39 protein-coding genes, 2 pseudogenes and 1 CRISPR repeat array (1 of these 42 running past the window's edge) are annotated in these 57,671 nt (G+C 42.0%); of the genes and pseudogenes, 20 read left to right on the top strand and 21 right to left on the bottom strand.

From position 1 onward, the window contains the following. The 12 genes from HMPREF9145_RS04845 to HMPREF9145_RS04790 all read left to right on the top strand — a co-directional run. A protein-coding gene (locus tag HMPREF9145_RS04845; protein ID WP_021825223.1) for a hypothetical protein crosses the window boundary here: on the top strand, nt 1-29 show its end. It extends 187 nt beyond the left edge of the window; the window shows 29 of its 216 coding nt (coding positions 188-216); the start codon falls outside the window, past its left edge; the stop codon is at nt 27-29. 34 nt (nt 30-63) lie between these two features. Continuing rightward, nucleotides 64-2,943, top strand: a complete 2,880-nt coding sequence (locus tag HMPREF9145_RS04840; RefSeq protein WP_021825209.1) for a hypothetical protein — start codon at nt 64-66, stop codon at nt 2,941-2,943. Between the two features lie 356 nt (nt 2,944-3,299). Continuing rightward, a complete protein-coding gene (locus tag HMPREF9145_RS04835; RefSeq protein ID WP_021825206.1) occupies nt 3,300-3,485 on the top strand; it encodes a GntR family transcriptional regulator in 186 nt (61 codons plus the stop codon). Nucleotides 3,486-3,794: 309 nt separating this feature from the next. Beyond that, a complete protein-coding gene (locus tag HMPREF9145_RS04830) occupies nt 3,795-7,061 on the top strand; it encodes a SusC/RagA family TonB-linked outer membrane protein (RefSeq protein ID WP_021825204.1) in 3,267 nt (1,088 codons plus the stop codon). A gap of 21 nt (nt 7,062-7,082) precedes the next feature. Continuing rightward, nucleotides 7,083-9,011, top strand: a complete 1,929-nt coding sequence (locus HMPREF9145_RS04825; protein WP_021825242.1) for a RagB/SusD family nutrient uptake outer membrane protein — start codon at nt 7,083-7,085, stop codon at nt 9,009-9,011. 206 nt (nt 9,012-9,217) lie between these two features. Continuing rightward, entirely contained in the window at nt 9,218-9,463 is a 246-nt protein-coding gene (locus HMPREF9145_RS04820) for a hypothetical protein (RefSeq protein ID WP_196809741.1), read from the top strand. Between the two features lie 564 nt (nt 9,464-10,027). Continuing rightward, the gene (locus HMPREF9145_RS04815) at nt 10,028-11,257 is read left to right on the top strand and encodes a site-specific integrase (RefSeq protein WP_021825239.1); all 1,230 of its coding nucleotides are present in this window, start codon (nt 10,028-10,030) and stop codon (nt 11,255-11,257) included. Nucleotides 11,258-11,269: 12 nt separating this feature from the next. Then, entirely contained in the window at nt 11,270-12,541 is a 1,272-nt protein-coding gene (locus HMPREF9145_RS04810; RefSeq protein ID WP_021825240.1) for a site-specific integrase, read from the top strand. 424 nt (nt 12,542-12,965) lie between these two features. Further along, nucleotides 12,966-14,246, top strand: a complete 1,281-nt coding sequence (locus HMPREF9145_RS04805) for an AAA family ATPase (protein WP_021825218.1) — start codon at nt 12,966-12,968, stop codon at nt 14,244-14,246. 1 nt (nt 14,247) lies between these two features. After that, nucleotides 14,248-14,856, top strand: coding sequence for an RloB family protein (locus HMPREF9145_RS04800; RefSeq protein WP_021825210.1), 609 nt, complete (start codon nt 14,248-14,250; stop codon nt 14,854-14,856). Nucleotides 14,857-14,884: 28 nt separating this feature from the next. Further along, nucleotides 14,885-16,690, top strand: a complete 1,806-nt coding sequence (locus tag HMPREF9145_RS04795) for an ATPase AAA (protein WP_021825222.1) — start codon at nt 14,885-14,887, stop codon at nt 16,688-16,690. A 461-nt stretch (nt 16,691-17,151) separates the two neighbouring features. Beyond that, on the top strand, nt 17,152-17,631 hold the full coding sequence (locus HMPREF9145_RS04790) for an HU family DNA-binding protein (protein ID WP_021825231.1): 480 nt from the start codon (nt 17,152-17,154) through the stop codon (nt 17,629-17,631). A 175-nt stretch (nt 17,632-17,806) separates the two neighbouring features. On the opposite strand, the gene HMPREF9145_RS04785 is transcribed toward HMPREF9145_RS04790, so the two are convergent. Both HMPREF9145_RS04785 and HMPREF9145_RS04780 read right to left on the bottom strand, forming a co-directional pair. Further along, nucleotides 17,807-18,106 carry a helix-turn-helix domain-containing protein gene (locus tag HMPREF9145_RS04785; protein ID WP_021825229.1) on the bottom strand — a complete coding sequence of 100 codons (300 nt, stop codon included), beginning with the start codon at nt 18,104-18,106 and terminating at the stop codon, nt 17,807-17,809. A 4-nt stretch (nt 18,107-18,110) separates the two neighbouring features. Then, nucleotides 18,111-18,410 (bottom strand): helix-turn-helix domain-containing protein, encoded by a 300-nt coding sequence (locus tag HMPREF9145_RS04780; RefSeq protein WP_036906622.1) that lies wholly within the window; start codon nt 18,408-18,410, stop codon nt 18,111-18,113. Between the two features lie 455 nt (nt 18,411-18,865). Here HMPREF9145_RS04780 and HMPREF9145_RS04775 point away from each other — a divergent pair. The 5 genes and pseudogenes from HMPREF9145_RS04775 to HMPREF9145_RS04755 all read left to right on the top strand — a co-directional run bounded on the left by HMPREF9145_RS04775 (nt 18,866) and on the right by HMPREF9145_RS04755 (nt 23,699). Then, a pseudogene (locus HMPREF9145_RS04775) lies at nt 18,866-20,183 on the top strand (VapE domain-containing protein). 211 nt (nt 20,184-20,394) lie between these two features. Next, nucleotides 20,395-21,399, top strand: coding sequence for a toprim domain-containing protein (locus HMPREF9145_RS04770; RefSeq protein WP_021825225.1), 1,005 nt, complete (start codon nt 20,395-20,397; stop codon nt 21,397-21,399). A gap of 4 nt (nt 21,400-21,403) precedes the next feature. Continuing rightward, nucleotides 21,404-21,862: a DUF3408 domain-containing protein gene (locus HMPREF9145_RS04765; protein ID WP_021825205.1), complete on the top strand. Its 459-nt coding sequence runs from the start codon at nt 21,404-21,406 to the stop codon at nt 21,860-21,862. Between the two features lie 360 nt (nt 21,863-22,222). After that, a pseudogene (locus HMPREF9145_RS04760) lies at nt 22,223-22,648 on the top strand (plasmid mobilization protein). After that, nucleotides 22,638-23,699, top strand: coding sequence for a relaxase/mobilization nuclease domain-containing protein (locus HMPREF9145_RS04755; RefSeq protein ID WP_021825236.1), 1,062 nt, complete (start codon nt 22,638-22,640; stop codon nt 23,697-23,699). The pseudogene HMPREF9145_RS04760 and the gene HMPREF9145_RS04755 overlap by 11 nt, the downstream one beginning before the upstream one ends. A 469-nt stretch (nt 23,700-24,168) precedes the next feature. On the opposite strand, the gene HMPREF9145_RS04750 is transcribed toward HMPREF9145_RS04755, so the two are convergent. The 9 genes from HMPREF9145_RS04750 to HMPREF9145_RS04710 form a co-directional block, all read right to left on the bottom strand. Continuing rightward, nucleotides 24,169-26,214 carry a TlpA disulfide reductase family protein gene (locus HMPREF9145_RS04750; RefSeq protein ID WP_036906619.1) on the bottom strand — a complete coding sequence of 682 codons (2,046 nt, stop codon included), beginning with the start codon at nt 26,212-26,214 and terminating at the stop codon, nt 24,169-24,171. Nucleotides 26,215-26,368: 154 nt separating this feature from the next. Then, nucleotides 26,369-27,469 (bottom strand): TlpA disulfide reductase family protein, encoded by a 1,101-nt coding sequence (locus tag HMPREF9145_RS12485; RefSeq protein WP_021825216.1) that lies wholly within the window; start codon nt 27,467-27,469, stop codon nt 26,369-26,371. Between the two features lie 3 nt (nt 27,470-27,472). Continuing rightward, on the bottom strand, nt 27,473-29,167 hold the full coding sequence (locus HMPREF9145_RS04740) for a PKD-like family lipoprotein (protein WP_021825202.1): 1,695 nt from the start codon (nt 29,165-29,167) through the stop codon (nt 27,473-27,475). Between the two features lie 169 nt (nt 29,168-29,336). Beyond that, nucleotides 29,337-30,614, bottom strand: a complete 1,278-nt coding sequence (locus HMPREF9145_RS04735; protein ID WP_021825238.1) for a DUF4843 domain-containing protein — start codon at nt 30,612-30,614, stop codon at nt 29,337-29,339. Nucleotides 30,615-30,658: 44 nt separating this feature from the next. After that, nucleotides 30,659-32,101, bottom strand: a complete 1,443-nt coding sequence (locus HMPREF9145_RS04730; protein ID WP_021825233.1) for a RagB/SusD family nutrient uptake outer membrane protein — start codon at nt 32,099-32,101, stop codon at nt 30,659-30,661. Nucleotides 32,102-32,111: 10 nt separating this feature from the next. Then, nucleotides 32,112-35,480: a SusC/RagA family TonB-linked outer membrane protein gene (locus HMPREF9145_RS04725; RefSeq protein ID WP_021825217.1), complete on the bottom strand. Its 3,369-nt coding sequence runs from the start codon at nt 35,478-35,480 to the stop codon at nt 32,112-32,114. Nucleotides 35,481-35,559: 79 nt separating this feature from the next. Further along, nucleotides 35,560-36,540 carry a hypothetical protein gene (locus HMPREF9145_RS04720; RefSeq protein WP_021825214.1) on the bottom strand — a complete coding sequence of 327 codons (981 nt, stop codon included), beginning with the start codon at nt 36,538-36,540 and terminating at the stop codon, nt 35,560-35,562. Between the two features lie 358 nt (nt 36,541-36,898). Then, nucleotides 36,899-39,460, bottom strand: coding sequence for an alpha-glucan family phosphorylase (gene glgP, locus HMPREF9145_RS04715; RefSeq protein WP_021825241.1), 2,562 nt, complete (start codon nt 39,458-39,460; stop codon nt 36,899-36,901). 21 nt (nt 39,461-39,481) lie between these two features. Continuing rightward, nucleotides 39,482-41,140, bottom strand: coding sequence for a glycogen/starch synthase (locus tag HMPREF9145_RS04710; protein ID WP_036906627.1), 1,659 nt, complete (start codon nt 41,138-41,140; stop codon nt 39,482-39,484). 144 nt (nt 41,141-41,284) lie between these two features. Here HMPREF9145_RS04710 and HMPREF9145_RS04705 point away from each other — a divergent pair, with 144 nt between their 5' ends. Continuing rightward, nucleotides 41,285-41,707: a hypothetical protein gene (locus tag HMPREF9145_RS04705; protein ID WP_007135899.1), complete on the top strand. Its 423-nt coding sequence runs from the start codon at nt 41,285-41,287 to the stop codon at nt 41,705-41,707. A 200-nt stretch (nt 41,708-41,907) separates the two neighbouring features. Then, nucleotides 41,908-42,033 (top strand): DNA-directed RNA polymerase, encoded by a 126-nt coding sequence (locus HMPREF9145_RS13675; protein WP_196809739.1) that lies wholly within the window; start codon nt 41,908-41,910, stop codon nt 42,031-42,033. 260 nt (nt 42,034-42,293) lie between these two features. Here HMPREF9145_RS13675 and HMPREF9145_RS13925 read toward each other — a convergent pair whose 3' ends face one another. Then, entirely contained in the window at nt 42,294-42,485 is a 192-nt protein-coding gene (locus HMPREF9145_RS13925) for a hypothetical protein (RefSeq protein WP_231369754.1), read from the bottom strand. Between the two features lie 12 nt (nt 42,486-42,497). Continuing rightward, a complete protein-coding gene (locus HMPREF9145_RS04700) occupies nt 42,498-45,083 on the bottom strand; it encodes a glycoside hydrolase family 95 protein (protein ID WP_021825224.1) in 2,586 nt (861 codons plus the stop codon). A 457-nt stretch (nt 45,084-45,540) separates the two neighbouring features. Here HMPREF9145_RS04700 and HMPREF9145_RS04695 point away from each other — a divergent pair, with 457 nt between their 5' ends. Then, entirely contained in the window at nt 45,541-48,636 is a 3,096-nt protein-coding gene (locus HMPREF9145_RS04695) for a DEAD/DEAH box helicase (RefSeq protein ID WP_021825234.1), read from the top strand. A gap of 587 nt (nt 48,637-49,223) precedes the next feature. Beyond that, nucleotides 49,224-49,838: a CRISPR direct-repeat array (repeat unit 30 nt; unit sequence ATTTCAATTCCAATAAGGTTCAATTATAAC). Between the two features lie 212 nt (nt 49,839-50,050). Here the strand turns inward: HMPREF9145_RS04695 and cas2 are convergent. The 8 genes from cas2 to cas6 form a co-directional block, all read right to left on the bottom strand. Beyond that, the gene (gene cas2, locus HMPREF9145_RS04690) at nt 50,051-50,314 is read right to left on the bottom strand and encodes a CRISPR-associated endonuclease Cas2 (protein WP_004373516.1); all 264 of its coding nucleotides are present in this window, start codon (nt 50,312-50,314) and stop codon (nt 50,051-50,053) included. 4 nt (nt 50,315-50,318) lie between these two features. After that, nucleotides 50,319-51,335: a type I-B CRISPR-associated endonuclease Cas1b gene (gene cas1b / locus HMPREF9145_RS04685; protein WP_021825201.1), complete on the bottom strand. Its 1,017-nt coding sequence runs from the start codon at nt 51,333-51,335 to the stop codon at nt 50,319-50,321. After that, a complete protein-coding gene (gene cas4 / locus HMPREF9145_RS04680) occupies nt 51,332-51,850 on the bottom strand; it encodes a CRISPR-associated protein Cas4 (RefSeq protein ID WP_021825221.1) in 519 nt (172 codons plus the stop codon). Before cas4 ends, cas1b begins: the two co-directional genes overlap by 4 nt. A gap of 57 nt (nt 51,851-51,907) precedes the next feature. Then, nucleotides 51,908-52,966, bottom strand: coding sequence for a hypothetical protein (locus HMPREF9145_RS04675; RefSeq protein WP_021825227.1), 1,059 nt, complete (start codon nt 52,964-52,966; stop codon nt 51,908-51,910). A gap of 10 nt (nt 52,967-52,976) precedes the next feature. Further along, on the bottom strand, nt 52,977-54,272 hold the full coding sequence (locus HMPREF9145_RS04670; protein WP_021825230.1) for a hypothetical protein: 1,296 nt from the start codon (nt 54,270-54,272) through the stop codon (nt 52,977-52,979). A 3-nt stretch (nt 54,273-54,275) separates the two neighbouring features. Beyond that, nucleotides 54,276-56,411 carry a CRISPR-associated helicase/endonuclease Cas3 gene (locus HMPREF9145_RS04665; protein ID WP_036906613.1) on the bottom strand — a complete coding sequence of 712 codons (2,136 nt, stop codon included), beginning with the start codon at nt 56,409-56,411 and terminating at the stop codon, nt 54,276-54,278. Beyond that, complete coding sequence (locus HMPREF9145_RS04660) at nt 56,408-56,974, bottom strand: hypothetical protein (protein ID WP_021825232.1); 567 nt, start codon at nt 56,972-56,974, stop codon at nt 56,408-56,410. The genes HMPREF9145_RS04665 and HMPREF9145_RS04660 overlap by 4 nt, the downstream gene beginning before the upstream one ends. A gap of 18 nt (nt 56,975-56,992) precedes the next feature. Continuing rightward, nucleotides 56,993-57,671, bottom strand: a 679-nt coding sequence (cas6, locus tag HMPREF9145_RS04655; protein ID WP_021825215.1) for a CRISPR-associated endoribonuclease Cas6, incomplete at its 5' end; no start/stop codon positions are given.

Raw genomic sequence — 57,671 nt, 5'->3', positions numbered from 1 at the left:
ATGATGAATATAGTGATGAAAACGAATAATAGGTAATTAATAATAAAACAAAAGGTAATAAAGATGAAAATTAAACATAGACATTTTAACAAAGCAAAGTTATGTTCTGCTTTGGTAGTCTTAGAAACATCAGCATTATTTACTATATCGTGTTCTGATAACATCTTAGGTACAGATGAACAAGTAAATATTGATGGAAAAGCTGTTCGTTTTCATATTGTAGATGGACAGCAAGTAGCCTTAGCAAAACGTGCAGCAGGAGCAACACGTAGTGGAGCTCCAATTGGAACTTCAATAGTAAATCAAGCTCCTCAGAAACTTATGGCAAATGATGGAACCCATTGCCTAATTGCCTCAACACTCGAAGGGGTTAATCTCTTCACCCAAAGTGCTAAAACACGTGGTACTATAGTGAACACTACTACACTAACTCCTTTCTCTACTTCGGGATACAGAGGTTCTGCTGTGTCGTCAATTAGTAGCGTTCCTGATTGGTTTTATAACGAAAAGACTAATGCCGATGGACAACTAACGAAAACTTTTTTGTGGGCAGGTGCCTTACCTTACGCACGATTCTATTCTGTGTATCCACAAACGGAAAGTTATTCTAAAATGTCTCTTTCTCCAAATACATATAGTGGTAATCCATACGTAGTGTTTGAAGTAGAACCAAACGTGTTGAATCAGAAAGATTTTATGACAGCATGCTCCGGACAGGTGGATTATGACGGACATAACGCACCAACAACAAACTTAGAGTTTCAACATGCACTCACTGCAGTCAAATTCTCTACAGGACGTAATCTTTCTCCAATAACGATTACTAAAGTTGAAATAGCAGGAGCTATTACAAAAGGAAAGTATACTCTTTCTGATCAATATGCAACAGCAGGAAGTTGGGATTTAACAGGATATGAAAGTGAAAGGCATACCGTTTCTCTTGATGGAATCAGTGTTAATGCACTTGAGCGCCCTAATACTGTGCTTGTAGGAAAGGGGACCGACACTAATCCAGGTGCCGATAATTACACATTCTTTATGATTCCTCAGTTGTTGACAGGAAAAGGAGTTGTAGCTAATATTTACTATAACAAGAAAGATGGAACACCCTCAACATTACCAATTAAAATAACTTTGAAAGGTTCATGGTTACCAGGTACAACCACTGAATATAAACTTACTCAAAAGAATTCTGATTGGGAGTATCAATTATCTGTTACAGATCCAAGTGAGTTTACTTGTGATGGAACAAGTTCTAAGACCACCTACGAGATTTCAAGCTATCGAAATGTTCTTGTTGGCTATAGTTATATCCAACAACCTGTGGCTTGGAAAGCTGTTTCCTATCAAGAATGGGACTATACAACGAATGATTGGGGACCCAAGTCTACGACAAAACCTTCGTGGCTAACCACTTTTGATAAGACGGAGGGAGAATGTGGTGTAACTGCTTGGGGTACAATTACCAACGACCAAGGAAATGTTGCAGTTCGTAGAGATGTGAGAGATTTGATGAATACTTACTACAAAGTGTTGAAAGACGCAACACCTAAAGGACAGGGAGGAGCCCCATTTAATTTGGCGAACCCTCTACATGGTGAAACAAGTAGTGACATCACTGAGAGTGCGAACTCTTATCTTATTTCAGCTCCTGGACGTTACAGAATTCCTTTAGTATATGGTAATGCTATTATAAATAATACAACAAATAGTAGCTCGTATGCTAATACGGCACAGCCTGTTCAATATAGTCACTATCCTGTACTTAATCATTTTGTAGATCATAATGATGTTGCTATATCGCATGCTTTAATCAATGAGCAAAATAATACTTCTCCTGCAAATAGTGCTAAGATTATTTGGTCGGATTATCCAAATTTAGTGCATTTTGAAAGTAACCCCATTAAGTCTTATCCTGTAACTATTGATGGAACGAGTAAAAATGTTGATTTCGTGGAATTTACAGTCACGAAAGATGATATCAAGAATGGCAATGCTGTCATTGCTGTTAAACATGGTAACACTATCATGTGGTCTTGGCATCTATGGTTTGCTGAAAGTAATTCCTTAGACAAAATACGTTGCGTAAACCAAAAGGGAGACGTTATATATTTTACGAGGAGTACTTTAGGATATGTATTATCAAAATGGTATGAAGCTACTTACTCAAAGCCCCGTAAAGTAAAAATTATGATTGCACAGCAAGCGGGCAATGGCTCGCAAAGTAATTGGGAAACTAAGCCACTTATTATTACACAAAATGCAGGTACAGATAAACAAGGACAGGCTCCGCTTTATCGTTTTGGTATTAAAGACGCATATCCTGGAACAGATTTATTCTATCTTAGTGGAAGTAGTACAACTTCATCTGAATATCCCTTTGTCATGAATAATGGGCTAGCTAAACCAACCCTTGGAGATTTAATAAAAAACCCAGATAAATTCTATATGATACCCTATGATAGATTCCGCACTAATTTATGGTCAGCAGAAAATGGGTATGATGGTTTTAATAGTAGAGAGTGGGGTCCTATTCCTGCAATTATAAAAACCATTTATGACCCCTGTCCTGCAGGTTTCCACGTTCCTAAGGGTAATGCCTTTACAGGATTCATAAAAACAGGGATGTATGAATCAATGGGAGGAGAAGAAAATGTCAATAAGGTTGGTGCATATGATAATGGTATCCATTTCAAATCAAACGATAGTGCTAATCCAACAATTTATTTCCCAGCTTTAAGTTGGCGAGATTGGACCTTTAAATTTAATAGATACGATTTAGGAAAAGGCTATTATCATACCGCAGAATTTGGATATTTTAATAGTATGGATGGACCTCGCTTCTTCTACTTTGATAAAGAGTGGAGAATAGAAAATAGTCTAGAAACTTGTACTAACACTCCCAATGCGTTTGCTATCCGCCCTGCATCAGACAATCCATGATGAATTAAGATCAAAATAGAGGATACTTCTGAATTATCATATTCTTCATTAGCAACAATTCATTTATGCTTTTGCTGATTTAGAAATATTCAAATAAATGGTGTTATCCGCAACTCTGCTACGAAAGGGTTGCGGATTTTTTAATATGTTTTCAGCTCGTATTGCTATTTTTTTAATGAATAAATCAGTTGATTAAACCACATCAAATGGTTCTTAAAGAACAGCCTTATCTAACTATATGAAAAATAAAATATAAGTAAATAATTGTTAATTTTAATAGAATTAATATATAAGTATTTTGAGTCAATGTAACAAAATGTTATATTTGTGATATTAATCTTATTAATCGGACAAATATGACAAATAGAAAATACGAAGGATTTTCAATCTCAAATTCATTGAATCTTGTAGATAAAGTTGAAATAGAAATTATATCTTATTTCATCGAACATGGCTACAAAATTGGAGATTCGATTCCCAATGAAATCCAACTGGCCTCAGAGCTTGGCATAGCTCGTAGCGTATTGAGAGAAGCATCTTGAGGCTTATCGAATGTATATGAAGGCCGATGGAAATAAAGATGAAACAAAAAACACGATGAGTTAAAAAGATAATCCATACAAATGAAAACAACAAGCCATGCGAAAAGGTATGCACCTTGCAACACAAAAGAATTAAGCAGTCAACACAACCTTGTATTTCAAATCGTTAATCTTAAAGAATTATTATGAATAGCGCTTTCCTTTCCTCTGCAATCCATAGAAAAGGAGACAACATAACTAACACCTTATCTTATATAATGAAAAGAAAAAGAGATTAAATCTTGTGTAATTCTAAATCCATTAACATTTATGAAAAACAAATCTCCATTCAGATTGCACCGCTTAAGCATTGGGGTTGCAGTCGTTTCGGCACTTGCTTTATCACCTACTTTGGGGGTTCAGGCAAGCCAACTAACCAAGTTGAGTCAAACAAAATCTAAAGAACAGCTTATTGTAAAAGGAAAAGTTGTAGATCAACAGAACAAAGAAGAGTTGATAGGGGCATCCATTGCAGTAAAAGGACTCTCAACAGGCGCAGTAACAGATGCCAATGGCGACTTTACGATTTCTGTCCCTTATGCCGATGCTACGCTTGTTGTTTCGTTTATTGGCTATCAACCTGTAGAAGTAAAATTAGGCGGACGCTCTACACTTACAATTGAATTAACTGAAGATGCAAAGGCTTTGGAAGAAGTGGTTGCCGTTGGTCATATCAAACAACGCAAAGAAACGATGACTGGAGCTGTTGCAACAATAACAACAAAAGACTTAACCCAAAGTCCAACGGCTAATCTAAACAATGCTTTAGCAGGTCGTTTGCCGGGCTTAATTGCCAACCAATACGCAGGAGGTGAGCCTGGAGTAGACAGAGCTGAAGTGTTTATACGAGGCAAAGCGACTTTTAATGCACAGAATCCTATTGTGATTATTGATGGCATTGAACGCGATATGACTTATCTTTCAGCTGATGAGATTGAGACATTCACCATTCTTAAAGATGCATCGGCTACGGCTCAATATGGTATTCGCGGTGCAAATGGCGTTGTTGTCATTACTACTAAGCGTGGACAGAACAGCGATAAGGCAAGTGTTAACTTTAAGGCTTCTTATGGATTCAATAAGGCTGTGAAGTTCCCGAGTTATTTAGGATCGGCTGATTACATGGTGTTGCATAACGAAGCAATGATTAATGATGCCCGAATGAACGGCTTATCTGATGATGAAATATCCCGATTGAATCTCTTTACTCAAAAGGCTATTGACGCACATCGAGCGGGAATAGGATATAATTGGGATTATTTTGACTATGCTTTCAAAACTGCTCCACAACAAGATTATACCTTATCTATACGAGGCGGCAATGAACGTGTGAAGTATTTTGTTATGGCCAACTATTTCAATCAAGGCACAAATCTCAGACATAACTCTGAAAAGACGAATGGATCTGAAAGTAGATTCAGACGATATAACATCCGTTCGAACATTGATATTAACATAACAAAGAACTTCTGGGCTAAGTTTGATTTGGGAGGACGAATTACTGACCGCACAAGTCCGGGCACATCGGCGGCTACAATCGTAACTATTGCCAATACACAGCCCCCTTATTTGCCAATAACATTAGAGGATAATGGGAACAAAGCAAATCGAAAGATATTTGCACAAAACCCTAATGGCGTGCTCTTTGGTACGCAACTTTATCGTTATAACATTCTTGGAGAACTGAGTCGCACGGGATATCAGAATGAAAAGAACACTTATTTTGAAGGCGCTTTGACGTTAGGACACAACTTAGACTTCATTACTAAAGGACTAAAGATTGAGGGAATGATATCTTATGACTTTCAAGGCAGTCGATGGATTATTCGTGATATCCCCTATTATAACGAGGGATATAAGCGTTTTCCGGGGTATGCTACGTTCGAACCTGTAGCTGGAGTCGATGTATACAATGACCCAACAGTGCCTTATAAAGGTGCATACGGGGGCGGAAACAGGTATAATATCGACCAAAATCGTAACAATGAAGCCAGAAACAACCCACAAGACTCTCGCTATTATGCGCAGATGAAGTTAGAATATAACCGCACTTTCGGCCACGATCACGAGGTCGGTGCGCTGTTCCTCATCAACCGTAGTGAGCGCAATTACAACAATGACCCTTATTATCGCTATCAAGGAATGACTGGCCACGCTTCATATTATTATCAAAGGAAGTATCTGGCAGAATTCAACTTCGGCTATAATGGCTCTGAAAACTTTGCCCGTGGCAAACGTTATGGCTTCTTTCCATCTGGTTCTTTAGGCTGGGTAATCAGTAATGAGAAGTTCATGCACGCCACACAATCATGGTTAGACTACTTAAAGATAAGGGCTTCTTATGGTTTGGTCGGTAGTGATATGCTGCCCAGTGACCGTTTTGCATACTTAGCTTACTATGGAGGCAACAATGGTTATTATTTTGGTCCCAACCTCAACTCATGGATAGACGGCAACGGCGAAGCTCGTTTGGCAAGCACAGCACTGACTTGGGAGAAAGCAAAGAAGGTCAATTTAGGCATCGATATGACGCTGTTTAGACAACGATTAAGCATTAGTTGCGATGTGTTTACAGAGAAACGATTTGATATCTTGACGAACTTGAATACCAGTGCAGGTGCAGACATTCAGCGAATGAACTTCCCTGGCGTGGTTGGTGCATCTGCTCCATGGATTAATTCAAGTAAAATCAAGAACTATGGTGTTGACTTTGAAGTGACGTGGCAAGACAAAATAGGTCGTGACTTCAGATATTTTATTAAACCAAACTTTACCTTTGCTCGCAACAAAATAGAGTATACAAACGAGATTGACTGGGGAAAGAATACATGGAGGCAGGCAACAGGCAAACCCATGAACAGCAATTTCACGTATGTTTTCGACCACTTTGTCGCAAACCAAGCCGAAGCTGATGCCCTAAACGCCTCAGGAATACAAGGTTCATTCGGTAAGTTAATCCCTGGAGATGTGGTTTATAAAGACATGAACGGCGACAAAGTTATTGATGATAAGGACCGTGCGGCTCAAGGATATCCTCGTTGTCCGGAAATAATGTTTGGCATTCCGATGGGCTTCTCATACAAAGGGTTTGACTTTAGCATACTTTTCCAAGGCGCAACAAACTCTTCTATCCTCTTAAATGGTGCTGCAGTGTATGATTTTCCCAATTTCCATAACGACAAAATGGGCAAGGTTAAGCCAATGCACTTAAAGAGATGGACGCCCGAAACAGCTGAAAATGCAAAATATCCAGCCCTCCATTTGGGAACACATAACAACAACAAGAACGCTCATAGCAGTCTTTTCTTGTATGATGCAAGCTATGTTCGCTTGAAGAATATAGAGATAGGGTACTCCCTCCCCTATCAGTTGATTAAGGTTGCAAACCTACAACAGGTTCGCTTCTATATCCAAGGGCAAAACTTATTGACTTGGGATAAACTCGGAGACGTTGATGTTGACCCCGAAACCAATAGCAATGGCACATGGTATCCCATTCAAAAGGTATTTAATTTTGGCGTAAATATTACATTCTAAACCTAATAAACACGATATAATATGAAAAAGATATATAAATTCTTCCTCTTATTTGGAATACTTTTCTGCCTCACTGCATGCAGTGAAAGCTTCTTAGACAAGGAGAAAGATGATAAGAAGTCGGAAGAAGAAGTGTACAGTCGATATGAAGAAGTGAATAAAAACGTCGCAACAGCATACTGGAATGCACGATATGCAATGAGGCCTTTGGTGTGGTTGGAGCACTTCTCTTCCTCGGCCATTACCGACGAATGTGAGTCTTCAAACGTAGAAGGCAACATCGGAAACAGGTATAATCAAGGTGACTGGAGCCCCAATTCAGACTTCCCTGGCAATAATAGACAGTTCTGGAATAGCATGTATTCTGCCATTCGTCACATCAATCTAACACTTGAAGGCATTGAAAAATATAAAACACCTGATAATCCTTTGAGCCCAGGTGATTTGGAAAGGCGCATAGGTGAGCTTTATTTCTTAAGAGGATATATGCACTATCGTCTCATGATGTTATATGGTGAGATTCCTTATATAGACCATAGTATCGCAACAAATGATGCAATGAAGTTCGAACGCGAAAGCGTTCACGCCGTCGTTGATAAGATTGTGGCTGATGCAGAGACTGCTTATAAGAAGGTAGCTGAGATGTATAACCGCAGCGATGAGCACTTTGGACGAGTTGATAAAGGTGCTTGTTTAGGATTGATTGCAAAAGTTAGATGGGTGGCGGCTACTCCTTTATATAATGGCGCCGCACAATTTGGCTATCAAGGTAAACGAATCTTTGAGAAAGAATATGGCTATAAAGCTGAAAGATGGATTGCAGCAAGGGATGCAGCTAAGCGAGTTCTCGACATGACTGTCAATGGATCACCGCGTTATAAGCTATTCGATAAATACGATAATCATAACTTTCAAGACGATGGTAACCGCAATTTAAATGGTTCTTTGCTTTATAAACGCTTATGGGATATGTTCTATGACTTCGAAAGTATACAGAATGAGAGCGTCTTTTTCGTGACTCATGACAAAGATAACTGGTGGCAGGGAGACCAATATGCACCAAGTCGTGGCGGAGGATCACGCCAACAACCGGTTCAAGAGCAAGTAGATGAGTATGAATATATGGCTCCCGACGGCTATGGCTATCCAGTTTACAGCAAGGAAGCACGCGATGCAGGTTATGATGATAGTAATCCTTATGTCAATCGCGACCCTCGTTTCTACAGAGATATTATCTATCATGGTGCTCCTTACCGTGATAACAACAATCATCCACGGCAGATGAACACCGCAGAAGGACCCGATAAGATTAATGCCAACAATGCAACTACAACGGGTTATTATCTTAGAAAGTTCATGAAAGACGGCTATAACAAGAGCGGTGGCTTTGACATTCACTCGCCAGCGATATGGCGTTTGCCTGAATTTATTTATATCTATGCAGAAGCTGTGAATGAAACCACAGGACCAAATCAGGAAATCTATGACATGATTAATAAGGTTCGAGCACGCTCTTTCATGAATCCGATGCCTCCTTCGACTTTAACGAATAAGCAACTAATGCGAGAATATATCAGACGTGAACGCAGAGTGGAGCTGTTTTATGAGAATAAACGTCCTTGGGACTGTCGATTGTATCTTGAACCTTCGTCAAAAGCGGAATTAGATAAGGAGAAAATATTCAAAGCTTCTGGTCATGATAATACAGAACGCTCTGTGAATTACTGGAAACAACATCATGGAGCATATCCTAAATGCCAACGCATGATCAATGGAATGCACCCTGTTGAAGACCCAAATGGCAAGATTGAAATTGATGGAAAGAAGTATCGCATGGAACGATTCTGTAAAGAAGAAAGAGTGTTTGAAGCCCCAAAACACTATTATTTCCCAATTCAGAATACAGAATTAAACGTGTGTCCATCGCTAAAACAAAACCCAGGATGGTAAACCTAAAGGCTATCGTCGTTATAATTGATAACCATAGATAAGACAAATCACAAACAGAAGTACTTTATATAGCGTTTAGTTACAATTGCCTTAACATGAATTGATCACGGCAGGTCATAGCCTGCTGTGGTCTTTTATTTTGCATTCCTATCAAGGTTCCATATGTTTCAGTCTTTATTTTACATGTTTTATATAGACGAATGAACATGAGTTTATTTGCTAATATCCCAGCGTTGGCCAATAACGAGCCAGCGCTGGGATTCTCATTTGCAGGTGGGAATCAATGCGGTGAAGTCCTTGCAGCATGCCTATTTTATACTGTTTCGGCATCATTGCATGGACATACGAAAGTGGAAGATAAGGAGGGGCGACGACATAGGACTGCAGCAAGTGGGTCGTATAACAGGAAACATGCGAGAGAGCATGGGATTTTAGTGTGGATTTCCCCATAGGTGGCACGTCATATAACTGAAAACGAGAGAGGAAATAAAAAAGAAATGCTCCTTAATGTGGTCATAAGAGCACAAAAAGGAGCAAAAATTACAATCTAAATTAAAAAATTTTTCCTATGATAGTATATGTTTTCAGATTGTATTTCTATTTCTTTTGATGAACAAATCTGTTGAGTAAACCACGTGGGCAGGCTGAATCCACACGACACGGCAGCTTGATGCTGTAAACAATCTATGTCATTTCGCCGTGCAAATCAGCACGTTTTACGCTGCAACTTATCAAAGAAAATGAAGAAAAATCGAAGTTGTTGCAAACTAACTGATAATGAGGAGGAAGCGGAACGGTTTGCATAAGACTGCACTGTTCGTAAAGGGCAGTAATATGCAGATTTGAGCAGAAGTTCAGTTACCAAAGCGTTACCCGATTCTGGCATAGGTAACGATGGAGTAATATTCGGTAACTGAATTATTTTCGCTCGTGTGGCTGTTGCTTCGGTCGGCAGTTTTCTGCATAAGTGAGGAACGCTTTAATTCGGGTAACTTTGCCCACAAATATTAAAGCGTATGAAAACAGAGAAAATGAAGGTGTTGCTCTACCTTAAAAAGAGCGGTCTTGACAAGTCGGGCAGAGCCCCTATTATGGGACGCATTACCATCGGGTGTTCCATTGCCCAGTTCAGTTGCAAGTTATCCTGCGATCCTGACCTATGGAACCCACGTGAGAGCCGAATGGACGGAAAGAGCCGTGAGGCGGTAGAGATAAACGGCAGGTTGGAGAATCTGTTGTTGTCCGTTCAGTCGGCTTATCAGTCCTTGCTCTCCAAAGGCTGTCCATTTGACGCAACCGAAGTGAAGGAGCAGTTTCAGGGCAGCGTGCAGACACGGTGCATGCTCATCGAAAGGCTGGACATGCTCATCAAGGAAAAGGAAAACCATGTAGGTATAGACATCAAGGAAGGAGCCATACACGGCTACCACTCCACCCGCATACATTTACAGAAGTTTATTCAACGGAAGTACAAGGTTTCGGACTTGGCATTCTCGCAACTTACAGAGGATTTTATCCATGAGTTCCGGCAGTATTTCTTAAGTGAGTGCGGTTTTCAGGAAAGCACGTTCTATAATGTAGCCACTCATTTGAAGACGGTATGCAGGTTGGCTTATCGTGAGGGATTGGCTGACACACTCCTTTTTGACAAGGTTAAGATATCAAAGGGCGACAAGAAACTGCCCAAGGCTCTTGACAGGGGAGCATTGGACAAACTAAAAGCACTCCGCTTTGATGATTTGGAGGAGGAAATGGAAACAGCAAGGGACATCTTTCTCTTTGCCTGCTATATTGGTGCGGCCTATTGCGACTTGATGGAACTGAACAAATCCCATCTTGTCCGTGATGATGAAGGCAGTCTGTGGCTGAAGTTCAATCGTCAGAAGACAGGCGTACTTTGCCGTATCAAGCTGCTGCCCGAAGCCGTTAGGCTAATAGCGAAGTACCGTAGTGATGAAAGGGAAACGCTGCTTCCGTACATGAAGTACAAGAACTATCAGGTTTACTTGAAAGCCCTACGACTTCGTGCAGGCATATCGTTTCCCTTTACCACGCATACGGCAAGGCATACTTTCGCAACGCTCATCACGCTTGAACAGGGCGTGCCTATTGAAACGGTGAGCAAGATGCTGGGACATTCCAACATAAGTATGACGGAACGCTACGCAAAGGTAACCCCACAGAAACTCTTTGAGGAATTCGACCGTTTCCTATTTTTCACCGAAGATTTACGTTTAACCATATAAAAGACAACCGTTATGAGAAGTACATTCAAGATACTGTTCTATATCAACAGACAGAAGACAAAGGCAGACGGAAAGACAGGTATTCTTTGCCGTATCACCATAGACGGGAAAAGCTCAGCTATTACTACAGGCGAAGAATGTAAGCCCTCCGAGTGGAACATGAAGCAGGGATTGGCGACAGATAGGAAGACCAACCAAAGGCTTCATGAGTACAGGGAACTTGTGGAAAAGACCTACCGAGATATTCTTGTTAGGGACGGAGTGGTAAGTGTCGAACTCATCAAGAACCACCTGCAAGGCATTGCCACCCATCCTATAACGCTCCTTGCCATGAGTAGGGTAGAGCTGCAAGCCGTCAAGGAGAGTGTGGGCAGGTCAAGGGCTGAGAGCACCTATCATAATCTGTCCCATTCAGACAAGAACCTCCGCGAGTTTGTGGAAAGTAAAGGATTACAGGACATGCCCATATCCACCATTACGGAGAACTTGTTTGAGGAATGCCGTTTCTTTCTCAAAAAGCGTGGATTGAAGGGAACGACTATCAACAACTATCTTTGTTGGCTGAGCCGACTAATGTTCCGTGCGGTCAGCCAAAGGATTATCCGATGCAATCCCTTTGAGCATGCCAAGTATGAGAAGAAGGAAAAGAAGATGCGCTTCCTGCAGAAGAGCGATGTCGCCAAACTCATGGTAATGACGATGAATGACAGGGAAGCGGAACAGGCAAGGCTGATGTTCATTTTCTCCTGTTTCACAGGGTTGGCTATCGCTGATATGGAAACTCTGCAATATGGGCATATCCAAACGGCAGCGGATGGGAAGAAGTATATCCGCAAGGAACGTCAAAAGACAAAGGTGGAGTTCATTGTGCCGCTGCACCAAATAGCAGAGGCCATTATCCTCCATTGCAGGGAAGAACAGGATGAGAACGAAGAACAGCAGACGCTGAAAGAAAAAGATGAAAAACATATCTTTCCCCGTGAGTGCAGCCGAAGCGTGATAAACGACAGGCTTAGCATTGTAGGCAAGGCTTGCGGCATTAAGGAACGGTTGTCGTTTCACATGGCTCGCCACACCTTCGGAACGATGAGCCTTAGTGCAGGAATACCTATTGAGAGCATAGCCAAGATGATGGGACACGCTTCCACATCAAGCACACAGATTTACGCACAGGTGACAGACAAGAAAATTTCTGAGGATATGGACAGGCTCATCGCCAAGCAATTGGCAAAAGTAAAGGGGTGTACGGAGAGAGGGATAAAGACATATGTTCAAAATCATTAAACACAAATATCTATTCATACCAAAAATTATTGAGTATCATGAACTTAGTGATATAATTTAAAATGATTTTTTATCGTTGATAACGGAAGTTCTAATCTTTCCGTGAAATTTTGTGGGGCAAATGGTGGGGCAAAAACAAGTGGGTCGAAAATTCTATGAGATTGTCAGAATAGGATAATTATCACAGAATTTTATTTGACTATTTGTATTCTACTCCTCAAAAGTGGAGCAAAACACGTTTCCCTATTCAGGCGACAAGAGCCTATAGAACCATATACAATAGAATCCGCCGAGATATATTACATAGTTAAATATATTTAAAACCACATTGTAATTATAAAAACGGGAGGGGCGACATACTATATCTTTAGATATTATTCGTATTTTTGTAGTAAAATTACAACAATAGATAAAATTTTGCGGTATGATACGAGATTTCTGGATAAAGAACTATCTTTCCATTCGCGACAAGCAGGAATTAAGCTTTGTGGCCAAAAGACCTTCTTCGGAACTTGTCACCGAAGTTGCTGATGGTGTATTCTTGTACAAGCTAGGCATCCTATATGGTTCAAACGCTTCTGGCAAGTCGAATATGCTGATTGCCATGAACGAGGTGTTCCGTCTATTGATCATGCCAAAATCGGATGCGACAGCCGAAATAGGCGGTTACATACCCTTTGTGCTCACCAAAGATGAGCCAACCAAAATGCACGTATCATTCTATGCTAATGGTACCCGATATGATTACGATGTCAAGTTCAACGGCAAACACATTCTGAGTGAAGCCTTGTACTATTACCCCAACAAATCAAAATCGCTGTTCTATGAGCGCAGTTTTGTGGGTGAGAATGTACAGGCCGACATCAAGTTTGGTGCGAGTCTCAAACTGCAAGTCAAGACTCAGGAAAGCATCCGTGAGAACACATTGAACAATCACAGTGTACTGTCCGTTTGCCGAAAAGCTGCCTTGAAAGAAGATATAGCTCCGTTTAATGCGCTTCATGCTTGGATTATGGATAACTACCACGAGATAGATGGTGATGGAGACAAAGGCATTGTTGAAATCTTGAAGGATGCCTACAGTAATCCTAAGAAGCGTAAGTTCTATAACACCATGCTTCAGAAGGCCGACTTGAACATTCTGGAATATCGTCCTATTGTTGAAGACCGCATTGTGCCCAACGATTTTCGCGAGCGTATCCAGAAAGAGAATATCCCCGAGGAGATGAAAGAAGTTCTGTTGAAGCCTACTACAGATTCTATCACCTTCTTAAACCATTCTGACAATGGAGATTTTGATATTCCTCTCAGATGGCAGTCAAAGGGTACTCAGAAGTACATCCGTATATTGGATGCCTTGTACGACTTGATAACGAGTTCCCACGTGTACTATCTTGATGAACTGGGCGAAGATCTTCACAACGACCTATTATACTACTATCTCAATGTCTTCATCTTCAATTCCGATAAATCGCAGCTGATTATTACGAGTCAGGAGGCTACCCTTCTGTCTCAGGACATGATTAACGAGAACAGAGGTGTGGTGTGGTTTGTCGAGAAGAACAAGGAAACTGCATCATCCGAGTATGCCCGTGGCGACTCCTTCGGCTTGCACAAGAATCTTTCGCTATATAATTCATACCGCATTGGCCGATTGGGTGCCAAGCCTGAACTGGGTAGTATCTTTATAAATCTGGAGGACTGATATGGGAAAGCTACGACAGACAGCACTCATCCTGGGTGAAGGGCCAACGGAGTTTTTCTACTTCAAGTCTTTATGCGATGTATTCAAACGTCTGACCATCAAGCCAGACTATCCGAAACATACCAACATCAAGGAACTGGAAGTAAAGATTGCAGAGGGCGTAACAATGGGTTACAGCCATATCTTCTGCATCATTGACATGGACACAAAGGACAAGGAGCCAGAACGTTCACAATATCAGAAGCTGAAGGCGAAGTATGCCAAGCCCATCAACAAACCCAAGAAAGGCATCTACTGCGAGGTAGAGTTTCTCGAGACTCACCGCTGCACCGAACTATTCTTCCTATACTATTTCCGCTACACCTCACGTCCATACAATGATCAAGAACCATTGCTCAAAGACCTGAACCAATGTGTGGAGTATCGGAAGACGATAGAATTCTTCATCAAGACCAAAGGTCTGCACGGCTACTTTGAACGCAATGGCGGTAATCTTGAAAAGGCCATAGTCAATGCCAATCGGTCTATGGGAGAGAAACTTACGAGTGGTAGAGATTATACTTACTCAGAACTGGGGAGGTTAATGAAGGAACTGAAAAGGATGGAATGATAATATATTAGATGGTATATAAGAAAATATGATAAACAAAATCAGAATTGAAAATATAAAAGGTTTTGGAACTCAGGGTAAAGATTTAAATGTAAACCTTGATTCTAATAAGATAAATTTGTGTGTTGCACCGAACGGCTTTGGTAAGTCATCGTTGGCAACAGCTTTTGAATCGCTGAAAAGAACGCGATTGGAGATTACAGAGGATAACAAGCATATTGGGGAGAAGAATGCACCCAGCAGTTTGAAACTTACTATAGATGGCAATGAATATACTGCAGATGGAACAAAGAATGAAATTTCTGACTATCAAGTTTGCGTAATACATAACAGGAGTAGGGTGGATTACAAAAAACAGCGTATCAGAAACTACGTAAATGTGGAAGCTTATCTTGAGATTGAAGATATTGATATCTGTCCTGTTGAAAGTTCCGCTGCTATAACATACCAGATAAACTCAATAAAAAGAGAATTCGGTACAAATAAGAAGGTTTTAACTACCATTGAACCCTTACTGCGTAACAAACAGTTTCTTAATTTGTTGCCTGAATGTTATGACGATTTCAATAAATTCGGAACCAAAAAGAGACTGGAAAAAATACATGTGGTTCAGAACAGTATTAACAGTCTTCGAGGTACTGAGAATCAGGTTCGTACCCAGATAGTAGATAGTTTCTTCTCTGAAATCGAGGCAGAAGAGAATTACGCTCACTTTAAGAGCGTTCTGTTGAAGGTTACCCCTGCAGCTACATGCTTTGATGTGTTCAATATGTTTTTCCAATTGCTGTATATTTGGAACCATCAGAAAGATAACGTTAGAAGGGCTTGCAATCGGGCTCAATACGAAAGATATAAGCAGCGTATAGATGCTAATTTGAAGTTGCTGGATACTACAGGTCGATCTATTTGCTCTAAAGAGCGAAATGGAAGGCTTGTTGTAACATATCCTCATGCAAATGATATTTCGAATGGACAAAGAGATGTATTGACCTTTGCTACAGAACTTTTGGTATTTAAATCGGGGCTTAGATCTGACAAGAAGTACATTCTTATTATTGATGAGGTGTTTGACTACTTAGACGATGCTAATACAATGGCAGCACAATACTATTTGTCGCAGATTATGAAGAAGAGTCATGGTAACATATATATAGTATTGTTAACTCATTTGAACCCTTACTATTTTCGTAATTATATTTTCAACGAGAAAGTTATTCATCAAGTGTATCTGGAAGATACTCTACCTGTTTCTACCCAAGATATGATGAAGTTTATTGCTTTTAGGCAAGGACTCGATAAGAAAAAAGATAATGATAAGGCACTGGAGGAGAAATTGTCGTGTTATATCTTTCATTATAACCCACAAGTGAAAGATTTGTCGGCAGAGATTGCTGCTTATTCAAAACCAGGTGTTAAGTCGACATGGGGCAAGTCTGCAGTGTTTAAGCAGATTTTAATTGACGAGCTGAATAAATATTTCAAAGATGCTTCCATGTATGATCCCTACGCTGTGGCTTTGGCTTTGAGGCTAAGGGTTGAGAAGGTAATGTATGCCAAACTGCGATCTGAGCAGTTGAAGGAAAACTTCATAATTACTCATAAGACCAATGAGAAATTGAAGTTCTGCGAGGATAACAACATTCCGGTACCAGATGCTTATTTCATTGTGAATGCCATTCATAACTCATCAGATCATCTAAGAGAGAATCCTGTGAAAGGAAAGTTCGAAGAGAAGGCGATGGTGTATAAGCTGCAGAATGGTGTAATAAAGAATGTGCTTAAGAAATTATTCAATTATCAAGGTAAGGCACTGGATGTGAGTACTATATCATAGAAAATAAGTAATCGTATAGAAATATGCCGCCAGTATCAGACGTATGTATATCTTTATTAACGTAGCCAGTGCATTTATTTAATAATTAGATAATCATTGGAAAAGCCATATAGAGTGTACTCTCCGCAGATGACATTGGCATCAGACAAAGCTCGCATGAACGTGTGAGACTGAACAAGGGTGGTGTCGTACTTAATAAGAAAGCGATTATCCGTGCAGAAGAACTGATAAGGTCGAAAACAACAAAAAGACATGGGAGAAAGTAGTTTTAACAATTCGAGACCTCTGCAAAACTCCTCCTAAAATTTGTTTCTTATCATTAACCAGCCGATGAGTGGTGTAGATTGAGATGGCGACAAGTCCTACTTCAGTAGGGCACTACTTATACTTCAGTGCCCCACTACTTATACTTTAGTCGTTGTTAACATTTCGACCGCTTTTGGCACAAAACAATCAAACCTATGGCATTCTACAAGAAAGTACAGATGAAAGTGAACGGCAAGTGGTATCCCAAGTCCGTTCTCGTAGGCTCTGCCATTACGACGGAGCAAGTGGCGAAGCGTGTGGCAGCTGAATCAACGGTAAGCCCTGCCGATGTGCGTGCCGTACTCACGGCACTCGGAGGCGTAATGGGCGACTATATGGCGCAGGGCCGTTCGGTGAAATTAGACGGTATCGGCTCTTTCTACTTCACGGCGGCGACGAATAATAACGGTGTCGATACAGAAAAGGAAGTAACTGCCGCGCTCATCAACAGCGTGCGCGTTCGCTTCATTCCCGAAACCCGATTTCGTGGAGGTGGCACAAGAGCCATGGGTGGCGGTCGCCGTGCGGTTCGCAGCCTGACAGATGTGGACATTGAATGGGAGGAATGGAAAGGCAAGGTGGATACGGATAATCCAGACTCTACATCGGGCGATGACATAAACACCCAGCCTTGATGTAATTTGATTTATAACTCTCTATTTTTTGCAGGCGCAAGACTTGTTGAGAAACAGGGCTTGCGCCTATTGTTTTATCGCAGTGAAAACGGCAGGCACCATCTTATGAAATGGTATCTGCCGTTCGGGTAAATAAGAAAGTAGATAAACTCGTAAAATTCCATTATGTATCATTCTACACATGGGGACTTTTATAGTTTTCATCCAACACATTCTCCAAGTCCGATGCCTTATAGAGAATCTTCTCTGCAAACTGTGTATAGGGTATAATCCCCCTGTCCCGATAGTCCTGCAAGGTGCGGGGGCTGATATACAGTCGCTCGCACACCTCCTTGCCCATAAGGAAGTGCCCACCGCCAAAGAGCGGCTTGTGTGTCTGTGCCACTTCCTTTATTCGCCTGTTCACCCCTTCAAGGGCCGAGAGCACAACCAGCATCTCGTCCGCCTCCATGTTCAAGTCCTTTGCTGATTCCATTGTCTTATTTGTTTTTAGGTTTATCCGTTTTTGATTTATCTATTGTGGTTTGAAGTAATCCCTCCACATCCTCACGCTTGTAATAACACTTGTGTCCGATTTGAGAGAATGGTAACACACCTGTATCACGGTAGTGCTGCAAGGTGCGCTTGCTGATGTTGAGCAACTTGCACACATCACCGTTATGCAGCCAATCTGTGTGCCTGCTTTGTTCCCCGAATGCCTTGTGGCAGGTTTGGGCAAGGGCGAGTATCTCGTCCCTCAGCATTGCCCAATTTGAGTCCGTAATGATAAAATATCCCATTTCCTTATTATTGTTTTGTTTGTAATCCCTTTTTGTTTTTGCACATCATCGCTTGTTTCTGCCTGCAAAAGTATGATGTGTTTTCCATACCTCAAAGCAACAGGTAACAGCAGGGATATATAGGGAAATTGAAGGAAAAGGCAACGTTTCTTATCGGTTGCCTTTTTCACATTATTCTTTGATTTCTTCTTTCACCGTTTATCCTATACATGGGGAATAGCTCCAATCGGTGCAATATACAGCAGACGTAGGCAATACGCACATTTATGTTTTTGTTAGTAGCTATCATTCCAGACTCTGTTTCCCACAAAAAACATTTTCTTGCCCTGCCGTGACAAAATATCCGTGTGAACTTTATAGCAGACGGGCGCAACATTATGCAAGCACTCTCCGAATGCTTGGAACTTACCCATTCTCTTAATAACTTCGTTCTTGGAAACAAAACCAAGCATATAATGAAAACAAGCGCAGATAAAGGCAAATCGGATGGCGAAAACAGCGAACTTCATACAAGAAGGAAGTTTTCCAAGAACTCGGAGATAGAAGCTCATCTCTCCAATCATTATGAGTTCAGATACAATACGGTATTGGGAAGAACTGAATACCATAGCAAGAATGATGCTCACTTCTCAAAGGTGGCCCGCTATGAAATCAACACGCTCCGCAGAGAGATAGACAACGACATCGGGATAATAACCTCATCGGATAATCTGTACTCCATCATCGAGAGCAGCTTCTCTCCACTCATCAATCCCATACAGGAGTATTTCAAGCAACTGCCCTTGAAAGATATTGGTTGCAACAATAGAAGAAGCACAGACTGTCGCCGTAATAATGATCGTAGTAATGATGCTTCTTCCTTTTCATTGAAAGCTATTCCCGAACTGGCAAGTTGCGTTGTTGTGCACAATCACAAAAAATGGCTACCATATCTCACCAAATGGCTCGTGGCAGTAGTTGCCAACGCAATCGACGACCGTGAGTGCCGTAACCATACCTGCCTCGTGCTGACAGGCAAGCAGGGAAAGTTCAAGACAACATTCTTAGACTTGCTCTGCCCACCTGCCTTGCACGGTTACAGCTACACGGGAAAGATATATCCACAGGAGAAGGACACGTTCACCTATATCGGGCAGAATCTTATCGTAAACATCGACGACCAGCTCAAAGCCCTCAACAAACGGGATGAGAACGAACTGAAGAACCTCATCACCTGCCCGATGGTCAAGTACCGCATGCCCTACGACAAGTATGTGGAGGAACATCCCCACTTGGCAAGTTTCGTGGCATCGGTGAACGGCAACGACTTCCTTACAGACCCGACAGGCAGCAGACGGTTTCTGCCCTTTGAGTGCTGTCCATTGACATTGAGAGGGCAAAGAGTATATCTATGGCAGTGTCTATACGGAAGCCAAAGCCCTGATAAACGCAGGTTTCCGCTATTGGTTTGACGATGATGAAATCACGGAACTATACAGGGAGAGCGAGGACTTCCAAGTGCAGACCGCAGAAACGGAACTTCTGTTGCGCTGCTTCGAGAAACCTACTGATGATAATCCCCGTTGCTCCTATATGACCACTACGGAAATCCTTACCTATCTGGGTATCTATACACGGCAGCCCCTGACTTCCAAACGTATGGGAGAAGCCCTTAAAAGGACTGGCTTTGAGAAAGTGAGCAAGAGGCGTGACGGTGGCAGTCCTGTCTATGTGTATAAGATAAGGAAGATACTACCCTGTCCTTTGCTTGACAGTTGTAGTAGTCTGATGTAGTAGGGTGTATAGTATTGTCATGTACTACAATTCTATATTGATTATCAACAACTTACAATAAAATAGTATGTAGTAAGAAAAAAGATGAAAAAGTTTGGAGGGAAAACTTCGGAAAAGAGAAATTCTTTCAAGTACCATTCAAATATCATTCAAACACACCATTGGCATTCAAACAAAAATTATTCAATCAATTCAATTAAAACATATCACAATGAAAGAAGAAGATTTATTACTCATCAAGCGATACCCCATTGTGGAGTATCTTGAAAGGAAAGGCATCAAGCCTATTAGACTGACACCTTCCTATGCCTTGTATCGTTCACCGCTTCGTGCAGAAATACATCCGAGCTTCAAAGTGGACACAGAGAAGCACCTCTGGATAGACTATGCCGAAGGCAGGGGCGGAAGTATTATCGACCTCTGTATGCGATTGGAGGGCTGCACGCTATCGGCAGCCATCCGTCATTTGGGACGGAACGCTCCCGATGATACTGCATATAGTTCCCGCAACGACTTCGCACCAAACAATTTCCAACCTTCAATGGCTGCAAATGGGGCAAGGAAACTGATAAATATATCAGACACCCTGCCTCCACATTTGCAGGAGTACCTTACAAAGGTGCGCTGTATCAACTTGGAAAATGCAAAGCCATTCCTCAAATGTATCAGCTATGAGGTAAGGGGCAGGTGCTATCAAGCCATTGCCTTTGCCAATCTATCGGGAGGGTATGAACTTCGGGATAACGGTTCGTTCAAAGGAACAATCGCACCGAAAGACATTACTCCTATACTCACAGACAGACGATCAGAACACACAACAGACAAGACACAGCCTGTCTATGTATTTGAGGGATTTATGGACTTTCTGTCCTTTCTTTCTATGAAAGAAGAGGTCGCCAACCACTGCCTTGTGATGAACTCCGTGAGTAATTTGGCGAAAACAGTCCGTTATCTGAACGACCGATATCTGACCCATATCTGTGTCTTCCTTGACAATGATGAAGCAGGACAGAGAACCGTGCAAAAATTTGTAAGGGCAGGTTTCAAGGTGGAGGATATGTCCGTACATTACAAAGGCTTCAAAGACCTTAACGAGTTTCATGTCAGTCGTATGCATAAACAGGAGCAGCAGAAAGTGCAGGAACGGACACGGATGTCGGTTACGGAGCAAAATCAAAACAGAGAATCAAAACAAGTCAAACATAAAATGAGATAAAGAAATGGAAAAGAAAAAAGTCAGTAACGAGAGAATGGAGAATACAATCCATTCCACCAAGCAATATTTAGGACTCAACCAAATTGAAGGTTCGTCTGAATATCTCATTGCCGAACTTCGGGCAAGGAGATCCAGAACTTTTCAAGACCCAAACAAGCAGGACATAGAGAATACCGCGCACTCTGAACCTGCACAGAAATCGGAGAACGCAACCGTTCAAAGGCGCATCAGTGCCAAGATGAGAAAGGAAACGCTCGAAGCCTACAAGCAAGCCTACCTTATTCCAACAAAACTGAGCAACCGAAAGGCAGTCTATCTGAGCCGAGGAACACAGAAGTGTGCCAACTTCATCGTGCGCAGATTGGGCGACAGGGGCAGCAACCTCTCAAGTTTTGTGGAGAACATAGTGCGCCTTCATTTGGAGGAGTACGGTGAGGACATAGAGAAATGGAGAAGGTTGTAAACAGAATGAAAGGGAGACAAAGGGGATGGAGAAAGGACAGCCTTTCCACTAACCCCTCTCATCTCTTTTTAATAGAATTCACTATTGAATGTTTACTGAACATACAGAACGGTGGGAGTATCACGAACGCAGTCAGGCATGGAATGCACGGCATTCACTTTTCGACTGCAAAACGCCTTGTGCGTAAATGTTTCGTTAACTGACATTGCAAGACGTCAGTTTGTACCCACAAACAGCCCTTGCTCCCCTCGTCAGACTGTCGGGGAGATTAGACCGTAATCACTCCGTTCTCATCGGTCAGTATTCAGGAATTAAGAAGCAATGAATCATCTACAATGATAAACTTTCAAGGAAACTTATATGAACAGATACAATGGAAAAACTGCCCAGTGGCAGCAACAGGATAAGGAAGAGCAGCGGATGAACAAAACGGAGTTCATCAAAGTTAGATGCACCTTAGAGGAAAAGCAACGTATTAAGTCAAAAGCGGAAAGCGCAGGGCGGAAGTTCTCAGACTACTGCCGTGAGATACTCCTTAACGGAGAAGTAGCAGCCGTTCCCAAGATGACAGACAATGAGAGGGAAGCCATTGCCATTCTCCAGCATACAGGAAGGTTCTAGGGGCAGGTTTCCAATCTCATCAAGGTCAAGGACGAGGATTGGCTACATATCACAAAGAACCTCTCGCTATGTGCCAAAGAAGCATTTAAGCGGTTTTACGACCCGCATTTTCGTGTGGATGATGAGGTATATAAGATCTTAAATCTAACAAGAAATGATAGGTAAATGTAAGGCGATAGCGCACGGTAGCACGGCTTTGGACTATATTTTCAGAGAAGGCAAGCTCGGTTATCGGCTTGCCTTCCACAATCTTTGCAGCAGGGAGCCAAAGAGCATCTATGAGGAAATGAAGGTGGTCAGCGACTACAACAGCCGTTGCAGGAACAAGTTTCTCCGTATCGAAATCGGTATCGCACCGCAGGACGAAAAAAAGCTGCCTGTGTCCGAACTTATGCGGATAGCCCATTTGTTTGCCAAGCGAATGGGACTTGACAACCACCAATGGGTGGCAGTAACGCACAAGGACACCGACAACAGACACATTCACATCATCGCCAACCGTATCAGCCTGTACGGAGAGGTCTATGATACTACCTTTGTGAGCAACAAGGCAGCAAGGGTGGCAGAAGAAATCAGCAGGGAGAAAGGCTTGACCATTGCAAAGGAGGTCAAGGCGGAAAGGAAACACCAAAAGACAAAGGCCAATTCCACAAGAGAGCAAACAAAGCAGCAGATACAGCAAATCTGCTATGCCCTGCTTGAGAAGTACAAAGGAACAGGCATTACAGGGCATTCCATGTTCCTCTATGAATTGAACAAGAACGGCATTTCCATAGAGCGCATAAAGAACAAGCAGGGCAAGGTCTATGGCTTGAAGTTCTCATACGGCGGACAATCGTTCAAGGCATCCGAAATCGGCAGGGAGTTCGGCTACCGTTCCCTGCAGAAGAACTTTGAACCAACCAACAAGGAAGAATCAAAGATGCCACACCAAACGATACAAGAGCCAATAGAAAAGAAAGAACAGTCTGATACAGGTTACCAACTTGTACCTCCAAGCCGTTCCTCTATCTCACGAGACAATGACACTCCACAAGTGCAGAATCCTATTAGTACAGTGGCAGACACCATTATTAGTGCAGCCGATGAACTAATGGAAGGCTTGGACGATTTGATTACACCATCCGCACAAGGCGATGACTATGCCGAAACTGCATGGCAGCGCAAATTGAGAAACCAAGCCAACAGAAAGAAGAAGCGAGGACGAGGATTATAATCCCATTACAGCGACAAAATCAGCATTACAAAAGTGCAGAAAGAAGAATATCTCATCAAGAACGCTTGTTATTCGGTAACAAAGTATTATCTTTGCAGACAGAATAACAAGCGTTCTTTGTTAGGCAGAAAACAGCGAAGCCAAGTAATTCGCTCGTTTCCAAATCGTTACCTATTTAGTTGTATTAATAAGGTAACTTCTTTATTTTCAACAAGTTGTATTTCAAGAATTATCTTGCCATGCAATTTGCGTCTCCTTGGCGAGTCATTCACCTGCCTTTACTTCAGCGCGAGGCATATTTTGATGGAGAGACTGCGCCTTGATTCTACCCCACCCGCCCGACAAGCTTAGGTCGTCAGGCGGAGATGGGGTATTAATCAAATTATCATGGAGTTTTTATTTCAAACCATTTGTTCATTCGGTCAAATCGCAACACGGCCAAACACCAACGATTGCAATCGCTGAGCCATTACTTCTTTGGTGTCTCATCCTGGTAATACAGGTCGCCAGAGAGGATTTGTTTCACGCGCGCCACTAACTCTTCGCCCTGCAAGGTCATAGAGATGAGTTTGCCGTCAGGGGTGATGAGGAAGTTCGTGGGCACATGATTAACGCCGAAAAGCTTTACCGCTGAGTGAGCATCTGCCTCATTATTGCGCGCTTGCACCCAGTTAGGACGCTCTAAATGCCATGCTTTCAGCGTGTTCTTCCATGCCGTTTCGTCTTTATCTACAGACACACTGACGAGTGTGAGCTTTTCTTGGCCTTGCTGAGCTGCATCATACAGGGTCTGCAAACGTTCCATTTCTTCTCGGCAACCCATACTTTGTGCATCCCAGAAGGTCAATAACACATACTGTCCTGCATACTGATTGAGTTGCTTTTGCGTGCCATCAGCAAGATATAACGTTGCATTGGGCACATCATTTCCCTGCATCAAACTCATGGCTTTCACACAATTATCTAAGTCGCGTGCCTCTTTTGACGACTGAATTTCAGGTGCCATAGCATTCACAAACAAGCGACCATACTCCTTGTTAAAGCGTGGCAACATGTCGCGCTGCACCAAAACAGGATATGCCACCACATCATTATGCTCTAACAACCATTGCAACTGCGCTGTCATCAAGTCGATATCAGCCATCGCGCGAAGGCGTTCTACAGCCGCTTTCCCTTCAGCTGACGCCACATATTGGGCACCTTTTTCGCGTTTTAGCGCTGCAATTCCGTCTGAAATCTGCTTATCGTGGGCCACAGAAAGCTCTCGGTAGGACGCACTTTGCGCATCATGTGCAAGCATTCCGTTATCTTTCACGGCAAACATAGCCCCATTTCCCTCTGCTGCGCCAGCCATTTTGGGCTTCAACTCACCACTCTTGAGCTTCCGAATGGTGTTAATGAGCTGCTCACCACGTAGGTCAAAGCTCATGATATAACCCTCTGGACTGATCAACACCGTACGAGGCACAGCCTCAACATGATAGAGTTTCGCTGCAGGAGAACCCCAACCTTTCAGTACAGAGATATGCGTCCAGTGAGGTTGTGATAGTCCGTTCTTTGCAATACAGGCCGTCCATTCAGGCTTTTTGCTGTCAATTGAATAACTCAACACCTCAAATGGCACTGCGCCTTCAGCCTCTTGAAGGGCTTGTTTGACTACAGGGAACTCGCGACGGCATGGTCCGCACCACGAAGCCCAAAAGTCAACAAGCACATATTTGCCTCGGAAATCCGACAAACGCAACGTCTTTCCTTCGGGAGTCTGCCCCTCGATATCGGGTGCAAGCCTTCCTTCTGCCAAGTTTGCTGCCCGTAATTGATTCTCCAACTCAGCGTACATAGGGTGCTGTCGCATAGCCGTTGGCATGGCTTTCATAAAGGTTTCTTCCAACACTTTTGGGGGAAAGAAGCGGAAAAGATCGTATTTGATAATATAAAGTACAACGGGTGAGTTGAGATGTTGTGATGCAAACTTCATTGCTTCGGCACGATGCATGAGGCTATTCACGTAATAAGTAGAGCGCTGATAAGGGTAAAAGGCCTTCTCATCGTTACGTTTGTCAGCCGGAAGTGCAGCAAAAGCCTTGTCCATTCGCACGCGTGCACGTTGTATTCCAGCCTCACCAAACTCCTTATATTCATCAAAAACATCATTCGATGGCGTGCCTTTTACGTGTGCTCCAACAGGATAACGCGCATCAAAAGGCTGAATTGTTATTGTTCCTGGCTCCAAAAACACCTGTATAGTGCCGTTATCAAAGCCAGTAATGTGATAAGGTGACATGTACTTCGGTGCCTTTCCACGGAACGAAAACGCCTTGTTTGTGACAACAGCAGAGTCAACCACCACCTCTTCGCCATTCACTTCATGGCTTAAATAGACTTTTTTCACGGTGCGGGGTGAGTTGCGAAGCGAATCAATCTGCATTGTTCCCTGAATGAGATAGGACTGATTGGACTGCGCAAACACCCCACTGGTTGAACATAATAATAACAATATTAATTTTATTTTCATCGTTTTATTTGATTTAGTGCTTGAAAATATCTTTCCTTTTGATTCTATCCTTGACGCCGTTGGCCGTATTTCTGCCTGTTACAACACCTTTTCAAGGGTATCTTTTCAGGCAAAAGGTATCATTATTGATGCCATTTCAGCCAACATCTTCACGTTATTTTTCAAACTGTTTGACTATGAATGCACGCAAAGCCTCGCCATGTAGGCCCGAAGCCAAGATGTGGTTGTCGCTATCCAAGATAAAGATTGCGGGGATAGCCGACACACTATAGAGTCTCGCTACCTCGTCTTTCCATCCCTTTAACGATGAAACTTGCGTCCAAGTGAGGCCATCTTTCTCGACAGCAGCCAACCAACGGTCGCGCTTTTCGTCTAAAGAGACGTTGACAATCTCTAAGCCTTGCGCATGAAACTGAGTGTAAAGTTGCCTTAAAATGGGGTTATTCAGACGACAAGGACCACACCAAGACGCCCAGAAATCAACGATTTTAATCTTCCCTTTCATCTTACTGAGCGTGAAAAGTTTGCCATCTGGCATCGGAAGAGTAAAGTCGGGAGCCAGTTTTCCGGCACTCGTTCGCATGAGTCTTGCCACGCGTTCTTTAAGAATCTGCCCACTACGGCTTTGCTTTGCGCCTTCTCCCAGCGCGTCATATATCGCTTTTGCTTCGGTCAAAGCCATGTCGTTTTGCTCTACAAGCATTAACATCAGCTGTGCAGCAAGTAGATTATCGTTGTCAGCAAGAAAGGATTTGCGCGCCGTTTCCATGCCTTCTTTCAGCTGTTGAATGCTGTCGTTGAGCTTACTTGCACTGCCATAGCGCGAGTTTCGACGCAAACTGTCGCACGCTTGCTGCATCTTTGCAATGCGCAATAACGTTTGTCTATTGTGCTGTTCGTAGCTGCTCATGCGGTCTTGCAACACACTTCCCGCAATCGACCAATCGTCTCCATTCTTCAAATGCACGCGATATGTGCCACCAGGTTCAAGGATAAACGAGAAGCCTCCATCGTATCCAACCACTGAAAGGCGTGCCGGCACTGGCTCGTTCACGCTCACTTTCTGCATAGAAAAGCCTGAGGTAGAGAACGGAACGACCGAAAGGGTGTCCCAATGGGTTTCAGAAGTTCGTGCCGTGAGGCAGAGTTTGCCAGATGAGATGCCTTCAATGGTACCCGTCAACGACGCATTTGACTGCGCCGATAGCGTGGCTGAAGCCATGAGAAAGCCTGCAATTGCAATAATTTTCTTCATTGTTTATTTTCGAATAGGTATTTGATAAGAGTATTCACGCACGAATTGTACATCGAGGATATTGCCTAATCGCTGACCATTTTCATCCTGGTCATAGAATCGTGGGGCATAAGTTTCGTCGATATCTGAGGCGGTATTCAACTTGATTTGCGCTACTCCACCCTCTGTTCCGCGGTTCATGCCGATGACCATATAGCGTCCTAAGTCGCCAGAATACAAGAAATTATCGTCTGAACAGAACTTCATGCAAGAGATAGTATAGCCTGTTGGTGCACTATAAAGCACGGTTTTGTCGCCATTATTCAAATCAAACCTCACCACATCTGACCCATCTGCATAGAACACATAGTTTGTTGTGAACCACGTGTTGTAACAGATTGTGGCAGCAGATGACGGGGTGAAGCCTGTCAACTGCCTGCCTTTAATCGTATAAGCAGGCTCGTTGCTATTGGCATTACCGCCTCCGTCCTCATCTGTTGCTGTGGAAGTGAGCTGATAAAGATAATACTTTGTTCCGTCAGCATCACTGAAAATGAAATAAGGTTGAGCCTTGTTATAGTTCTCACGGAACTGAATGAAGCCATAAATGCCCTTCTTTCCAACGGGAGAAAGCCCTGCCGCAAGTGACGAAAAGTCTACATGCGCATCTAAAACAGGGTTGTTCAGTTGCGCCTCATAAGCCTGTCGTTCGGCCCAAATGCCATAACTATCCTCCTTATTCACATGCAAGAAGCGATTACCTCTACTGTCCCAAAACACAAAATCGGCTGCCGTTATCGCTGCAGCAGTCACATTATAATTCGTCACCGAAGAGGCAGTAGCAGGGAATTTGAATGAAGGAATTGTGCGAGCAGTAATAAATCGGCCATCGCGACCAAGCATATAATAGAAGTCTGACTGGTTAGAAGGGTCACCTACCATACCGATTTTCGACGGCAAGAAAGCGCCTTGATCACTTTGTGGGACTACAAAGTCGCGATAATTCGTAAAGCATGGCTTCAAGCCAAAGGGGTCGTAGGTCTTCACTTTGCCATCGGTTTCGAAGGCAATAAGGTTATAACGTTTCACGAAATCACGCCTTTCAGAAACCAAACCATATTGGAACATCAGCTTATAGGCCTTGGTGAAGGGATTAACTGCATCGGGATGCACCAACTTATAGGCGTCGCTTCTGACCTTTGTCGATGCGCCCACCACCTCAACATTACCTAAACGCACATTACCTTGACTGCCGTGGAGGAAGAAAAGGCTGTTTTTGAAGATGGGACGAGTAGCAACCTGGAAGTTAGCATAACGCGAAAGCTTCGTCGATTGGTCATGAACACGCAACAGAACTGTAAAACTTGTGTCGCGCCCTAATGGCAAATCAACATCCAAGTAGCCTCGCGTGGTCAGCGTATCATAGACCGTTTTGCCATTCTTCTTATGGCCTTCAATCCATGTAAAGTCTAAGTTTTCAAGTCCAGTTTGCTTCGATTGCTTCACCTCTACCTGTATTTTCTTATGGGTTTCGGCAGCAGTCAGTGGCTGAGTAAACTCAATTAACTTGCCCGATAGCGCCTCGACAGTCCCTGGAGTGAAGATTAACGTGTCGATGGAATTCATGCTATCGAAACGATAACTATAGTTACCTTGGTCCTCATAACATGAAGATAAGACCACAATACCTGTCATTAATAAAACCGTTCGTATGTTCATATATTTCGTTATTTTTCGATGTGTGTTGTGAAATCGGCCTCGTTGCGCTGCCTTTTGATTCATTTCGGTGCATGAAACGACTGAGATTGCAACGCCAAACGAGTGCTTTCATGTCTCATACTCATGTGAATGGAATCATATTTTCCGATGAAGAGAAATTCAACTCCGCTTAGGGCACAACGGGAAAGCTAAATGAATAGCTGCCGTGAGCCACCGCATCGCGGAAGAGTTGGTTGCATTGCTTGATGGCATCTTCCCCTCCTATCGACTCATCCCATGACACATTGCCCCACTCATTCTTAACAGGGAACATCTGGTTGAGCACAAAGTTTTCGCCCTGATGAGCCATCCAAACCTTTATCATCAGTCGATATTTCTCGGGAGAATAGCTTCCATAGTATTTCTCTACCATGGTTTTACCTCCTTGTTCGTCATCCCATGCCTGCGGTTTGACTACGTTGTAATCGACATCCGATAGCATTGGCACATAGAAATTATCCTTATAAGAAGATCCCGGGCGCCATCCGTCTAAATAATAGGTGTTGTATTTTGTCATCATCTGTTCTACAGCACTCTTATTCAAGGCTTTCATCTTGGCCTCATCTCCGGTTAATTGTGCGCGCTCATTAGCCGTTGTGATGTCTAAAGCATTGCAAAGACCAACAAAAGCATTGCTGTTATAGGTTCCAAGATAGCGGTCGTGGAGCGATGTCCAGTACCATGGCTTCTCATAAGTATTGTCGTTTGTAAACGGAATATCTATCGCAACAGCCTCTTGTGGATGCGCCTTTTGATAGGTTCTCAAGCTATCTATGGCGGCCAAATTCCAGCGAACGAACGCATAATAGTCGTAAGAGGCATAGAATTTATCTTGCTTTGTGAGCTTCACTAACATGATTTGCTTGTCTGCCGACCATGGACCGAGATAGATAAGTGACATGTTATCCCACTGCGCGGGCTTGCTATAGCTTTCTTTTGCATAGAGTTTGAACGACTGAAAGCCCTTTATTCCGGCGCCAATCTGTGAGCCTGCATCCTCGCTGTCGATATAAACCTCGACACCAAACACGGAGTCTCGCATCGTGGGACGCTGGAGTTTAACCTTCACTGTCTTTGTGATTTCCTTCGGACTAAACACTACTTCGGGCAACACCACCTTCGCTTCGCCGCGTCCTTCCATGGCCTTCGCCTTCAAAATCACCTTGCGCGGCTCGTCAGATGCCCGTCCCATGACTTTCAACTGCAACGGAACAGCAATTTCTTTCGGTTGGGTTAGGATGGAATCTCCAAAGTTCACGGTTGCCGTTAGTGCGTCTTCGTCGGCATAATTGAAATAAACACCATCGCCATCAGCCGAATAAGTCTTCACCACTTCTTCCGAACACGACTGCAAAAACAGACTGCCGAAGAAGAGTGCGATGATGAGTTGATATTGAGTTTTTATCATGATGCTTGTCATTTTGAATGAATTGAAACTTCGATGTGCCTGCATTATTGTTCAGAAGCGGCTGTCCAGCCATACTCTTTTTCGGCATCAGGCAATGGGAATACAAAGCGTTCTTTCGACAACTCCACATTCTGTGCATAAGGAAGTTGGGTGATTCCGTGGCGTTTTAAGAAGAACCAATATTGTCCTTCGGCATAAAACTCCTTGCGGAACTCCTTGTTCAACGCGGCCAAACGTCCTTCAGCATTCGTATAAGAGACATTAACCGACTTGGAATATCCACGTTTATTGCGCACGAGATTCAGGTATTTTGCCGATGCCGTCATATCGTTTGTCATCTCACAAAGAATGAAATACATCTCAGGAAGTCTGATTAGAGGCACTGCCTCATGGGAATTCGTGTTATATTTTCGTGAGATTGCCGTCTTCGTTGATGTGTGTTCATAGAATGCAGCGCTCTTTGTGCGCATGTCTTCACGTGTAGATCCCGACACCTCGAAATACTTATCGAAGCGTTCTTGGCGTATAAAATACTGCGTAGAGAACTTATCTCCGTCGGCCCACAGACGCGAAGTAGTCTCTTGCATGTGGTACATGTTCAGGGCAACTAAGCACTCTGAGAACAAGATGGGGTCGTCTTGATTGGATGAACTCAAAAGAAGTCCGCAATGATCAATAACATCCTGTGCGCAAGCGATGGCATGTGGGGCGTCGCCTACATAGCAATAGACGCGTGCCAACAAGGCATTCACCGCGTGATAGTTAAAGCGGAACCGCCTGTTGCTATCCTCAAGACGGAGTGTTTTCTCGGCCGTGAGCAGTTCTTTTGCCTGCGTTAGGTCCTTCAACACCTTCTCAATGACGTCTTTTGCGGGTAATAATGGCATCTTTTCCTTATTGGTTTCCACGCGATAAGGGATTGACTTAGTCGACGCTGCGGCTGCATCAATGCCATATTTCCATGGTCCCCAGGCACGCAATAAATCGAAATGACAATATGCACGGATAGCAAGCGCCTCGGCACGATAGCTATTTCGCGTGTTCTCATTACGGATAACCTGATCTCCTTTGCTATCAAGCCACTTCAAAAAGTTATTGCAATTGGAAATCACATTATAGAGTTTAAGCCACGATTGGGCTAACTTCTGCTTGGTGGCAAAGCCTGCTGACGTCGTCGTAGCATAGTTATAGATGGCTGTTTGGTCTACCGCTCCATCAGGAAGATAGTCATATTCTTGTGCCAACTGGTCGAGAAGGCCAAATGACATGTTACCTCCGTAGGCCTCAGTGGTAACCATCGACAGATAGATTCCAGTCAAAGCACTCTCAAATCCCGATTCCGTGGAATAGAGTTTTTCGGCGGTTAGGTCGGTTTTTGGTGCGACATCAAACCAATCAGAACATGCCGTGAGCAGACAACATCCTATGAGACCTGCGGCAACACGACGCACATGGCGAAAGATATATTGAGACTTTAGTCTTTTCATAGCGTTGAATTTATTTAAAGATGATAGAGAACGACATCGTATAAGAACGTGAGAAAGGATAAGAAAGACCACGTTCCATCTTCACAGTAGAGAGCCTTAACAGGTCGTTTGTTGTGAAATTAAGCGTAAAGACATCAATACTCAGGCGACGTAACAATTTATATTGCGTCTGTTTGAAGCGATAACCTAAGTTGATACTGGCCAGTTTGAGTTCGTTATCTTTCATAATGAAGCGATCAGAAGCAGGAGTTTCCGAGCCATTTATATCGATTCTCTTGTATTTTGCGATATCCATTGGCTTGTGCCAACGGTCAAAAGCTGCGCGACGATCTAAGTTATAAGCGATATTACTGTTTTCAATCTTGTCGACTAATGTCTGATTATACACGATGCCTCCCCACTTAAAGATGAATCCTAACGTACAAGAGAAGTCGCGCCAGTTAACAGATGAGCTAATGGTTCCATTGACTTTCGGTGTAGTTTCACCAACAGGAACCTTATCAGCAGGGTTCCAAACGAAGGTCTTTTCACCATCTTTGGTCAAGAAAACCTCTCTACCCGTCATCGGATCTATACCTAAAGAGCGCACAGCATAATACGTTGTAGTAGACTTTCCCTCTTGATAGATGGGCAAAGGTGCCGACTTTGACTTCAATTGTTCCTCGTTCATCTTGCGTAAGTAGTCTGAGATCTTGCGAATCTTATTGCGATTATGGTTCATGCCTACAGCCACTGTCCAATAGAATTGCTTTCGAATGTTCTGCAAAGCAATAACACTTAACGTTGCATCGAAACCCTTGTTTTGTAGTTCTCCAGCGTTAATATACTGCGACTCGAAGCCCGTTGAAGGAGCTAAATCGTAATTCGTTAGCAGCTGACGACTAATATTATTGTAATAGTTGAACGACAAATTAACTCGGTTTTTCCATACACCGACATCAACACCAAGGCCTAAATTGTCGGTCTTTGTCCATTTAATATCTGGATTATTCAGGCGAGACAGCACAGCACCAAGTGTAGAGAACGAGGTGTAAGGACGCATTGTGCGACTGAATGTGTAATATTCGATGGCATCAGCTTGGCTGGAATTCTGCGAGCCTGTTATGCCATAAGTAGCTCGGAAGACTAAGTTTGAGATGCGACCTGCCAGCCATTTCTCGCGATGTGCATTCCAACGGGCACCTAAACTCCAGAAAGGAGTGAGATGATGGTCGGCATAACGTGACGTGATTTCACTGCTGACATTGAAGTCTACCGAGTATTTATTGTCGTAACTATAAGACAACTGCGTGATGAATCCCATTGAACGGGAGATTGCTTCAGAACCACTTGGCGTCGTAGTAAGCTTATTTCCGAAGATGAAATCATCCATATGATTGTCTGGATAGCCTACAGCAAAGAGGTTAACATAATTGCTTTTATCTTCTGAAACGGTCCAGTTGCCGAAGACACTCAACAGATGTTTCTTGAAAGTTCCATTCCAATTGAAGCCTATATTGCTTGACCACGACTGCATATCACCCGTGTTTTTCGAGTAACTTCCACGCAAAGTGGGGTCTAACTCGGTTAAGAACGAGGTATGATCAGCTGGCAAGAATCGTTCCGTGCGTGCCATTCCACGTACAAAAGAGAAGTTACCTGTCATGCGAAGGTTCTTCCACAACCGATATTCTAAGTTCAATCCAGCCGATATATTGGTGTTAGATGAGAAGTCTTTTATACCAACATGCGCGTTATACAAGGGGTTACTGATAGGTACACTGCCTGAACCTGTGTGGTTATCTAACTGGCGAAGATACTCTCCATAGTCATTCGTTGGGCGATAATATGGGTTGACACGCGTGTACTCGGAGAACGAACCATAAGGTGAATTGTAGCCATTGCTGCCGGCAAGATTAATGTTTGCCCCCACGGAGAGTTCCTCTTTGCGGTAAGACATGCTGAAGTTCAGACTCTTCAAACCTTGACTTGAGCCCTTCATCACACCCGGTGTAGAGGTTGCATTGACGCTCAAGCTGTAACGGAACACCTCAGTTCCACCTGCAGCGGTAAGCGTATGACGATGTGCAATGGCTGTACGTAGCGGCTTACTAAGCCAATACGTGTCGACACCTGCCAAGACATTGCGCAACAAACGATTGTAAACGTTCATACTTTGCGCTGAAGTGGGGTCATAAACTCCTGCATCCCACTCCATCTGTAGTTTCTCTTTGGCATTCATCAGCTTGTAATCGGTCAAGTCGGGCACTTGAACCGTGAGGCCACCATTATAGTTTACGGAGAGCACTCCATCGGGAGCGACCTTCGTTTCGATGACAACCACGCCATTAGATGCACGAGAACCATAGATGGCTGTAGCCGCTGCATCTTTCAATATCGTTACATTTTCAATGAGTTCTGGGTCAAGTTGCAACACACGGCTCATCGAAACGATAAAGCCATCGAGTACAAACAAGGGGGTATTTGGGCGACTTGACACATTATCCAACAACAAATCCATGCTGTTAAGCGATGAAGTTGTGCCGAGATTCTGGTCACCTCGAATAAGAAATTCAGGCTGAGCATTGGGGTCAGAGCCTTGAGTGTTGTTCTCTAACACCTTGAAACTCGGGTCATAGAACTGCAAACTCTTGAGAATATTGGTAGGATTGAGCTTGCGCAAATCGGCTCCTTTCACCGAAACATAATTACCTGTAAAGCTCGATTTCTTGCGTTTGCTCAAACCGGTTACAACAACTTCGTCGATGGTTTGCCCGTCTTCTTTAAGCTTTATCTTTAAGTCTACCGACTTACGTGTTATCTGTATAGAGTAGGTTTCATAGCCCATATAGGTTACTTTGATAGAGGCCTTTGGCGGAACCTGCAAAGAAAACTTTCCATTTACATCGGTAACACATCCATTGATGCCACCACTTGCGGTGCCATCTGTAACGACTACCGTTGCGCCGATAAGCGCTTCACCCGTCTTTGCATCAGTAACAACACCCTCAACAGCGTACATATTCTTTGCAGGGGCAGCGTTGCGCTGGGGTGAAATGACTACATGCCGACCGCTTTCATACCTTATCCATACGTTCTGATCACCGATAAGGCGACCCAACACCTTATCTAATGAGAGATCTTTCACGTTTAACGACGTGGGATTTGTTATTCCTACCAGCGTAACATCTTGGAATTCTAACGTTGCTCCGGCTTGTTTCACAGCCTTTTCAATGACAACTCCGAGAGGTTCATTACTGATTCGCAACGTGACGGGCGTGTCCTTCCACTCGTCTTCGGCTGACCTTTGCGCAAGAAGTGGGAGTTGACACAAGAAAAGGAAGCACAGCAAGGCGAGCCATGCATTAGGGGATAGAATACTAAACTTTAGCTTCTCCATAAAAATTAACGTGTTTATGGACTTTAATGACTATTAGATTAACTACCGAAAATAACTTATTCAGCACATGAGAGATTGATCATTGCAACAGTTTTTCAAGCGTTTCAATGTTGGTTTTATCAAGATTGTATTTAGATTTGTACGCATTCAAGAGAGGTTTAACGCGTTCAAGTTCCTTTCCATTACGGATAAAGTTCACCAATAACTGGTAAAGCACGGCGTCACGCTGCACACCTTTATAATAAGAGGCTAAGGTTTGGAACATGGTTTCCAATGTTTGTGGCGCCTCATATTTCTTTCCTTGTTTCACCGCCTGCTTCTCATTTTCATAAAAACAATAGCGCATCAAGAAACTAATATATTCAGGGCAGCGCATAGCTCCAGGCCCTTTGCGCAGTGAAACACCGTCCATCAGCTTCCAATAATCACCTATTTCTTGGTCTGAAATGGGAGTCTTTCGCATGTCAGCATACATTTGTGGATACTCCATGAACGAGGTATAGGCAGCTGCTTCGGTTTCAGCAAGGAGATATTCTGCTGCTGTTGACTGAAGCTTTTTATTGTTTTCTTTGACCATTTCCTGTACTTTCGTAAGCAAAACACGCGAGTCATCAATACGTTGTTTGGGCTTTATATCGACAACGGCACACGCCAACAACTGGCTCTTATAGCGCATTTGGCGACGCAAATCAGCAATCTTTCTCAGCAAACGATTAGCTTCTACGGCCTTCTCCGTACCGCTAAAAGCAACTGAAGAAACGCGCTTCTCGTCATATTTCACAACCACATGCACGCTGTCTCCAGGCATAAGCAGAACATTAGTCTGCCCATTGATTAACATACATTGCAGCTGTGAGGTCTTAAACGAATAGTGATGTTCCTCTCCCGGGTTTGTATGAAACTCGGCAGCAATAAAGGGTGACTGCACGCAATCAAAGTAAACCATGTCACGTTGATAACCAAACACTTCAGCACTCAGCGTAGTTTTTGACTGCGCATGCCCCATCAAAGAGAAACACAACATTGTGCCTAATAAAAGATTACATCTCATAAATCCCATTATGTGTATTTTTTAACAGATAGATTACAAGCAATAAGAAATTCACATAGTATGTAAGTGTTGGTCAACTTAATAACAAACTAAGTATTTAGAATCTCTAAGGTTGATATTGCGAAATTAACTTTATTTTCTTTTCAAAGTTACAATATCGCGTTAAATAAATTTAATTTCGTGAATATTTTTGAACAACCATTTTCTAATTCACGTCAAATCACCACGCAAAGTGACTGAAAACGTGGGACGAAATGACTTGAAACGTCGACTCATTCCCATCATTTCACGACTGGAAAACACAAAAAAAGGAAACTGACGCAAGGTCAGTTTCCTTTAGAATTTATTTGAATTAAATCGTTATCTATTAGTCAAGCCACTTCACATAGCAGAAGTCCTGGCGGTGAGGAAGGTTGACATTCTTCGGATACATACGCACACAACTTCTAAACGCGCCTGCAACATCGGGCTCGATTACAGCTTCAAACGTATAGAGATTGCCCTCGTGACCCTTCACTTTGAATGGACGAACGCTATAAACTTCGTGATCATCCTTTGAAGTATTGCTCTTTAGGCTCACAAGTTCCAAGCCAACAGCGTCGTCAAGTCCTTGTTCATCGATGACATAACGCATCGTATATTCCTTTCCAGTCTCGCCTCCTGTGTCCAACAATGACGTATCTTTGCTAACAACATGAATCTCATCCCAGCGCTCTGCAACGGTTTCTTTCCACAAAGCGATGTCCTTTGCAAGACGATAATCATGCTCTTGGAGCTTCTTGAAACGCAAAGCTTCACAATTATAGAATCGATCGAAGTAGTCATCCAACTGACGTTTCATTGTGTAATGAGGTGCGATGGTAGAAATAGAGTTCTTAATGACCTTCACCCAATCGGCACTATAGCCCTTCTTATTACGGTTATAATACATTGGTATGATGTCGTTCTCTAACAAACCATAGATAGTTGCGGCGTCGAGTTGGTCCTGATAAGCCTGGTTTTCGTAAGTACGTTTCTCGGGAAGTGCCCAACCTGCGCCCTCACGATAACCCTCAACCCACCATCCATCAAGTACGGAGAGGTTGACAACACCATTCATTTCGGCCTTCTCTCCTGATGTTCCAGAAGCTTCAAGCGGGCGAGTTGGTGTGTTCATCCATATATCTACGCCAGAAACTAAACGGCGAGCGAGTTGCATGTCGTAGTCTTCGAGGAAGATAATCTTACCTAAGAACTCTGGACGTTGACTGATTTCGTAGATCTTCTTAATCAAACCTTGGCCTGCTCCGTCTGCAGGATGGGCCTTACCAGAGAAGAAGAACAAGACAGGATGCTCTGGGTCGTTGACAATCTTAGCCAAACGGTCAACATCTGTAAAGAGAAGGTGAGCTCGTTTGTATGTAGCGAAACGACGACAGAAGCCAATCATCAACGCATTGGGGTTGATACGCTGCAACAAAGAGACTACGCGTGCAGGGTCACCCTGGTTGCGAAGCCAGTTCTCGGTGAACTTTTCACGGATATAATCAACCAACTTTTGCTTCAAAGCCATACGAGTTGACCAAACCTCTTCATCGGGAACATTGTTGATAGCGTGCCAAATCTCTTCATTACTCTGGTCGTTCATGAAGTTCTTGTCAAAGTACTTATCGTAGATTTTGCGCCATTCGGTAGCCGCCCATGTAGGGAAGTGCACACCATTTGTTACGTAACCAACATGATTTTCCTCTGGGAAGTAGCCCTTCCACAATGGAGAGAACATCTTCTGGCTTACCCAACCATGAAGCTTACTAACGCCGTTCACGTCCTGACATGTATTGCATGCGAAAGTACTCATACAGAAACGTTCGTTATGATCATCGGGATTTTGTCGGCCCATTCCAATGAGTTCATCCCATGAAATGCCTAATCTTGCAGGATAACCACCCATATATTTGCCGAAGAGAGCCTCGTCAAAGTAGTCGTGTCCAGCAGGAACTGGCGTATGAACTGTATAGAGAGAAGAGGCACGAACGAGTTCCATTGCCTGATTAAATGTTAGTCCACTCTCAACATAATCACACAAACGTTGCAGATTACAGAGTGCAGCGTGGCCCTCATTGCAATGATAAATATCTTTCTTTATACCCAAACGCTTCAATGTTAAGATACCACCAATACCGAGAAGTATCTCTTGTTTGAGTCGGTTTTCCCAGTCACCACCATACAAGCTGTGGGTGATAGGCTTGTCAAATTCAGAGTTCAAGTCGTTGTCGGTATCCAAAAGATAGAGACTTATACGTCCAACGTTAGCACGCCAAACGTATGCATGCACCATATAATTGGTGTAAGGAACATCTATAACGAGTGGATTTCCATTCTCATCCAATACGCGTTCGATTGGCAGTGAATTAAAATTCTGAGCTTCATACTTAGCAATCTGCTGACCATCCATGCTCAGGCTCTGTGTGAAATAGCCGTAACGATAAAGGAATCCCACGCCACACATGTCAACATTACTATCAGATGCCTCCTTAAGATAGTCTCCTGCGAGGATGCCGAGACCTCCGGAATAGATCTTTAGCACTTGAGTTATACCGAATTCCATACAGAAGTATGCCACCGATGCACGCTCTTTGTTTGGCTTTACATCCATATAAGCGCGGAACTTGGCATAAACGTCTTTCACTTTCTTCATGAGTGACTTGTCTTTTACTATGGCTTCTTTGCGTTCATAGCTTAAACGCTCAAGTAAAACGACTGGATTGTGTTGCACTTCTTCATATAAAGCCTCGTCAAGGCTCTTGAAAAGGTCTCGTGCTTCATAATCCCATGCCCACCAAAGATTATGTGCCAGTTCGTCAAGACACTTCAATTGTTCTGGCAGACGAGATTTGACTGTCAACTCCTTCCATTGAGGAGTGTTAACGTAATCAGCTTTAATTTTCATAAATCTCAATTTATATTAATCTCAATAACTATTTGTTTTTCTTGCTTCTGCCTTGTTAAGGGCAGCATTATAGGCCTCATGATAGTAAACAATGAACTTACTCCACAAAGCTTTTCGAGAGAGTTTCTCGGCATTTGCACGGCAAGTCTCCACCTCGTTTGCCGAGAATGAGGCAAAGGTTTCTATCGTTTTCTTAATTGATTCGGCCACATCGGCATAATTATAATCTGTGCGATGAACGACTTTCACACCATCTTCAATCTCACTATCACTACCTTTCACCTGATTGGCCCATAGTCCAAACCCAGCCAAATCGGTGGTGATGCAAGGCACTTTGAAAGCAACGGCCTCCAAAGGAGTATAGCCCCACGGCTCATAATAAGACGGATAAACGCACAAATCGTTACCCAACACGATATCATAATAGGATAAATCGAAGATGCCATCATGCCCAGTGAGATAACACGGCACGAAAATCAGCTTCACACGACTATCTTTTTCATTATTCATTCCAAGCGAATTCATCATTCCTAACACGCAATCATTGTCCTGATTGTGTAGCCAATGCGTGTAAACAGGATGAGACAACGGACTATCGAAGGTCTCTTCATGACGCAAACGGGCTTGCAAGTCTTCACGAGGACCACCTACCCAGCCCGGCACTTCAATGAAAGCAACGACCTTTTTATTGAGTTTCTCGGAGAAACGCAATCGATTTATCGCCTCAATAAACACATCTATGCCTTTATTTCTAAACTCATAACGCCCACTGGTCGATACAATCAGCGTGTCATCATCAAAGCAATCGCCCGTCAGTGCATTCGCCACACGAAGCAATCTCTTGCGTGCCTGCTTGCGTTTGGCTGTAAAAGTCGCCCCCTTGGGAACGAAATCATTTTCAAATCCATTAGGAAGTACGAAATCTACTGGCTTATCCAACAACTCTTTACACTCCAAAGCAGTGATATCACTCACGGTAGTGAAGCAGTCAACAAAATGTGCTGTCTGTTTCTCTATTGAGTGTTTGCTTTGCATATTGAGTTCTGCGGCCATCTGATCTCCATTATAAGCCCACAGATATTCATAGAGAGGCTTGTTATTTCCGGCTATACTTCGACCAATACTCGTGGCATGTGTCGTGAAGATTGTAGCGATTTCAGGAACCTGTTTCTTGATATACAGCAGGCCAAGACACGTCATCCATTCATTACCATGATAGATAACACGCGCATCCCGACTAAGATAATAATGATAAAAGCTTTCAACAACCTTTGCAGCTGCATAAGAAAACATGTTGGCTTCATCGTAATCACCATATGCATGAAGGCTATCAACCTTGAAATCTGCCCAAAGTTGACCATAAATCTGGTCTTTTTCAGCATAAAAAGGCTGGAAATCTACCAATACTGCAATAGGTTTTCCGGGAACATCCCACCGACCTATTTTCATCTTTAGCCCCTCTTCAGCCTGCGCTTTCAGTCGCCATGCCGAGAACAAGCTTTCATCTTCTATGAAATAAGGACTGGAACTCTCCTTCCAACAATCGGGACCAATGAATATTATATGGTCCTTCATCTCGTCCTGCAAAGTTTTTGCTCGTGTAGATAGCACGGTATAGATGCCGCCTACCTTATTACATACCTCCCAACTTGATTCAAAAATATAATCGGGAATACTCATCTTCTTACCCATTACAAAGACTAATAATGTGTCGCAAAGATAATATAAAATTCTAAAAAAACAAGTTTTACCACCTATATTTTTAATAATCATGCCGTTTTCTTGATGAAACAATATATCTTTGTAACTAAAACTGAAAGATAAATGATAAAGAAAGTATTACTCGTTTTATGCGCTTTCTTTGCTGTTTTGACGCTACACGCACAGAAAGACAATGTTTTCAAGGGATATTTATATAACGATGAATATCAAGTTTACATAGAAATGGATTTCTATCATAACACGATTAAGGTGCCAGGACAAGAGATTTTTGGAGACCTTCCGGGCTATTTTGGAGCAAAAAGAGATGTGCGTAAGTGGCTCTTTACCAATGTAGAACTCAAAGATTCCACGACAGCTAAGCTTGCCATTACCAACGACTATGGCAGCGAAGACCTTGAAGCCACACTAAAAAGACTACCTGACGGCACCTTCGAATTACAGCAAGACGGCGGCAGTACGCTAAAAATTGCAGTGAATCGCAAGTGGGTTAAAATCCCCAAGCACCTGATTTTCAAAAAGAGATAGCATATTTTTGCAACACCATTATTTACGAAATCCACCGCGTGCAAAATGGAATAAAGCCGTAAGTGTTACGCTTTCTAAGCGCAATCCACCATGAATTCAAACACGAGAAAACGTGAACAAGGATACAAAAAGAATGTTTCAACGCCGTAGGTGTTGCGCTTTCTAAGCGCAAACCGCCATAAATTCAAACGCGAGAAAACGTGAACAAGGATACAAAAAGCATATTTCAACGCCGTAGGTGTTGCGTTTTTGATAGCCCAGGGTTGCCAAACGATAGTGCAGGCTACCCTGGGTTAACGTATGGTTTGTGTGGAACAACGCCGTAGGTGTTGAGCTTTTTTGATTAATCCGCCATAAAATATTTCATTGTAAGCGTGCCTTCACAGAAAAAGCTCAACACCGATGGCGTTGAATCTCCTTACGAATGCTTACCCAGGGTAGGCTCGTTTCTCACCAACCCTGGGCTATCAAAAGAACAACACCTACGGCGTTGCGTCGTTATAACATTCGCAATGGCGGATTCATTCATGGAAATATTGACATAAATTCTACGGCGTTGCATCATTATAATATTCGCAATGGCGGATTAATTCATGGAAACGCTGCCATAAAACCTACAGCGTTGCGTGGTCGCAACATTCACCATGGCGGATTCATTCATGGAAACGCTGCCATAACACCTATGGCGTTGCATGGTCGCAACATTCACCATGGTAGATTCATTCATGGAAACGCTGGCATAAAACCTACGACGTTGCGTGGTCGCAACATTCACCATGGGAGATCTGTTCTAATGAGAACGGCTCACGATTTGACGCATTTCAAGCCGTCCTTTGACCCATTTCACCTCGTAATTTCTGCCTTTTTGCGTGGCAAAATGAATGGAATTACCGCGATAGTTGAGTTTACATGGCTCACCAGCCAACGACTTGATTGTGGCTGATTGCAATGTTCCCTCGTTCCATTTCAGGCTCACTTCGAAGCCACCGCGTGCCCTGAGACCGCTCACTTCGCCTTGTTTCCAGCTGTCAGGCAAGGCAGGTAAGAACTGAATGAAGCCTGCATGACTCTGCAAAAGCATTTCGGTGATGCCGGCTGTTCCGCCAAAGTTGCCATCAATTTGGAAAGGAGGATGAGTGTCCCAAAGGTTATTTAAGGTTCCGTTTTTCAACAGATTGCGCACCAACAGATAAGCATGATTGCCGTCTTGTAGGCGTGCCCACTGGTTAATCTTCCATCCCATGCTCCATCCTGTGGCCCCATCTCCACGATGTTCAAGCACCACTCGCGATGCCTTTGCTAAGTCGGGAGTTGCCGATGGCGTAATTGTGTGGCCGGGATGCAAGCCAAAGAGGTGGTTGACATGGCGGTGATGGTCGTTTGGATCATCGATATCTTCCGACCACTCTTGCAGCTGTCCATAGCGTCCTATGCGGTAAGGCGCAAGATGATTGAGCACCTGTTGCCACTGCTTTCGAGCCTCAACGTCTACCCCAAGCACTTTACTTGCAGCGATAGCATCAAGTAATATCTCGCGAATCACAGCGTGAACGAAGGTCACTCCCTCATCAATAGGCCCATGTTCGGGCGAAGTTGAGGGTGCAGCGGTATAGGTTCCATCGGGTTTTCGCCACAGATAGTCAACGGCAAAGTCGGCACTTTGCTTAATGAGGTCATAGAGTGTGGAGCGCAACAGCTGTTTATCGCGTGTGAAATCATAGTACTCCCACAAGTGTGTTGCAAGCCAAGGACCACCCATAGGGCATAGATTCCACGACATATCTTCACTCGAAAGAGGAGCTGTAAAGCCAAAGATGTTGCTCGAAACCGACGTTGTCCAGCCTCTCGCCCCATAGTAGGCTTTGGCTGTTTCGGCACCGGGTTTCACCAAAGAGCGTACAAAATCAATCAGCGGCAGGGCACATTCATCCAAATGAGTGGTATGAACGGGCCAGTAGTTCATTTGCAAATTGATGTTGTTATGATAGTCCACATGCCATGGTCCATCGACATTGTTGTGCCAGAGTCCTTGCAGATTGGCAGGCAAAGTGCCTGGACGCGAACTGGCAATGAGCAGATATCGGCCAAATTGATAATAGAGTTCTTCCAACGCATTGTCGGTAGTGCCGTTGCGATAGGCCTCTAAACGTTGTGCAGTGGGCTTGTCGTCAGCGGCACGGTTAGACGGATTCAGGCGCAGTTTCACACGCTGAAAGAGTGCCGAATAGTCGCGATAATGGCGTGAGAAAAGCTGATTATAGTCTTTCTTTTCAACTTGTTGCATCCACGTTTGAGTCGTTACCTCGGGTTGAACGCCAACATAGGTCTTAGGATTCGTAAAATCTGGATTGAAGTTAATGCGGTAATCGGTGTCTGCCGTGATAAGAAACATCACCTCATCGGCATGGCGTATTTTCAGCGTATCATGCTCGTTTGTCACACTTCCGCCTTTTGTCACGGCCTGAATACGCACGACATATTGCATGCCGTTATCGTCTAAAGCACCTCGATAGACTAAACCATGGGCGCCATCAGCCTGCATTTGTCCTGTAGAAACAGGGTTGGGAGCATAAGAAAAGTTAAGGTTTTGTTTGCCTTTGGCATTGGCGTTGAACCGCAACACCAAGACATTATCAGGATAAGAGACAAAGGCTGTGCGCTGATAGCACACCCCATTTTGGTTGAACTGCACCAAGGTGCGCGCCGAGTCTAAAGAAAGTTCGCGACGATAGTGGCTGATGCCCTCTTCCGTCAGTCCTGTTTCGATGAACAACTCGCCCATCGTGGTGAAATTGCCAAAGCGGAAAGGCTTCTCATCCCTTTGCTCATAAGAGGCCCAACCATTGAAGTTTTTGCGTGTAAGGCTATCGGCTTTGGCCTTGTCGCCAGCCAAAAAGGCTGCCCGAATGTCTTTCAACACCGAGACACTACGCTTATTTACATTCCAATAATAGCTTGCATAATGACCATCATCTATATTTATTGGAAAAACATTATTATCATTTACATTCCAATAATAGCTTGCATAATGACTCACTCCGGGGCCTCCTCGCCACAAACTTTTTTCGTTTAACGTGATGCGTTCAGCCGAAATCGAACCAAAAATATTGGCCCCCACACTGCCATTACCAATGGGAAGCGAAGCCGACTCCCACTCTTGATCAGCGTTATTCGCCGAATTGCCGGCCATTTCAGGCTTTTTCCCATCCTTCCATGCCATGGGATTACCCCCATACCACACGGCCTTTCCTTTCAGACTACAGGGAGAATCAAACCAAATCCGCAAGGGACGAGATGTATATACCTTATTCGTATGGCTCTGAACAGAACCACAGCATAACACCATTAAAGTCAAAATTGCAACTTTACACTTCATGCAAAATCGTTTTTCTCATACACTATATAATGCGAATGCAACAACATCAAGCCACGTTTTCTATGTTGTCAGTCATAAAATACGAACTAAGGTAGGAAGGTCTTCATGCAATAGCTGAACCATTTCAGCACACATCATGATCGTGTTGTTCATCCGTCATTATGTCAAAGATTAAGTTAACAATATCGCAAAGTTACAGTTTTTTATCTTATTCAACAAATTTTAATCGGCAAAAATGATAGGAAGAGGGATAGAAATATGGTTAAGGAAGAAGTAGAGTGATTGTCAGCTCACCCCCACCCCTTACTTTTCATGGTGCAAGCAGGGGGAGAGAAAATGTTAAACGAAGTGGAATAATAGGAAGATTTATTGCGGTTTACATATTATTTTCGTAAACTTGCAGCGATAAGTTGAGTTAGTTCATTAGCTGCTTTGTGCATCATTAAACTTAATAGACATGGAATTACTTGAAGGAGTATACGAGAATCTGATTACAAATAACCTGAAACACGACATTGAACAAACGCAAAATAAAGGATTAGAATGTAAAAAAGAGTTCATCGATGAAGCCGAGTCACCATCGATGTTGGCTGAACACGTTCACAAAATCTTAGTAAACCGCTTGTCAGATGAACAACTTTCAACAGAAGAACGCGTGAATTTCGTCAACCGATTGATAGAAATTCTTGAAGTATCTAAAGAAGATCATATTGCCGACCATCAGCAAATGCTCACAGCGGTAGTCTCTGCACAAGAAGAAGCACGGCTAAAAGCAACCCATCAAGAGGCAATTCGCCCAATGACAGGATTTAGAATCAGTAACCTTTTCACTGGAGGGCAAAGCGAAATATCTATGAATGCAGAAATAGAACGCGACATAGAGAGTGCCGATAAGATTTATCTCATCGTTTCATTTCTAAAACTTTCGGGCCTGAACCTTATCTATGATAGACTTAAAAAGTTTTGTGATAATCCTCAACATCAGTTGCGCGTCATCACAACAACTTATTGCGGAGTGACCGAAGCCAAAGCCGTTGAACGTCTTTCTCAATTACCTCACACAGAAATCCGAATCTCTTATAACACAAAGATTGAGCGATTACACGCCAAATCGTATATCTTTGAGCGCAATTCAGGCTTTAGTACAGCTTATATTGGCTCGTCTAATCTTTCTAAATCAGCACAAACGGATGGGTTAGAATGGAACATTCGCGTGACAAACGTAGAAAATCCACACATCATTAAGACTGCACTCGCCACATTTAACCTCTATTGGAACAGCAAGAACTTTGAGGATTTTAAAGATGGAGGCATAGCAAAGCTCTATCAAGAACTACAAACTCAGCGAACAACAAAAGGCACAACCATTGGTGGTTTCACTAAATACACAATACTCCCCCACCAAAAACAAATCATTGATAAACTCATTGCTATTCGTGAGAAAGGGCTAAACCGCAATCTGATTGTAGCGGCTACGGGAACAGGAAAGACTGTAATATCAGCCTTTGACTATCGACTTTTTGTTGAAACGCATCCCAACAGTCACAAGATTCTATTTATTGCACATCGCAAAGAGATTCTCGTACAGGCACAAATGACCTATAGGAATGTGCTACAAGATGCAAACTTCAGCGAACTTTGGGTGGGACAACAACGCCCAATGAATGGAATTGATAACCTGTTTATCTCTGTTCAGACGTTCAACACTAAGTATGATGAGATTTTTAGCAACCTCCCCACTGACTATTATGATTATATTGTCATTGACGAAGCACACCATTTAGCGGCTGATAGCTATCGCAACATTATCACACACTTTACGCCTCAGCTGCTCATTGGACTCACTGCAACGCCTGAACGTATGGATGGTATAAGCCTATTACCAGACTTTGGCAACCAGATTAGTGCTGAAATTCGACTTCCTATGGCTCTTGACGAAGGCTTACTCACCCCATTTCAGTATCTATGTATCTGTGATAATACCGATTTAAGAGCCGAAGATTTGATGCAAGGAAATAAATATATTGCGACGAAATTAACCGAAAAATTATGTAATCAGGAACGCGTGGGACTGATTGTCAATAAACTCCACTACTATCTTCCAGATGAAACTAAATGTAAAGCGTTGGGCTTTTGTGCTTCAAAAGAGCATGCACGCTATATGGCTGAGCAGTTTAATGCTGCTGGTTTGAATGCCGACTATCTGACTTCTGACCGAGATAGTGAGCGAGAGCAATTAAACCGCGAGTTAGCGAAAGGCAAAATAAACTATCTTTTCGTGGTAGACATATTCAATGAAGGCGTGGATATTCCCGAAGTTGATGTCGTGTTGTTCCTTCGTCCCACTGAATCGTTGACGATTTTCCTACAGCAATTGGGGCGTGGTTTACGTCTTTATCCAGGTAAACTGTTACTCACGGTTTTCGACTTTGTGGCACAACTCAACAAAAATTATGACTTTACAAGTCGTTTTCGCAGCCTCATGGTGCGCAAAGACAAGAGCGTTGTTGATCAAGTGAAAGACGGATTCACGCTGCTTCCACATGGTTGTTCTATTCATATGGAAGAGAAGGCGCAACAATATGTTTTAGAAAACATCAAGGCAGCAGTGTATAATCGGCGTCGTCTCATTCAAGAACTTCGTAGTTATGACCATATTCCGACGATAAAAGAGTTTATAGAGAACAACGGACAAGATGTGCGCATAATCTATAAAAATAATTATTGTTGGACAAAACTAAAGGCAGAAGCCGGACTTTGCACGTATGAGAGAGATGAAAACACCAGTCATTATGAAAAAGGTATTGCGAATTTGGTGCATAATAACAGTGTGGCTTATCTACATTTTATTCAACATCTATTGACCAATGCTGATGAAATACGATTTGATGACGAACGAGAAAGAGTCTTCGGAACGATGTTTTATTATACGCTTTACCTCGATAAAATCAGTAAAACGGGTGTAAAAAGCATCGAAGAAGCTTTGAGAAACTTCAAAAAATACACGCTGTTTGTTGATGAAGTCAAAGAACTCACAGCATATTTGCTTTCGAATATTGATATCAAGACCTTCCCCATTGGCGAGGATTTGCCACAGGCCTTAGAACAATATGGCTGTTATACGCGTGAAGAGATATTCACTATTTTCGGTCGGCAGACAGCAGAAAAGCGTATGCAAGGCAGTGTTTCGGGTGTGTTTAATATTGAGGAGCGCAACACCGAATTACTCTTTGTGACACTAAACAAATCAGATAAAGACTTTTCGGTATCGACAATGTATGATGATTACGTAGTCAGTGAACGTCAATTTCATTGGAAATCAAAGAATACGGATACGCATGAAGGGCGTGGAAAGCGGTATGTGGAACAAGCTATTAACAAGAAAAAGTTTCTGCTTTTTGTCAGAGCAGATAAAACAGACGGCTTCAATAACACCTGTCCCTTCTATTGTTTCGGCTTAGTAGATTATATTTCATCGCGCGATGATAAACCCATGAGCATAGATTGGCACATGCATCATCCGATATTGCCCCAGTTTATAAAGGCTGTATAAAGTGGATTGGGGGTGTCAAAGATGCTTTGACATAGGGAAACATGATTTTCACGATGCCCGTCATTGCTGTATTTCGCTTTTTAAACAGCACACAACGATTCATCAGGTGGTTGAGAATGAATGACTCATGATTTGTTGTTATCAACAGAACGACCCCCTGACTGTTAATCAGGGGGATGTATAACAGCTGATCACTTGATGCAAATTACTCGCCTTTTTCTATGAAAACAGTCTGTAATTGAGAACTAAAAATCGCGTGAAATGACTCTTCTCTCAACATCCGTTCAAAATAACAAAGTCGTTATATCCTCTCCTTTTCCTTTAATAAACCATAGGAACATCGCTCGGTATATCGTAAACAGCCGACACGCTAAATTCTTTTTTCTTTATTAAACCATAGGAACTACCACTTTTTTCTATGTAAAAGTAATTGGGAAAAAAGGCGGGGGCGCAGAAAAACCTTCTAAAAGTATGCGCAACATAAATACACTCATGCTGCAATTATAGCTAAGTATGAAGATGGTTTAAGTATAATAAGGTTCGATTATAATCGTGTTGCGGTGCACTTACTCGTTTGTGTGTTCATGGTTTTAATTCCAATAAGGTTCGATTATAACAGAGAGCGTGCGAAGATTGAAGCTATTTCAAAGCGATTTCAATTCCAATAAGGTTCAATTATAACTCACCAGTGACCTTGTCACGCTGTTGCTGGAAATGATTTCAATTCCAATAAGGTTCAATTATAACAGATCCGACATTTGTTTTTCGCATAATGTCAGCAAATTTCAATTCCAATAAGGTTCAATTATAACCCGTCTTGTTCGTGAATGGCACGGTGTAAGCCACATTTCAATTCCAATAAGGTTCAATTATAACAATGTCAGCCCGTCCTTGTCTACATCGTAAGTGTATTTCAATTCCAATAAGGTTCAATTATAACAAGATATTGTTAAGCGTAATCAATTAGAGGTTGCGCATTTCAATTCCAATAAGGTTCAATTATAACATGTTGCAGATGATATGACCGAATCAATCTACTGATTTCAATTCCAATAAGGTTCAATTATAACTCCACAGAAGATAACGTGCTATAGCTGTAACACTTATTTCAATTCCAATAAGGTTCAATTATAACCGTAAATGGGGACTGAAAGAGAGTACGCTCGACTTCGATTTCAATTCCAATAAGGTTCAATTATAACCCGCTCTTTTAAAAGAGATAGGACTGATAAACACTAATGTTTTCAACAATACAAAGGTAATAAAAATCATTGAAAAAATGTCGATGCCCAATGATATATTTTCCATAGAGCATCGACATTTCCTTTTATATAAGGTGCTTCAAGAAGTCAAAGAGCAATTTGGGCATCTACGGGAAAATGAAAAGGACACCTATTCCTACACATCGACAACTTTACAGAAAGTTCTCTGTTGACATTCGCTCCTTGCCAAGAATATCCTTACTCATATGATAACCCTTTTTATTAGAGAATATTATCACACTATCCTCTTTTTTATCAATTAAGTTTCCTATCTTATACTGCAACTCCCGCAGTTTAACTTCTGACAGTTCGCCTTCAAACACAGAATTCTGTATCCAACAAAGATATTGCCGACACAATTTCAGCATTTTACTAACACGCTTCTCTGCCACATCATAAATCAGGATAACATACATATAATTACCAATACATCTTAAAAGGTTTATATTCTTCTATCCCGAGTATATCTTTCAAGAGCTTATAACACTCAAGTTTTATCAGATGGCGATAACTCACATTACGCCCCAAGGAACGATGACGGAATGTTTCATTATAACGTTCCTCCATGGCTGCAACAAAAATCTTTTTCCCTTTATCATTTAGAAGGCAACGATTCAATTTCCTATCAAAATGACTCTTTTGAAGCGAATGTTTATTGAGTACTTTGAATATGACCCGATCAACTATAATCGGTTTGAAGATTTCAGATATGTCCAAACATAAAGAATAACGGCGTTCTCCCGGCTTATGCAGAAAACTAATCGTAGGGTTCAGTTGTGTTTGATGAATTGCGCGTAGCGTTTCTGTATAGCACATCATATTACCAAAAGAAACTAAAGCATTCACTTCATTCTCTGGAGGTTGCTTCGTGCGACTGCCAAACTTAAAATCATCAAGTACGATATCAAAAGCAGAATAATAAATTCTACGAATATTCCCTTCTATTCCCATCACTTCTTCAACAGTTTTCGCTTCAGGAAGAGTTTGTGCAAATTCTTTCATTTCGGCAATCTGCCCTTCAAGTTCTTTTCCTCTCCTATTATAATAGTTCAAATTCATCACCATATTCCATGCCGCACCTTGAATGAACTTTCTTGCCAGCTCTACCCGTTTTTTCGAACTTTGATATGTTTTTGCCTGTGCTAATAAAGCCTTTCCCGAAAGCAGTCCTGCACGAGGCATGAAACTCCCTGTATAATTCTCATAATAATCGAAGAAATGAACAGGCACATCGCGTTGCCCCAGAAAATTATATAGAGAACTATTCGCTTTCAAACTACCAAAAGCATATAATTCAGCAACATCCTCTATCGGAATAAAACGAGATGGTTGCTTCGTTTCATTTCCTTGTTCATCTATGCTAATAGGCGTAAACTTCAATGTATTGTCTTTACGCTCCATCAATCCCGAATTAAACAAATAGAAACTCCTTTTCATAAATCTTCCTCCATCTCATTTGAATAACAGAGCTCAAAATAGCTACAATTCTTACATAGACCTTTCTTCACTATAGGAGGGCATAATTCCTGTTCTATAATTTTACAGATATCTTGCTGGATTAAAGCAATATTTTCGCGATCCACATCTGTCAATACTACTTCCGATGTCTTTCTAAGCTCAGGATATTCCAATATTCCTTTCACCCCATTAATACCATGCTGTTCGAAAACATACATATAGTATTTCAGCTGCCATTCATGCGCCTTAGCAACCTTATTCGACTTTTTAATCTCATGAATAACTTTATTCCGAGCATCATAGTAATCTACTTTTATGCCATCTATCGCAACTTCTTCATACTTCACCGAGCGCTGCGGATAACTATCTTCATGTATCAGTTTGCCTTCATACACCAAGTCCGAATTATGTTCCATGTTTATGCCATTAGCAAACAGCCACAACTTTCGCCTACAAAGCTGATAATAATTAAAATGAGTTCCGGTAATGAACATAAAATTTATACTTTAAGGCTGGCAGACATTCTTTATATGTCTGCCAGCATATCGAAATCAAAGCTGCTTTTCGTAATCAAATGCACGCATTAATTCAATTAGCTTTTGTTCTGCTTTTTTAAGAGCATCAACATTCTCCGACTCTGTTTGCACATAGGCAGCACAAGGTAATGTAACAAAGACATCTGCTCCTACAGCTTCATCGATAATGGGTATAGCTTTAGGATTCTCACCATTATCAAATAACTTTGCTCGAATCGATGCAGGAATACTGCTCGCATTATCACTAATGGCGACAGCCAAAGTTTCCATTAGGCTAAACGTCCTCGATTGATTGGAGGTAATACGCCAGTTAATAAGACCATGTGCTAAAGCTGGAATAATTTCATCTCTCTTATCCTTTGGTAAAACTAAACATCTACCAAAGATGTTTTCACTCTCAATCCAACCGTTCTCTTTTAGTTCTTCTATCTTATCCTTAGATAATTCCGGCTCATGCTGATTGACTGACACACAAAAAAGTGTTCGTAGATCTATAGCTACATCTGCAACAAACAAACCGCTAGCACGCTTATTATTTTGAATCCAATCCCTGCGAGATAGCGTACGGTTATTGTCATACAAATATTTTTCTATCTCCTCCTCCGTGAGTAACTTATCACTTCCTTCAAGTCTAACATTCACAGGATGGTAATCAGGTCGGTCGCTTCTATCAAAAGAAATATTTTCCATATATACCCCTGCCAATAAGGGATGCACTGCCCTCATTGCAGAGATTGACAAAGGACTACGTCTCTTAAATGTAGGGCCATCTCCAGAAGCTTTCATCCAACCTCCTAACAACTGATCGACATACATTGGATCGCAAGGTGACCAGGGTTCTTTGTATCCCAGTTTTTTTTGAGCATTTATATTATAATTAAAAGTAATAGGAGCCATTGGAACATTTAATTCATCAACAACCATTTGCAAAATAGAGCGCTTTACTTGCTGTCCGCTTGAATAAGGAACAGCTCTATTAAACTGTGGATCATAATAACTTTTCTGACCATCAGAAACACAGAACACTGTGTGATCGGCATGCTTTAATGCTCTTAAATAAATGTATGGATTCATAGTTAATTAGTTATTTGTTATTATTAATTTCTGCATATCTGAACCTTACTAATGTAAGAAAATAAGGAACATTTTCTGTTGGCATTGTATTCACTAAAGAAGCAATATTGGTTATCACATCTACCTCTGTGGAATTACCAACAATTTCCACTAAAGCCTCAATAAACTTCCTCTTACTTATCGCCTTAAGCACCTCGTCTACTTTCCGAGCATTAATAGTCTTACCTTGTTTACTTTCTTTTGAGAAATTCTGCAACACTGTTGCAAACTCCAGGGCCTTTGCCCATAATTCTTCATTGTTTAGCATAGCTATAATCCATGTAATATATGTATGAAATAAAATTGTTTGCTGTTGATTTTCTTGCTTATACTTCGGCATCTTTTTAGCCAAAATATAATCTCGAAGTCCTTTGGGTTCCATTGCTGATAAGCCAACAATACCTCTTTCACAAGCTTTTTGCAAACCGAATGCAGTCCCCCACAAAGGCTCTGCCTTTCCCCGTTCCATTTGAAAGAGTCTATCATAAAAATCAAAAGAACGGCGTATCTGACTTAATACGAAAGGTATAAAGCCTATCGTTGTATTCACCTTTCCGAATCCATAGACATATCCTAACATCTTGGGATTCGTATAATGTTGACATACTCTGATTAACAGTAATGTCCAAGATTCAACTTTAATTTCTAATTTCCCATTTGTCCTATCATAAGGAACAAAATTTGCTAAAGGTTTCTTTGGATTAAATTCCCTTGCATATTTATGTATAAGCCATTGAGCATTCCATGCTGAGGACAATTGATTTCCTTTCAATGCTGGAACCTCATCTAACAGTTTACGATAAACGGCCCAACCTTCAAATATATCCAATAGTAAAGCAGGTTGATCAAAAAGAATAGATATTCCTCCTTTCACACCTAATCCTAAACAGGCACCTATCCAAGACAAGTAAACATCTTCCGCAGTAATAGATAACTCCATATTCGTTACTTGTCCAGAAGTAGTTGCAAAACTATTCTCATCAGAAGCAGCATACCCTAGAGCCACACTTGCATCTCGACTCCCCATAAGAATTTTTTGATGAAACTCAGATAATCTTTCCTTACGCTCCCCACTTGTAAGAGTTTCAACTCGCTTTCCTTTCTTCTTTTGTACAAAAGGAGAATTTTGAACCCATTGCAAATATTTTGGAGAATCCAAAACTAACGGGAAGAATACTTTATCAAAAAACTCTTTGGCAGTATAATTCTTCTCATATTTTACATTATACGCCTGCAAGAATATTTTTCCTATATTTGTTGTTACCATATACTAAATGATTTCAAATGATTGATAATATTCTGGGTTAACATAATCTATCAATAACCCCATCTCTTCAGAGTAAGCTCTATCTGGAATTATATAAGGATGATGTCCCTGTTGGGATACGTCAAGTTTTTTATAAGCAATTGCCTTATAGCTGATAGGGATTTCAAATTTAATTCTTTCATTCGGATGTCCTTGTTCATACAATTCTCGATTACTTTCCACAATACAAACTGCCACATCTATATCTAAAGTATCTAATAGTGCAGACTTACCATGATGACATAACTGCTTAATTTGCCATTCCCCATTAACATAAATAGCCCCACTGTAATCTATATTAGCAACTTCTATCTGTGGGTATACTTTATCTAACATTTCCTGCACATGCATTTCTTCAAGAATACAATCAGAAGGAAGTGCATCATAACTTCGTCTCAAAACATCAAGATTGTAAGGAAGAGCATCACTTTTTTCCTTTTTGGGGGGTATCACATAAATATCTTTATAATGTCCGATTGTCTGCTTTGTGCGTTTACGATTTATTCTGCCAAAACGTTGAATAAGAGCATCTATGGGTGCACACGCAGTAATCATTAAATCGAAACTTATATCTAAACTTACTTCTACAACTTGAGTAGATACCACGATACAACTTTCATCTGACATATTAAAATCTTCTTTCAGTGCAGTTTCCAATCGTTGTCTGTCTTGACGTTTGAACCTACTATGTATCAACATCTTTTTTACATTAGGATATAAGTCTGAAAGAATTGCATAAAGCTGTTGAGATTGTTTTACTTGATTACAAACTAACAACACTTTATTACCACTTTTGAGAGCATGATCTATTATACCATAACCATCTTCCCAGTTATTTATCTTATGGATAATATGCCGATTGAACGTTTGCAATATAGGATTAGGCAAAGATACTTCATATACATGAGTTGGTCCCCCTAACAGCGCTAACACTTTCTTGTATAATACAGTTGGCATTGTAGCAGTACCAATATGAACTCTACAATCCAAAACTAAAAGAATCTCAATAATACGTAGCACTATGGATTGAATTTCTCCAGAATAAGTATGGATTTCATCAAGAATAACATCACAACCACGAAGATCTTCTGCCATAGCCTCATACCCTTTAATGCCAAAAACTATAGAAGACATTTGGTGGGGAGTCAGCACCTTTACAGAAGCTCCTATATGACGTTGCATGATTTGTTCTTCTAAACAACAATCCTCAACTTTAAGTTCTGAGGTGCTATGCAATAAATGAATCTGAGCACCAGTATCGCCAATATCGCTCTTAATCCGATCATACATAGCATTGATAGAAGCCTGGAATGGAAGCGTATAAAACACTCGACCTTTACATCTTCGTAAAAGAAAGTCTGTTTTTCCTGCTCCTGTTGGTGCCGTAACAATAGTATGTAGCCGACTATCTACTGTTGAAATCAAAGATAAGGGATATAAGTCGTTCTCCCGATTATAAAAAGTTAGATTTGGTTTTACAAATAGCTTCTCCAAATTCGTTTCTGTTTTTTCTGACAAGGCTGAAGCATAATGGTCGGCTGCCATTAAAACTCCTTTCCACCGAGAACAACCATCATTCATAGACCAACAATAATCAACAGCATATTCATAGTTCTCTCTTGCTTCTTCGACTGATATTTCATGTCCTTGTATTCCCAAATCTTCTAATATCTCTAAAGCAGGGACACGCCAATCTTGAAACCCACAGATATGAGTCTTAAAACAATCTCTAAGATTATCGTCTAAATCCAGCAGACCTTTATGGCTGACATCGTTAAGCGTAGATTTATGATGAGCGATGATCATTTCTAATATCTCAGGACGTTCCTCCTCTTTTAATAAAGACAGAAAAAATAAAGATGCTATTTCATGGCGGAATATAAAATGCGGAGGGCGAACATAACCATACTTTAACTGTGCTTGAAATAGTGGACTCACCTTCCCTATATCATGTAGTATTGCACCTTTACGAGCTAAAGATTCATTAAGCCCGCCATTCCGTGCAATGACCACAGCTGCAGCTGCAACCTCTTGAAGGTGGGCTGCTAATGGAATAGCTCCCATGCCCTCATGCTTCGCTAAAATGTGTTCATGTGTCATAAACTAAATACAGGCTTTCCACTAATCTCTAACCAACCATACATGGGACTATTATTATCAAAGCGATTGAATCCTACTAAAAACGATTCATTTGATTTGCCAAAACGAAGTTCAAAGCCCGATAACTCTGCGAATTGTTCTTCTGATAATTCCAACAATTCTGACATTGGGAACAAAAGATCTTCATTCCGACACAGACAAACATGCTGCAGGGAAGCTCTTTGGGCTAAAGCCTTATCGGGAAAACATAAATAAAGTACAGGATTAAGCATTACACCTCTATTTAATATTGACTGATTACGCACCATACGCTTCTCCTTTGTTTTATTTTCCCATCCACGAGCTTGCGTTTTCTCCTTTTGAATATCTATTACATCATAACATAATTTATGCCTCATGATGTAATGAATCCCTGCCTCATTTAGAAGTTTAGGAAATAATTTCTTTTCTATTCCCTCTATAATAGAAGGAGTTAAAAACTGCTGACTGTAAGTAAGTGAATCTCTTACTGCTGTCCATGGTTTGATAAAACCAAAAACCCCTGTATACTTTACTACATACATAATAAATACCTTATTCTATCAAACAACTTCTATCATTCCAAATCCCATACCTGTTTCTTCGCCTAACCCTGCTTCATAGGCAATATGCATCAAGGGCGAAGGTAGCGACATAGAAAATCTAAAATCATAGCCTTTCACGCGAGTTTCACCTCTTGTATTAGCTTTTATAGTTATCAGCTTCTCCTTAGGACTACTTATCAGATTAAAATGACAGAACACCTCGCCATCATATGGCTCGCCATGAACTGCATGATAGCGAGAAAGTAATCCGTTCAGTAAGGCTTGTTCATAAAGAGGACTCTCTGGACCTATATAAACTATTTTATTATCCTTATGCAATTTCACACAGATAGGGGAAAGTGTTCTAAACCTGCATTCATCTGAAGGACTAAATGGAGCCTGAATTTCAACGCCAACCACATCCATAGCTACCCGATACGCCCTATTTCCAATCACCACATGCTGATTGGCAAACAAGCCATGCACAAACTCTGCCGTGCTCTTCTCTGGCAGAAAACTGACATACCATTCAATCCTATCTCCTATTATATTAATACACTGAGCATCTCGCAAAATACAATATTTCTCAAATTGAAAACGCGAATAGCAAAACAACTTAAAATGCTTTCCATTATCAAGCTGAAAGCCATTATCATGCAACCATGCCGAATAAGCTTTATCAGCATTCGACAATATC

The sequence above is a fragment of the Segatella salivae F0493 genome (genome assembly GCF_000477535.1).
GTDB lineage: Bacteria > Bacteroidota > Bacteroidia > Bacteroidales > Bacteroidaceae > Prevotella > Prevotella salivae.
The sequence above is the reverse complement of the archived record's forward strand: the minus strand, read 5'-3'. Positions and strand labels throughout refer to the sequence as shown.

Excerpts from the sequence above, each read along its gene's own strand:
- HMPREF9145_RS04825 (WP_021825242.1), top strand. The coding sequence starts at position 7,083 with ATGAAAAAGATATATAAATTCTTCCTCTTATTTGGAATACTTTTCTGC.
- cas1b (WP_021825201.1), bottom strand. The coding sequence starts at position 51,335 with ATGAAAAGGAGTTTCTATTTGTTTAATTCGGGATTGATGGAGCGTAAA.
- HMPREF9145_RS04740 (WP_021825202.1), bottom strand. The coding sequence starts at position 29,167 with ATGAACATACGAACGGTTTTATTAATGACAGGTATTGTGGTCTTATCT.
- HMPREF9145_RS04830 (WP_021825204.1), top strand. The coding sequence starts at position 3,795 with ATGAAAAACAAATCTCCATTCAGATTGCACCGCTTAAGCATTGGGGTT.
- HMPREF9145_RS04710 (WP_036906627.1), bottom strand. The coding sequence starts at position 41,140 with ATGAGTATTCCCGATTATATTTTTGAATCAAGTTGGGAGGTATGTAAT.
- HMPREF9145_RS04675 (WP_021825227.1), bottom strand. The coding sequence starts at position 52,966 with ATGAATCCATACATTTATTTAAGAGCATTAAAGCATGCCGATCACACA.
- HMPREF9145_RS04730 (WP_021825233.1), bottom strand. The coding sequence starts at position 32,101 with ATGAAAAGACTAAAGTCTCAATATATCTTTCGCCATGTGCGTCGTGTT.
- HMPREF9145_RS04840 (WP_021825209.1), top strand. The coding sequence starts at position 64 with ATGAAAATTAAACATAGACATTTTAACAAAGCAAAGTTATGTTCTGCT.
- HMPREF9145_RS04820 (WP_196809741.1), top strand. The coding sequence starts at position 9,218 with ATGAGTTTATTTGCTAATATCCCAGCGTTGGCCAATAACGAGCCAGCG.
- HMPREF9145_RS04700 (WP_021825224.1), bottom strand. The coding sequence starts at position 45,083 with ATGAAGTGTAAAGTTGCAATTTTGACTTTAATGGTGTTATGCTGTGGT.
- HMPREF9145_RS04800 (WP_021825210.1), top strand. The coding sequence starts at position 14,248 with ATGGGAAAGCTACGACAGACAGCACTCATCCTGGGTGAAGGGCCAACG.
- HMPREF9145_RS04785 (WP_021825229.1), bottom strand. The coding sequence starts at position 18,106 with ATGGAATCAGCAAAGGACTTGAACATGGAGGCGGACGAGATGCTGGTT.
- HMPREF9145_RS04670 (WP_021825230.1), bottom strand. The coding sequence starts at position 54,272 with ATGGTAACAACAAATATAGGAAAAATATTCTTGCAGGCGTATAATGTA.
- HMPREF9145_RS04750 (WP_036906619.1), bottom strand. The coding sequence starts at position 26,214 with ATGAAAATAAAATTAATATTGTTATTATTATGTTCAACCAGTGGGGTG.
- HMPREF9145_RS04725 (WP_021825217.1), bottom strand. The coding sequence starts at position 35,480 with ATGGAGAAGCTAAAGTTTAGTATTCTATCCCCTAATGCATGGCTCGCC.
- HMPREF9145_RS13925 (WP_231369754.1), bottom strand. The coding sequence starts at position 42,485 with ATGGTGAATGTTGCGACCACGCAACGTCGTAGGTTTTATGCCAGCGTT.
- cas4 (WP_021825221.1), bottom strand. The coding sequence starts at position 51,850 with ATGTTCATTACCGGAACTCATTTTAATTATTATCAGCTTTGTAGGCGA.
- HMPREF9145_RS04665 (WP_036906613.1), bottom strand. The coding sequence starts at position 56,411 with ATGACACATGAACACATTTTAGCGAAGCATGAGGGCATGGGAGCTATT.
- HMPREF9145_RS04755 (WP_021825236.1), top strand. The coding sequence starts at position 22,638 with ATGATAGGTAAATGTAAGGCGATAGCGCACGGTAGCACGGCTTTGGAC.
- HMPREF9145_RS04835 (WP_021825206.1), top strand. The coding sequence starts at position 3,300 with ATGACAAATAGAAAATACGAAGGATTTTCAATCTCAAATTCATTGAAT.
- HMPREF9145_RS04795 (WP_021825222.1), top strand. The coding sequence starts at position 14,885 with ATGATAAACAAAATCAGAATTGAAAATATAAAAGGTTTTGGAACTCAG.
- HMPREF9145_RS04770 (WP_021825225.1), top strand. The coding sequence starts at position 20,395 with ATGAAAGAAGAAGATTTATTACTCATCAAGCGATACCCCATTGTGGAG.
- HMPREF9145_RS04810 (WP_021825240.1), top strand. The coding sequence starts at position 11,270 with ATGAGAAGTACATTCAAGATACTGTTCTATATCAACAGACAGAAGACA.
- HMPREF9145_RS04695 (WP_021825234.1), top strand. The coding sequence starts at position 45,541 with ATGGAATTACTTGAAGGAGTATACGAGAATCTGATTACAAATAACCTG.
- HMPREF9145_RS12485 (WP_021825216.1), bottom strand. The coding sequence starts at position 27,469 with ATGAAGAAAATTATTGCAATTGCAGGCTTTCTCATGGCTTCAGCCACG.
- HMPREF9145_RS04765 (WP_021825205.1), top strand. The coding sequence starts at position 21,404 with ATGGAAAAGAAAAAAGTCAGTAACGAGAGAATGGAGAATACAATCCAT.
- HMPREF9145_RS04780 (WP_036906622.1), bottom strand. The coding sequence starts at position 18,410 with ATGGGATATTTTATCATTACGGACTCAAATTGGGCAATGCTGAGGGAC.
- HMPREF9145_RS04720 (WP_021825214.1), bottom strand. The coding sequence starts at position 36,540 with ATGGGATTTATGAGATGTAATCTTTTATTAGGCACAATGTTGTGTTTC.
- cas2 (WP_004373516.1), bottom strand. The coding sequence starts at position 50,314 with ATGTATGTTATCCTGATTTATGATGTGGCAGAGAAGCGTGTTAGTAAA.
- HMPREF9145_RS04705 (WP_007135899.1), top strand. The coding sequence starts at position 41,285 with ATGATAAAGAAAGTATTACTCGTTTTATGCGCTTTCTTTGCTGTTTTG.
- HMPREF9145_RS04660 (WP_021825232.1), bottom strand. The coding sequence starts at position 56,974 with ATGTATGTAGTAAAGTATACAGGGGTTTTTGGTTTTATCAAACCATGG.
- HMPREF9145_RS04815 (WP_021825239.1), top strand. The coding sequence starts at position 10,028 with ATGAAAACAGAGAAAATGAAGGTGTTGCTCTACCTTAAAAAGAGCGGT.
- HMPREF9145_RS04735 (WP_021825238.1), bottom strand. The coding sequence starts at position 30,614 with ATGATAAAAACTCAATATCAACTCATCATCGCACTCTTCTTCGGCAGT.
- HMPREF9145_RS04790 (WP_021825231.1), top strand. The coding sequence starts at position 17,152 with ATGGCATTCTACAAGAAAGTACAGATGAAAGTGAACGGCAAGTGGTAT.
- HMPREF9145_RS04805 (WP_021825218.1), top strand. The coding sequence starts at position 12,966 with ATGATACGAGATTTCTGGATAAAGAACTATCTTTCCATTCGCGACAAG.
- glgP (WP_021825241.1), bottom strand. The coding sequence starts at position 39,460 with ATGAAAATTAAAGCTGATTACGTTAACACTCCTCAATGGAAGGAGTTG.